Below are 57,671 nucleotides of genomic sequence, written 5' to 3'. Positions count from 1 at the left end.
AGCGCTCAGACATAGCTTCTAGCTGCGCTTCATTGAAGACTTTGCCACGCTGATATTCGCGCTTATCATCCCAGACTAAGGGTGGCGACATATTATCGTTCATCCCCAAATCAAGATCAGTCAACATAATAACCGGCGTCTGCAGCGTCTCAGCCAAATCAAAGGCCTGCGCAGTCATTTCAAAGCACTCACGCGGTGTTGCAGGAAACAACAACACATGCTTGGTGTCGCCATGTGAGGCATAGGCGCAAGCTAGCACATCAGATTGCTGAGTACGGGTTGGCATGCCGGTCGAAGGCCCTGCTCGCTGGACGTCGATAAGCACGGTTGGAATCTCAGCAAAATACGCCAAGCCCAGAAACTCACTCATTAACGAAATGCCAGGACCACTGGTTGCGGTAAAGGCTCGGGCACCATTCCAACTTGCACCAATGACCATACCTATTGCAGCCAACTCATCTTCGGCCTGAACAATGGCATAGTTTTTACTGCCGCTACCGGGGTCGATTCGCAAACGCTTACAATATTTATCAAAGCCATCAACAACCGATGTCGACGGCGTAATGGGATACCATGCTGCAACAGTTGCACCACCGTAAATTGCCCCTAGTGAGGCGGCAGTGTTGCCGTCAATTAAAATTTGATCACCCACTGCATCACGTCGCTCAACACGAATCCCCAGCGGGCATTGATAATGTTCAACGGCGTAGTGGTAACCAATTTCCAAAGCTCTAACATTGGGTGTAATCAGCTTTTCTTTTCCCCTAAACTGATCTGACACCAAACCGGTTAACACCTCAAACTCAATATCTAACAGCGCTGATAAGGCACCGACATAGATAATATTGCGAAACAGTTGTTGTTGACGGGCGTCGCTGTATTCTCGCTGGCAAAGGTCTTTTAGAGGTACGCCAATAAAATGAATATCACTACGCATTAAGCGAATATCTAGCGGCTTGCTTGAGTCATAAAAAAAGTACCCCCCCGCTTCCACCTCTTGGATGTCTTTCGCCATACTTTGCGGGTTCATACATACCATCATATCGACGCCGCCGCGGCGACCTAGATAACCTTTTTCACTAACCCTAATTTCATACCATGTTGGTAAACCCTGAATATTTGAGGGAAATATATTCTTGGGGCTAATGGGCAAGCCCATTCTAAATAGTGATTTTGCAAACATATTGTTGGCGCTGGCCGAACCAGTGCCATTAACATTGGCAAATTTAATAACAAAATCATTTACGGCTTCTATGCGTTTCATATGCTTTTCCCCGCTTTACTCACAGAGTAATAAAACTTTTGCATATCCCATGCGGCTGTAGGGCAACGCTCAGCACATAAGCCACAGTGCAAACACACATTCTCGTCTTTAATCATCGCTCGACCAGTGCGTAAATCTTCCGAAACATAAATATCTTGTTCTTTATTATTGGCTGGCATGGTTAGGCTTTGCCTAAGCAGGTTCTCGTCCTCCGCATTCACAACAATGCTAATGCAATCTGTGGGACAAATATCCACGCAGGCATCACACTCAATACATAACTTTTCAGTAAACACCGTTTGTGCATCGCAATTTAAACAGCGCTGCGCCTCTTGAAATGCAGTGCTGGCATCGTAGCCTAGCTCAACTTCTAATTTGCGATTGCTTAGACTTTGCTCCAATTCGGCCTGCGGAACTTGATAGCGATCATCATTCTCGACTTGGCTATCATAGCTCCACTCATGAATGCCCATTTTTTGACTCACCAAGGTCACGCCAGGCGGTGGTCGTTTGGCAACGGACTGTCCGTGACAATACAAGTCAATTGAGATCGCGGCCTGATGGCCATGAGCCACAGCCGTAATCACATTTTGAGGACCAAACGCGGCGTCTCCACCAAAAAACACTCGGGGATTACTGGACTGAAAGGTCAGCTCATCCACCACCGGCATATCCCATTTGCCAAACTCAACGCCGCCGTCACGCTCAATCCACGGAAATGAATTTTCTTGACCAATCGCAACCAGCACATCATCACAGGGAACAACCACCGGTTCCTCACCGGTTGAAACTAACTTGCGTCGGCCATTATCATCGTATTCAGCCTTTACTCGATCAAAACGCATTGCCACTAAACGGCCATCTTCAACAATAAACGCTTGCGGAACATGATTATCCATTATGGGAATACCTTCATGCTCGGCGTCTTCTTTTTCCCACGGCGAAGCTTTCATCTCAGCAAAGGGGCTTCGCACAATAACTTTCACTTCGTCACCGCCCAAACGCCGCGCTGTTCTACAGCAATCCATCGCGGTATTTCCGCCACCAAGGACGATGACCTTCCTGCCAATTTTTTCGCGGTGTTCAAAGGCGACACTCGATAGCCAATCAATACCGATATGAATATTGGCGTCGGCTTCTTCTCTGCCTGGCAGATCTAAATCGCGACCACGGGGTGCGCCGCTACCTACAAAGATAGCATCGTATTGTTTATCCAAGAGTGTATTGAGGCTATCTACATAGTGATTAAAATGTGTGAACACCCCCATATCCAAAATACGATTTACTTCTTCGTTCAGCACCTCTTCAGGCAAACGAAAAGCCGGAATTTGGCTTCGCATAAAGCCACCGCCGGCGCGTTGGTCATCATATAAATCCACGTTATAACCAAGGGGCATTAAGTCTCGCGCCACAGTGAGCGACGCTGGACCACCACCAATCAATGCGATGCGCTTGCCATTCTTCTTTTTGGGGATAAGCGGCATACGATCACTAATGTCGCCCTTATTATCTGCAGCAACACGCTTTAGCCGACAAATAGCGACTGGTTCTTCATCTATGCGACCACGCCGACATGCAGGCTCACAGGGTCGGTCACAGGTTCGACCAAGCACACCGGGAAACACATTAGATTCCCAGTTAATCATGTAGGCATCGGTATAACGCTGAGCAGCTATTAATCGAATATATTCAGGAACCGGCGTATGTGCCGGGCAGGCATACTGGCAGTCGACCACCTTGTGAAAATATTCAGGGTCTCGGGTATTTGTGGCTTTCAATGCGCCCCCTCAAATTATTATTAGCGAGTTGGGTAGCGGGTGTCGGTATTTAATATCACTGGGGCCGACACCCCTTTAGAGCCTCAGATTACACCACAGCAGAACTATAAATTCACCAGAAAAATACAAGCATTTACGAGCAACATTAGTACTAAGCTCGTCAACGCTTAGCCATATCCTCCAAATAAGCCGCAACGGAGAGGGCAAACAATAAACATTGATTAAATAAAATGCGGATAAGCCTGCAATTTTAGTGGTCTATGCTAGGGTAAGCAGTATTTAGTTGTCTTGAACCAAGGAGCTTGTAATGCAGTCCACTGACCATTTACGCGCAACGTTCACTATAAACAACAACAGCTACACCTATTTCGACTTAAATAAACTGGGCAATGAACGCCTCTCTCAATTACCTAAATCACTCAAAATACTCTTAGAAAATCAACTTCGTCATTTTGATGGTAAATCGGTTAACGCAGACATTATTGTGGCGTTTTCGCGCTGGCTAGATAACCCTAGCGGCGGCGAAGATCTAAACTTCATGCCCGCCAGAGTGTTAATGCAAGATTTCACCGGCGTTCCTGCCATTGTCGATTTGGCTGCCATGCGTGATGCGGTGGCAAAACGCGGGGGCGACGTCACAACCATAAATCCACAAATACCCGTTCATCTTGTTATTGATCACTCAGTTACCGTTGATCAATTCGGTTCTCCGCAAGCGTTTGGCGAAAACGTGGCAAACGAAATGACCCGCAACGATGAGCGTTATCGCTTTTTAAAATGGGGCCAATCCGCCTTTGCCAACTTTAATGTTGTACCGCCCGGAACAGGTATTTGTCATCAGGTGAATTTGGAATATCTAGCCAAAGTGGTATGGACTGACGGCGACACAGCCTATCCAGATACCGTATTAGGCACTGACAGCCATACCCCCATGGTTAATGGATTGGGCGTTTTAGGCTGGGGGGTAGGCGGCATAGAAGCTGAAGCTGCGCTGCTTGGCCAACCCTATTCAATGATGCTACCTGAGGTCATTGGTTTTGAACTCAGCGGCAAACTAAACGACGGTGTCACCGCAACAGACCTTGTATTAACCGTTGTGCAAATTTTGCGGCAAGAGGGCGTGGTCGGAAAATTTGTCGAATTTTACGGTGACGGCTTAGCCGAATTGAGCGTGGCGGATCGCGCCACCATTGCCAATATGGCCCCAGAGTACGGCGCCACCTGTGGCTACTTTCCAGTAGACGAAGCCACCCTCGCCTACATGAAATTAACCGGAAGACACCACGACAACATTGCACTGACAGAGGCCTACTGCAAGGCGCAAGGTTTGTGGCGACATGCTGGCGATAGTCCAATATTTACACGCACGGTCAACTTGGCCCTGGAAACCGTTGAACCTAGCCTAGCAGGACCCAGTCGACCACAGGACAGAGTGGCACTCAATGATTTGGGTGCCGCTATGACAGACTACCTCAAAGCGAATAATCGCGATTTAAATGAAGTGGCCACCATCCCCGATATGGAGGAAGAACTGCATCACGGCGATGTGGTTATCGCAGCCATCACCAGCTGCACCAACACCTCTAACCCCGATGTGATGATTGCCGCCGGCTTAGTAGCTCGCAAGGCTCGAGAACGGGGCTTACGGATTAAACCGTGGATTAAAACTTCACTCGCGCCGGGCTCAAAAGTCGTTAGCAAATATCTAAGCGATAGCGGCCTACAAGACGATTTAAACGCACTGGGCTTCGATTTGGTTGGCTACGGTTGCACCACCTGTATTGGTAACTCGGGCCCCTTGCCAGATCCAGTAGCCAGCGCCATAGACAGCAAAGACTTGGTAGTGTCTGCGTTATTATCGGGTAACCGCAATTTTGAAGGCCGAATCCATCCACAAGTAAAAGCCAGTTGGCTTGCCTCTCCCCCACTGGTAGTAATGTACGCACTCGCGGGTAGTACGCTGGTGAATTTACAAGATGACCCCGTTGGCAACGACAACCAAGGCAATCCTGTTTATCTCAAGGACCTGTGGCCCAGTAACGAGGAAATCCACGATATCCGTAAAATCGTCAGCGGCAGTATGTTTCGTGACGCCTACAACGATGTATACCAAGGCACCGAAGAATGGCAGACGATCAAGGTTGAGAACACAGAAACTTACCAGTGGCAGGCTGATTCAGGCTATATTCGACAACCCTCATTCTTTGACTCTACCACCGTCGCAGGCGAGGAATTCCCCAATCTGCACGGCGCTCGTATTCTTGGTGTTTTTGGCGACACCATCACCACCGACCACATTTCGCCAGCGGGAAAAATTGCCTTAGACAGCCCAGCCAGCCATTACTTGCAAAGCCTAGGCGTGAAGCCAGAGGACTTTAACTCCTACGGATCACGTCGAGGCAATCACGAAGTCATGCTGCGCGGGACCTTTGCCAACACCCGGTTGCGCAATAAATTAGTCGACCGCGAAGGCGGCTATACCCTTGGCCCCGACGGCAAAAGTGTCATTTCAATCTACCAGGCCGCCATGCAATACCGCGAAACCAACACGCCACTGGTCGTTATTGCCGGCAAACAATACGGCACCGGCTCCAGTCGTGACTGGGCGGCAAAAGGAACATTATTATTGGGGGTAAAAGCAGTTATTGCCCAAAGCTTTGAACGCATTCATCGCTCCAATCTTATTGGTATGGGTATTCTGCCCATAGAATCTGACAAAGAAATATCCCAGGAGATGTTAGAGCTTCGCGGCGATGAACAAGTCGATATCATGGCTTGCGACACCCAGCTAAGTCCCAAACAGAAGGTGAGAATAGTCTTATCTCGCAACGATGGTAGTCGCCATGAGGTTTTGGGTCGCCTACGTATCGACACCCATGAAGAAATGGCCTACTTCCGTCACGGCGGTATTCTTCAATATGTCTTGGCAGAACTCGCAGCAAAATAGTGATAATACCGAGTACTAAGGCGCTATTTGATTGGTTTTTATCTATTTTCACGATTATATTAGAACTATTCAATAGCGCCTGAGTACTAACTCGCTAAAGCTAATCAGCAATATGCTGAACGCTGGCACAATACGGAGTTGAATATATGAAAATTCATGTTGAGGTTGAAATCACCCCTGAGGAAATGCGCCGCTTAGTTGGCCTGCCCGACGCTCAACCGCTTTGGGATGCGGTTTACAAACGTATCGCTGAAGGCGACTCAGAAATGATTCAGCAAGTTGCCAAAACTGCATTTACTGAGGGCATGAAAACCATCGACTTATCTGCACGAGTTTTAAAATCATTAAGCGGTCTAGCTAGCAACCGAAAAAGTACTGACAAGCAAGCCAGTGAAGAAGACAGCAGCAGCGATAAAGAAGAATCACAAAAAACCACACCGCGAAAAGCCAATGCGACACGTCGCAGCGCCTCCAGCAAACCAAAAACATAAGCTAGTACTTAGCACCTTTTTTGTAAACTTCATCCGTAAATCACAGAGTTTCACCCCATGGCTAACACATCATCGGGCAGCAAAAACATTGCTGCCTCAGGCAAGGTTCTGCGAGTTCGTAACGCCGCATTAACTGACATTCCCGCGATTGCCGCATTGTCTAAACGAGTTTATACCGGCACCGGTATTGACCCTTATTCACGAGCGGAGCTCCGTGGTCAGTTAAACAACTTTGCCGAAGGAAAGTTTGTTGTCACCCTAGAGGACGACATCGTAGGCTATTGCGCGACTTTTCGCGTTAGTGGCGATGTTTGTTTAAAACCCCATAGCTGGGCCGCAATCACCGCCAATGGCTACGGCACCCGTCACGACCCTGACGGTGAATGGCTATATGGTATGGAAGTTTGTGTAGACAGCAGTGTACGCGGCTACCGTATTGGACAACGCCTATACAATGCCCGCAAAAAACTTTGTGAAGAGCTTGGCCTAAAAGGGATTGTGTTTGTGGGTCGCTTCCCAAGCTTATCGCGCCGCATAAGAAAATACGGCTCCGCTGAAAATTATCTCGATGCGGTAGTCAACCAACAAACTCGCGATCCCGTCTTATCTTTTCAGCTTCGCAATAACTTTGAAGTCATTGCACTCATGCCGAACTATTTAATCGACGATAAAGACTCAATGGGCTACGGCGTACACCTCGTTTGGCATAATCCAAAAGTTGAAACCGCCGCCAACGCTGCCCACACAGAACGGCATGGCGGTCGCCAACCTGACACCGTCCGCGTTGGCACAGTGCAATACATGCAACGGCGAGTAACTTCATTCGTCGAATTCATGTCATTTATCGAATACTTTGTGGATGTGGTGGCCGATTACAAAGGTGATTTTGTGGTGTTTCCAGAGTTAATCACGCTGCAATTACTGTCAATTGAAGACCAAGAGCTATCGCCGATACAATCCATTGAAGCCCTAACGAAATACACGCCGAGATACGTGGAAGCAATGCAAGACCTTGCTGTGCGTTATAACATCAATATTATTGGAGGCTCCCACCCCACCCGAGTTGCCAATGGCCGAGTTGAAAATATCTCCTATGTATTTCACCGCGACGGCCGCGTGGATGAGCAAGCTAAAATCCACCCCACCCCCAACGAGGTGTACTGGTGGAATATTGAGGGCGGCAATGAGCTCCAAGTCATTGATACCGACTGCGGCCCAATCGGCGTTTTAATTTGCTACGACTCAGAGTTTCCAGAACTCGGCCGCCACTTGGTTGATCAGGGTGCAGAAATACTTTTTGTGCCCTTTTGTACCGACGAACGTCAAAGCTATATGCGGGTGCGATATAGCTGCCAAGCTAGGGCGGTGGAGAATCAGGTTTATGTCGTTATGTCTGGCAATGTGGGTAATTTACCCAATGTGGCTAATATGGACATTCAATATGCACAGAGTTGTATTTTAACCCCCTGCGACTTCCATTTTGCCCGCGACGGAATAGCGGCAGACACAACACCCAATGTTGAAACCGTCGCCATTGCCGATCTGCGCCCAGAATCACTGCGGGTGGCAAGAAACAGTGGCACCGTCCAAAATCTGCGTGATCGTCGCCACGACCTTTATCAAATGAAATGGCGCGGAAATTAATCGCCAAGCGTCCGGCGCCTACTGTCGGACGCACCCACACTAAAGTACGCAACTCACCCCAGTTCCCCCCAAGCCACAGTAACCACCGGGGTTTTTATCAAGGTATTGTTGATGATAAGGCTCGGCGTAATAAAATTCGCCTGCAGCCACAATCTCCGTGGTCACCGCTGGCAAACCTTCATTTGCTAATGCCTGCTGGTAAACCGCCAAAGATGCCTCTGCGGTCTGTTGTTGCTCAGCAGTGCTGCAGTAAATACCTGAGCGGTACTGGGTACCAACATCATTCCCCTGCCGCATTCCTTGAGTAGGGTTATGACTTTCCCAAAACAAGGTTAACAACTGGGAAAAACTCAGCTTTTGTGGGTCAAAAGCGACTAATACCACTTCATTATGCCCCGTCATGCCTGAGCAAACTTCTTCATAACTAGGGTTGGGGGTATAACCGCCGCAATAACCCACTGCGGTTGTGTACACACCTTGTTGCTGCCAAAATTTTCGCTCTGCCCCCCAAAAACACCCCAAACCGAATACTACCTGTTCTACGCCTTCAGGGAACGGAGGCTCTAAGGGTTTTCCCAACACGGTATGAAGACTTGGCACCTGCATTTTTTCTCTTCGCCCAGGCAGTGCCTGCTCTGCGGTGGGGATGACGGCCGGCTTGCGATAGCGATCAAAAATACTCATTTTTCAGGCTCCCTTAATTCAACTTTTGACTGACACTACTATGCCCTTTTTGCCCCGTGAAAAGCCACCCTCACTAATCAGGAAAAAACACTGTGGCTTCAATAACTTTACGACAGAATAACCGCAATATTTTTACGGGATTTTTTATTGCTATTTCCGCTAAAACACGTTTAAATCGCCGGCTCTTTAACCAACGCGGAGGATTTATGCTAAATGAAAAGCTTAGATCATATGCCTTCTCTGGAGGCCGGCTCAGCCACGTGTAATCCGATTACACAATCGGACGAAAATCTTGACCACCTCATTATTCGTGACGGCGTAGCATACGCTGGCACACATTTAATTATCGACCTTTGGGGCGCCTCCCATCTCGATGAACTCCCCCGCATGGAAAAAGCATTTATTGACTGCGTCAAAGAATGTGGTGCAACACTGCTGCATATTCATATGCATCATTTCACCCCCAATGGCGGTGTTTCAGGTGTTGCCGTTTTAGCTGAATCTCATATTAGCGTCCACACTTGGCCTGAGCGAGACTACGCGGCATTTGACGTGTTTATGTGCGGTGATGCCAAGCCAGAGCTCGCGGTAGATATTCTCAAAAAGGCCTTTAATCCATCGCGGATAGAAGTGGGTGAAAACCTCCGTGGGAGAATGGAAGATGTCTGAGTGGTTTGACGAAACCCTCCACGACGCCTACCACCAGGGTTTTAAAGTTCGCGAGGTCTTATTTGAAAGTAAGACCGAGCACCAGCATCTAATCATTTTTGAATCGGGTAGCTTTGGTCGGGTAATGGCGCTGGATGGCATTATTCAAACCACTGAACGCGATGAGTTCATTTATCATGAGATGCTCGCGCACACGCCATTATTCGCCCACGGCAATGCTAAAAACGTATTGATTATTGGCGGCGGCGACGGTGGCCTGCTAAGAGAAGTGCTTAAGCACCCTGAAGTTGAGTCTGTTGTTCAGGTTGAAATAGACCAAGCCGTTATCGACATGTGCGTAAAATACCTTCCTCAACACTCTGATGGAGCTTACAACAATAGCCGTGCGGAAATCGTTATTGGTGATGGCATCGACTTTGTTACTCAGTGTGATCGTAAATTTGACGTCATACTCTCTGACAGCACTGACCCTATTGGGCCTGGCGAAGTTTTATTTACCTCACCTTTCTATCAAGGCATTCAGCGCTGCTTAAGCTCTGGCGGCATCTTTGCAGCCCAAAATGGCGTTGCGTTTATGCAGCCCGACGAGGTAAGCACTACCCACAAACGCTTATCCCCGCTATTTACTGATACTGCATTTTACGCCGCAGCGGTTCCAACGTATGTTGGCGGAATAATGACGTTTGCCTGGGCAAGTGACAACAGTGGATTGCGTGAGCAAGATTTAACCACACTCCAAAATCGCTTTGTTACCAGCGGAATTAAAACCCGTTATTACAACCCTGCCCTGCATTTAGGCGCTTTTGCACTACCGCAATATCTAATTGATAGCTTGACGTAAACACTCCGACTCGCCGTTACTGTGGCGGCGAGTCTGTTACGACAACACCCCGTAGCGTCGCTTTATTACAGCCCAAGCATCAGCTGTAAATTTAGCTTACATAGCTGACAGCTGTCATAGATTATTGCTAGTGTAGAAACACAGTGGAATTAGACTATAAATAGTTTCAACATTTAACGCCCACTCCTAGAAATTGGGTGCCGCGTGCTTGTAGTCATTTTTAGTAAAATTACAGTAACGAGTCCGAGCAATGCTTGGGTACGCCAAAAACCAACAATGGCCAAATAAATGAAATTTCGTTTTCCTGTTGTCATTATTGACGAAGATTTCCGCTCCGAAAATATCTCGGGCTCTGGTATCCGCGATCTTGCCGACGCAATCAGCAAAGAAGGCATGGAAATAGTTGGATTAACCAGCTACGGCGATTTAACCGCATTCGCTCAACAAGCTAGCCGTGCCTCTTGTTTTATTCTCTCTATTGACGATGAGGAGTTTGGTGATGGCAGCGACGAGACGGTTGGCCAAGCTCTGGAATCAATCGCCGAGTTCATGACCGCCGTACGTCAACGCAATACAGATATCCCGGTTTTTCTCTATGGTGAAACCCGCACGTCTCGTCATATTCCCAATGAAATTTTACGAGAATTACACGGCTTCATTCATATGTTTGAAGACACGCCAGAGTTTGTTGCCAGACACATTATCCGCGAAGCGAATAAATATCTTTCCTCATTAGCGCCACCATTTTTCAAAGCCTTAATGAATTACGCCAGCGACAGCTCCTACTCATGGCACTGCCCTGGTCACTCTGGTGGGGTAGCCTTTTTAAAGAGCCCCGTTGGACAAATGTTTCACCAATTTTTTGGTGAAAACCTATTGCGCGCCGATGTATGCAACGCGGTAGAAGAACTCGGTCAGCTGCTCGACCACACCGGCCCGGTGAGCGCCAGTGAAAACAATGCAGCAAGAATTTTTGGTTGCGACCATTTATTCTTTGTCACCAATGGCACGTCAACGTCCAACAAGGTGGTATGGCACTCAACCGTTGCGCCAGGTGACATTGTGGTGGTTGACCGAAATTGCCATAAATCCATTTTACATAGCATTATCATGACCGGCGCTATTCCAGTTTTCCTCATGCCGACACGTAATCACTACGGCATTATTGGCCCCATTCCAAAAAGTGAATTTTCACCTGCGGCTATTCGCAAAAAAATTGAAGACCATCCCTTTGCTCGTCATGCAGCGGATAAGAAACCACGAATATTAACCATCACCCAAAGTACTTATGACGGAATTGTGTATAACGTCGAAGAAATTAAAGACATTCTCGATTCCACCATCGACACCTTACACTTTGATGAAGCCTGGCTACCCCATGCAGCCTTTCACACCTTTTATCACAATATGCATGCCATTGGCTCAAATCGGCCACGCTCAGATGACACCCTAGTATTTGCCACCCAGTCCACCCACAAACTACTGGCAGGACTATCACAGGCATCACAAATACTCGTTCAAGATGGCGCGCAACGGAAGCTAGACACCCACCGTTTTAACGAGTCATACCTAATGCACTCGTCTACCAGCCCACAATACGCGATTATTGCCTCCTGCGATGTCGCTGCGGCCATGATGGACTCGCCCGGCGGTACCGCTTTAGTTGAGGAGTCTATCCTCGAAGCGCTAGATTTCCGTCGAGCCATGCGCAAAGTAGACGCTGATTACGGTGACGACTGGTGGTTCCGAGTGTGGGGACCAGAGACCCTTGCCGCAGAAGGCGTGGGCGACCGCGATGACTGGGTTATTCACTCTGATGACAGCTGGCACGGCTTTGGCGAAATTGAATCTGGCTTCAATATGCTCGACCCCATCAAGGCGACCATCATCACCCCCGGCCTCGATGTAGATGGCAATTTTGATGACACTGGTATACCCGCTTCTATTGTCAGCAAATACCTAGCGGAACATGGCATCATCATTGAAAAAACCGGAATGTATTCCTTCTTTATCATGTTTACCATCGGGATTACCAAAGGCCGCTGGAATTCTATGGTTACCGAGTTACAGCAATTTAAAGACGACTACGACCAAAACTTACCCCTTTGGCGTGTCATGCCTCAATTTGCTGAAAAATATCCACAATATGACAAAGTGGGTTTACGTGACCTTTGCAATAATATTCACGATGTCTATAAAGAATACGACATTGCCCGCATTACCACGGAAATGTATTTATCGGAAATGGAAGCGGCGATGATACCCGCTGACGCTTGGTCAAAAATGGCCCACCGTCAAGTAGAGCGAGTCGCCATCGACGAACTAGAAGGCCGTATTACCGCCATGTTAGTAACGCCCTACCCGCCCGGTATCCCGTTATTAATACCTGGTGAGCGCTTTAATCATATTATTGTTCGCTACCTACAATTTGTTCGCGATTTTAACTCTCGATTCCCTGGTTTTGAGACAGACTGTCACGGCCTTGTTAAAGAACGCATTAATGGTGTTGACCATTATTTTGTGGATGCGGTTATCGACGAGTAACACGCTATAACACTGCCACTCAACTGTGAGTATTAAGAGCACCCCAAACAGCTAGACGCTTGACCGCAGCTAGCTGTTAGCCTCTTTTTAACTGCTTTAACACCTCCCCCTAACGCGCCTTGATATTTTGTTAGAGCGCGACCAGTTTGACCTCAAATTCCTTCTTTTATAGAAACCTGTGATCATCATCACAAAACTCATTGGCAATCATCACACATTATTCACACGTTATATGCTTACATACGTAGGGAGAAATACTTATACTGCCGACCTAATGCATACTGCCAGAAAAGCTGCCCTCTATTACTGTAAGTGCTCCGCGGTATACAACCAGAATTATTGACAACTCAGGATGAAAAATATGATGATTTTACGATCGCCAAGGGGACTCGCGTCTGTAATCATATTAACTAGCGCAGCCACGCTACCGCTAAACAATGTCGCGAATGCTCAAGAGCTCGCCAAGATCATTAATTTAGGTGCTTTATTCAACCCTAAAGACCCAGAGGGTGTAGCAAATAGCCAATCTATTCTTGCCCCCATCACCAAGCCACTGGGCGACTCCCTAGCTCCGTTAGTAAATGCCATTGATACAGCACTTGACCCGCTAACAGACCCAATAGACGCGCAAATTGGTGCACCATTGCTGAATGCACTTTCTCCCCTAACTACCCCGCTACTTGGCGCACTGCAACCTGTCACCGACCCTGTTGACGGCATTGTTGCCGACCTAACGGGTGGAAGCCTTAGTGATGCGCTTTCTAATATTGATAAAAACATGTCCGACGGTGATGGTATTGTCAATGATTTACTTGGTGGGCCGACAGTAGCTGGCAGCGGCACAGAGGCCGGAGAGGTTTCCCCCCTAGGATCTATTTCTGCAAGCCTGGGCATGACCTTGGAGCCTCTCATTAGCGCTATTGATAGCGGCTTAGACCCATTGACTGATGTCATAGATGATCAACTATTAGAGCCCATCCTAAATGCACTTGCCCCGGCTACAGACCCGCTTCTTGCAACGATCGAACCGCTTACGGACCCGGTAGATGGCCTCCTTGCCGATCTAACGGGTGGCAGCTTAGAAGATGCACTTACCAATATTGATGACAACACTCGTGATGGCAATGGGCTGGTAAACGATCTATTAGGTGGTGGTTCTGAAAACACCGCTAGCGGTACCGAAGAAGGCGAGGCTTCAATTTTAGCTCCTATCACTGGCCCACTCGGCGATTCAATCGACAACTTAGTTTCTACACTGGACACCACCTTAGACCCTATTACTGATGCGGTTGATGATCAAATTGGTGAACCGTTATTAAACGCATTAAGCCCAGTTACCGAGCCACTTCTATCAGCTTTATCTCCCATAACCGACCCTGTAGATGGCCTTGTTAACGATCTTACCGGCGGCAGTATTGAAGACGCACTAAGCAACAATGACAGCAATACTACTGATGGTGACGGCCTAGTTAACGATTTACTGGGTGGTAGCGATGCATCAACAGATGGCGACGGCAGCGAAACATCACCTCTTAACACGATTACCGCCAATCTTGGTAGTGGCTTGGCCACTCTTGTCGATGCCATTGATACAGGCCTAGACCCATTAACAGACGTTGTTGACGACCAACTATTAGAGCCCATTCTAGAGCAACTCGCCCCTGTCACCGAACCCGTTTTAGCGCAGCTTGCACCTGTAACCAATCCCGTTGATGCCATCATCTACGACCTTACTGGCGGCAGCTTAGAAGACGCCCTCACCAACGCTGATGACAATACCGCTGACGGCAACGGCTTAGTGAATGATTTACTGGGTGGCGGCACAGAAAACACGGATAGTGGAACCGAAGCGGGCGAAAGCTCAGCAGTGGCTCCTATTACAGGTCCACTTGGTGACTCTATTAGCAACTTAGTAGCCATGCTTGATACAGCACTTGACCCACTAACCGATGCCGTTGACGACCAAATTGGTGAGCCATTACTTGACGCCCTATCGCCCGTCTTAGATCCTTTACTTGGTGCCTTACAACCGGTCACCGACCCAGTCGACGGTATTCTTGCCGACGTCACTGGAGGTAGTCTTGAAGACGCACTTACCAACAATGATGACAACATCGACGATGGCAATGGAATCGTAAACGACCTACTCGATGGCGGAAAAGAAAGTAGCGGTGAAACTTCCCCAATCCCCGTCGTAACAAGTGTTGTAGGCGACGCGATAGCCCCTATTATTGATGCCTTAGACCAAGGCTTGAACCCCGCCACAGACGTCGTTGACAGCCAACTTGGCGAAGCACTTCTAGATGCGCTATCACCGTTAACTGAGCCTGTTTTAGCAATCGTTGAACCCATTACAGACCCTCTTGATGGCGCGGTAGCAGACTTGACCGGCGGTAGCTTAGAAGATGCGCTTACCAACAATGACACCAACACCAGTGACGGTAATGGTATTGTAAATGACCTCTTGGGCGGCGGCAGTAGCGCTGACGGCACAGCTGGTAACAGTTTAGATAATGGCCTAGGTAATGGCCCCTTTGACCAACCCGCGCTTATTGCTTTATTAGACCGCGACCTCATGGCCAACAACCCTAACAGTCAAGGTAACTGTGCAGACCAAGATGCAGACGGTGTTTGCGACGAGCAAGACGAATGCCCAGAAACACCAATTGGCATGGCTGTTCTTGCAAGCGGCTGCCACCTGACAGAAGCTGCACCGCTGCGATTAAATGGCGTCTTCTTTGAGTTTGATAGCGCCAAATTAACCATTAATGCCACTGCCATTTTAGATAAGGCAGTCGCTGTTATTAAACAGTCAGATGCGCAAAACATTGAAGTGGCTGGACATACAGATGGCAAAGGCAGTGACGACTACAACTTGAACCTTTCGCAAAACCGCGCCATATCCGTTAAACAATACCTAGCTGAACACGGTGTTGATGGTGACCGTTTAAGCGCCCAAGGTTATGGTGAAAGTAAACCACTTGCCACTAACGACACAGACAGTGGGCGCGCTGAAAACCGTCGAGTTGAGCTCACTATTATCAACACCGAACAATAATCACCTTATGCGCCCGCCACTTGGCGGGCGAACGGAAATTTACTTTTTAGGGAGAGTACCATGGCAATCGATTTGCCCCCCGTAATACCACCGCAACTAGCCACACCAGCTCAGGTCAGCGCCTATAGCGCAGTATCTGCGGCAGAGGTTTCAGCAGTCATTAACGGAACGAATGTTCGCGTTTTAGGTAATAGCTATTTAGCCGACGCCGATATTAAGAGCATCTTAAGTAGCGCCAAAACACCTGCCGAAGGCATCATCAATTTAACTAAGCAGTATTATCAAAGTGGTCACCTACTAGTCAGAATTCGTTACGCACGCGAAGGTGATGACGTTGTAGTATATGTTGAGCAACTCACACTGTCTGATATTCGCGTTGAAGATAATATTCGCCCACATTTTGAAGACTTAATTGGCGACAGTGACTTGAGCATTTCAGAGTTTGACCGCTCACGCATCTTGGCAAACCTAAAAGCTGAGCGCGGTGGCTACAATTACAGCATGTCTTACGAAGAGACCGGCAATAATTCCGTCGCTTTAGTTATGACTAAAGCAGCAGCCGAAGATTACGACAGCACTGACTTCATACTCGAAGCCAACAATAAAGGTAGCCGATTCCTAGGACGCTATTTCGGTTTAGCAGGTCTTAAACATCGCTTTGAAAGCGGTACCGAATTATCTTTAGCCTACCAAACGACATTTACAGAGTTTGGCGACGCTCTGGATGGTGAAAGCCTAGATCAATTCAGCCTCAGCATTGACCACCCCTTTGTAAGCGGCCTCTACGGCGTTGATCTATCTTATGTTGAATACAGCAGAGAGCCTAGCGTAACGCTAGTCCAAACTGGTTTTTGCTTACTGGGTTTATTAGGCTGTGGAACTACAACCACGGTAACCACGGTCAATCTAGACGCAGAAATTTTACAAGCGGCTTTTCGTGGTGAGCAAATCGTATTTAGCAGTGTAGACAGCCGTCTATCTGTCACAGAAAAGATATCGCATATTGACTCGACCCTTGAACAGGCCGGTACCAGTAGCAAATTACTGGAAGAAACCTATCAAGTTGTCGATATCGGCGTGAAATATCAAAAAGCACGCTACAAAACCGAAGAACTGCCTGCAGCACAACTGAATGTAGGACTAAATTTCCTAGCTGGCTTTGGCGATGGCGGCACACTCGATAACTACGACAACTACCAAACGGCATATTTGGCACAATATCCCGGCACAACACCTCCTGATGTAGTGCCAGCTGCCCGTACCGCTGAATTCCTCGCTTTGCAACCCAGTGCTCGCTACATGATACGGGTTGACGACGATACCCTATTGTCGTTCAGTGCAAACGGCCAGTTCGCCGATGAACAATTACCTCAGCAGCAGCAGTTTGTTTTAGGTGGTATGAACACCTTAAGCGCTTACTTACCCGGTGTTCTAGTGGGTGATGAAGGTTATTATATAAACGCAAGTTTAGAAAAAACCTTTACTTGGAGCGATTATAAAATTTCGCCTTCGGTGTTCGCCGAATACGGTGCTAGCTGGTTTAATAACACCAATAGTGAGTTTGGCGAAACCCAAAGCATTGCCGATGCTGGTCTGCGCTTACGCATAACGTTCTCTGACGCCCTGTTCACTGAACTTGTTGCCGCCCTACCCGTTTATGACGATGTAAACGACAGCGATGAACTAAGCGCCCTAGAAGCTGACTTCTTTTGGCGAATCCGCTTCACTTTCTAAAATCGCTCTTAAGTGCTCGACGTTCGTCGAGCACTATTCAATTTCCCCGCATCATGGCTTACGTACTTCCCCCTCTTTACCAACTGGCTCGAACTTTGCTAGTTTAATACTGTCTGAGACAAGACCTAGATTAGGCTTAACGTCAATGTAGGTGAGCAGTAGATTGATTTAGGCAATTGATAATAACGGCATTTGGGCTAGTTTTCCTCGTAAAACCCCGCGCACTGAGGCTGTCAGCAGAGTATTTGCTAACATCCATTTTTAATATCAGTTGCCCTGGTAGTGTGATTCCCCCTGTTCAGACGAACAGATATTGTGAAAAAACCGCTATCTTGATGACCCTAACAACTAAAAATGACTTAGTTGCACCAACAGTGGTCAATAAATCAATGTATTTTATCTAAGAAAATAGCCTTGTCATAAGGCTGTCACGGACAACAGAGATAGTAGTCAACGGTAACTAAATACCAAAGTAAGACAGATATGATAATGGAAGAAGGCGCAGAGAGCGCGAAGGAGAAAGAAATGAATAAGCAAAGTAATGACATGAATGTGAAAAACTTGTGCAGTCGTAAATTGTGGGAATTATTGAAAAATGCCGAATGGCAGAGTAATACTGAACGTTTTGCAATTGAAACTGAATTATCGGATCGTCGTCACTATGTAGAAGAACTAGAGCAGCTCAGCGGCCGAGAAACCATGCATTAAGCAAAACTAAGTACGGAAGCAAGCCTAGCAATAACCACGGCAGATAAGCCGACCAAAAATCTGATTGTTCTTCACACACGCGATGTATAGCTAAGCCCAATTGAGAAGGCACCTGCTTAGCATCGCCCATATTAGACACCGGTGGTAATTTTACCCCCACTAAAATTCCACTGCGTAATAACGCAGTGGAAAGCAATTCCCCCCCCTCCACATCAGCCGCCATTTTATAATATCGATTGTTAATCGGCGCCTCTGGTAAACGTCTAGCAGATTGCTTGAGCGCCTGAGACAAGGTAAATCCACCCGCAATGCAATCAGCAAGGTGATTCATAAAATGATAACTTTGATACTGCGCCAAGGCCCTGCCTATTCCCGGTAAACGGTAAGCTGCCTGCTGAATCCCTCGCCGCACAAAAAGATTGCGTGACGACAATAACCTGATCCCGTACACCAAAATAAGCGGAAACAAGCTCAATACAAGGATAGTCAGCGCGTCACTAGCAATAAAAGCACCCGCACTTAGCCCCCAGATAGGCAACAGCACTATGCACAACAACACAATAGATAAGGGCCAGCGAATATGAACACGAAAACGCTGCTGAAACGCAGCTTGCAAGCGATAGTGTTCAGCAAGGCGCAAATACATTTTTGCCAAATTCCCTGTAGCCAAACCCAGCTGTAAAAAACGCAACTCCCAATCGAGAAACACCCCACCTTCGCGCAACTCATCAAGTACGACCCGCTGACCATCGGCAAATTGCGCGGCAACACTGTCTAGCTGAGCACGTTTTGCCGCCTGCTCTCCCTTACTCAACAAGGCAACAACGTGATCCCAATTATTTTCACCAGATTGACTTGCCTGATAGAGTGACTGAAATAATACGAAGCGCTGCGCAGGGGAAAATCCAGAGGCCATGTAAAAATCCGTTAACGGCGGGAAAACAGTGGCATCACAATAGTGGGTATATGACGCTCAAGGCTTTATACTTTAGCACAGCTGAAAACTGCAATGGCAGGATAATTATCTTCGCCTAATGCTTAAAGGACCAATATGATCATTCGCTTACTCTTCGCCGCCATCGTCTTGTATGGCCTGTATCGCTTTGTAAAACTTGTACAAAGCAAACCCGCTAAAGAGCGACGGGCCTATTACATAACGCTCCTCATCGGCCTTGGTGCAGCGGCCCTGATTTTACTATCCTTAACCGGCCGAGTCCCTTGGGTTGCCGGCGTAATAGGTGGGGCACTCCCTTTTGTCCGCCAGCTAGCTTTAAAATACGCCTATCAGCGTCTGGGAAGTGGCACCCAAAAAAACAGCAATGGCGGAGCCAGTCCCGAATCGGCAAAGACAATGAATCAGGCGCAAGCATTATCGACTCTTGGCTTACAAGCCGGCGCCAGCAAAGAAGAGATCATTAGTGCGCATCGCAAACTGATGCAGAAATTTCACCCTGACCGCGGCGGTAACGACTTCCTCGCCAGTCAAATTAATGATGCAAAAGATACTTTGCTTAATGATTCCACAGGATAATTAAGCAAGGCATATAAATATGCCACCACACACGCTAACTTTATCTGCAACCAAACTAAACCAATCTAATTTTAAGGCAACAATGGCAATCGTTTTCGTAATACAAAACCAACATGGGCACTACCTCAGCAAACAACTTGAATGGGTTGATGGCTGCGACCGACGTTCACTATTCAGAACCCCTCACCACGATGAAGCAATAAACGTAGTATTTGAGCAAAGCAGTAAAAACATCGAACTGCGTGCACACCCGCTTCCCTGCGAAACAGATGATGCAGCTCAACCTAAAGTTGAGGCTGGGCCAGCCATCATGACGCCACACAATGAGCCGCTAGATCTCAATGAACCCAGCAGTAATAGCAGCGAAGGAACCTAAATAATTGCTAAGGTCATTACAGGTTTAATAACACTGAGAAAAATCTTACGCTATAGCTTGAAACTAAGGATGGGGACCACCATCTAATTAGCAGTATCAATTTACCGGAACCCTACCCCATGATGCGTATTTTGTTGTTTCTGGCCACCAACCTAGCCATTGTTCTCGTTGCCAGTATCACTCTCAGTTTGCTCGGTGTCGAAAGTATTATGGCGCAAAATGGCGTCGACCTAGACCTAGGCTCATTATTGGTGTTCTGTGCCGTATTTGGTATGGCCGGTTCGCTGGTGTCACTGTTTATTTCCAAATGGATGGCCAAACGCGCCACCCGAACTCAAGTAATCTCCCAGCCAAGCTCAAGCCAAGAGCGCTGGTTAATGGAAACCGTTGCCGAACTGGCGCAAAAAGCGGGCATTGGTATGCCGGAAGTAGGCATATTCCCATCACCGCAAGCCAATGCCTTTGCCACCGGCTGGAATCGAAATTCAGCGCTGGTTGCGGTGTCTGAAGGGCTTCTTAAACAAATGAAGCCCAATGAAGTAAGAGCAGTACTCGCCCATGAAATTGGTCACGTTGCCAATGGCGACATGATTACCCTGACCCTCATTCAGGGCGTGGTAAACACCTTTGTTATGTTCTTTGCGCGAATTATTGGTCACACAGTAGATAGAGCTGTATTTAAAACAGAGCGCGGCCACGGAATTGCTTTTTACATTACCACCTTCATCGCTGAAATGATTTTGGGTATTTTGGCCTCAACTATTGTTATGTGGTTTTCTCGCTGGCGTGAATTCCGCGCCGACTCAGCGGGCGCAAATCTCGCTGGCCGCAACGATATGATTGCAGCTCTACAGCGCCTACAGGCGCAACAAGGGCTACCCAACGATATGCCCGGAGAAATGACGGCACTGGCCATTAGCAGCCAAAAGAAAACGGATCTCGCCGCACTATTTAGCTCCCACCCCCCTCTTGAAAAACGAATTCAGGCGCTTCGAGACGCAGCCTAATGGAGTGGCGAAAAGAACGCGGCCAACTCATTGCCGCCTTACACGGGATGGACAGCGCTCAACTCAGCCCCGGAGCTAGCGGCAATGCCTCAGTAAAAACAGCCGATGGCGGCATGCTAATCTCTGCCACTGGCCAAGTGGCCGCGCATGCTCGACCTCTTGACTTAGTTTATATTGATGCCAAAGGCAAAACGGGGGACGGCCAACTAAAGCCATCAAGTGAATGGCGTATGCACTGGCAAATCTATCAAGACCACCCAAGTGCTGGCGGAATAGTTCACTGCCATTCTCGCTTTGCCACGGTACTGGCTTGTCAGCGCCGCAGCATACCTGCCTTTCACTATATGGTTGCCATTGCTGGTGGTGACTCTATTCCCTGCGCGCCTTACGCCTTGTACGGCAGTGAGGCATTATCCCAGGAGGTTAGCCGTACCTTATTTGAACGCAAAGCGTGCCTGCTCGCAAATCACGGCCAAATTGCCTATAACAGCGATCCAGTCAAAGCACTTTCTTTAGCCAAAGAAGTGGAAGCCTTAGCTGCAAATTATTATTACAGCTTGCAAAATGGTGGCCCCACCTTGCTTAGCGAGCAAGAAATGCGTGATGTACTCTCTCAATATGCAAATTACGGCTGCCAAAAATAGCCTACTTTTGCTCTATTTTGCGGCAATAATCCCCCTTCCTACCACCTGATTTATTGTGTTAACCTCCCTAGCGCTTGCACCAAAATAGACTTCACGGGATATTTTGGTGCACAAAAGATGGAAATTATAAAAGTATCACGCAAAGGAAATGGCTGTGTCATATACGAGATTTATCGTAGTGACCAGTTCTTACGGGGAGTAATTAAAATGAAAAAGATTGTTTTAGCAAGTGCCATCGCTTTGGCTGCAACTGGCCAAGCATACGCAGATTATCAATTTGAAGTGGGTGGTGTTTACACTGATGGCGAAATAAGTAGCGTAGACTACGACGGCCTCGGTGTTGCAGGTGAATTTCATTTTGACAAAGTAGACACAAGCAAGGGACCACTGGCTGAAGCCAGCTTCCTAGACAAATCTTCTTTCGTTAACTTTAGCTTTATCAGCATCGAGCCCGATGTCGCTAATGCTGACGATGTAGATACCACTAACATTGGCGGTCGCTTCGTTACTGCAAACAATATCATTATAGAAGCAGACTGGGCGACAGTAGACACAGGTAACGACGATGACGACACAATCCGTGTCGGCGTAGGTACCTACTTAAACGACAATACTGATGTTGTTGTAAGCTACAGCACCGACGACGACACTGATGTCTTAGATGCTACATTCCACGGTTTAAATTCTCTAAGCCAAGGTGCCTCAGTTGGCTACGATGTCACGGTTGCGTATATTGATACAGACGATGACAGCGGCTACCAAATTGGCGTTGGCGGCACCTACTACTTCAACAATATGTTTGGCCTAGGCTTAAATGCATCTGTTCAAGATGTAGGTGACTACTCTAGCGACCGTATCGGCATTAGCGCGTCTTTCTTCCCAAATGAGCAAGTCGAGCTACTTGCTACGATCTTTGATGATGGTGGTGATGCAGACGGCAACGGACTTCTTATCGGCGGCGCAGTACGCTTCTAAGACACCCTAGCCTGAAAACAAAAAGCCTCTGTAGCATCTCATTCCGCAGGGGCTTTTTACTTGTGTTAGCTTTAATTTCGATTTAAGACGAGCAATAGGAGCATCTGACCAAGGTAACAAATTGACATTCGTTTACTAGATCCTCATCAGCGATAGAAAATGGTTTAAAGAGACGTCTTTCTAAGCAACGCACATCCCCCCAGTCATCCTTTCCTTTTTATTGATCGACCTGCCTTTTCTAAAAGCGGTTGCTCCGGCCAACGATGTTTGGGATATCGACCTCGCATATCCTTAGCGACTTCGAAATAAGAGGTTTTCCAAAAATTTTCTAAGTCACTCGTGGTTTGAATGGCCCTACGCGCTGGCGAGAGAAGCTCAAACCTTAGCGAGACTTTACCTCCGCCAATTTTAGGGGATTCAATTTGCCCAAACATTTCCTGTAATTGAACAGAGACCGTTGGGCCTTGTTGATCATCATAAACGATAGGGACTGTTTTTTGGCTGGGAGTAATATATTCATTTGGGGCTTCTTTACTGAGTAAATGTTGCTCTTCCCAAGATAAAGTCCCACGTAATAACTCGAAAACATTAATCTTCTTTAGGCTTGCTATAGAATTCACATCCGACAAATAAGGCAGCAGCCAGTGATCCAGTGTTTCAAGCAGCGATGCCTTAGAAAGCTTTGGAAATGTCTCAATCTGGCCACCCAGCCATTGGGCCCTAGACAGCCATTCCTCGCACCCTCGCGTCCAACTCAGTACATCTAAACCGATATTTCTAAATTCATGAAGTAAACACGCTTGAAATGCCTCCGGCAGGATATTTTGGATGACTTCAGACTTGATTTTGATCGCTCCGTATTCTGTAATTTTACGACCAGTAATTTTCTGCTTAGCCCTATCGAATTCATAAACATTTTTCTCTTCAATACTATCCTTGAGATAAGACAGTACTAGACTCCCAAGAATAGGCGCAGCACTGTAAATGCGCCCTTCTTGTTTCTGAGCATCACAATCTGCAACCACCAACCAATCACAACCAAAGAGAGGATCATCATCAAATATAAAGACACCTCTGCCATTCGCAAGCAAATAACGTCCACAGGTGGAAGACCGTCTTTTAGCCAATCGATCAGGGTATGCACACAGCAAAAGCTTACCGACAGTTTCCTGTAATACCGTAAGCGAAAAGCCAGTCACAGACTTCTCAAGTTTAAGGCGACGCCGATAGTTACCAGCACTAACCAGCAACTGCTCCACTGCCAAGCGTTTAATCGGGTATCTGTTCAACGCAACATTTTTATCAATCTTGTACTCTTGCACCGCCAACAGACGTTCAATGATGCCAACGCCTCTGTTATGACGAAATATGTCTCGGTCTGACAATAAAGCTGCCATATCACAGGCAATGCCTTGCTCAATTTGCCCTTCTGCCTTCAGTAGCATTGCAGCCAATCTTGGTGAAAGCCCGGCACCTGAAGCCTTTTCACCAAGTGGCGTTACCTTGTTATCACTATCGATTAAACCTAAGGAGATTAAAGTACTTTTGGCAGACTCATAGTGAGAACGAGGAGGGGGTGTCAGCCAGTTAACACTGTCATAGTCCCCATTTCCCCATAGACAAAGCTCAAGTAGTACACCGCTTAAATCCGCAGAGAGAACCTCTTCGCTCTGGTAGTCTTTGAGTGACCTATGCTTTTCCTCGTCCCACAAACGAATACAACGTCCAGGCTGCGTCCGCCCAGCCCGGCCTTTACGCTGCTCAGCGGATGCCTTTGAGATATACGTTGTATCAAGACGTGTCATGCCGCTGACAGGGTCAAAAATGAGCAGCTTTTCTAAACCACTATCAATGACACAGCTAACACCTTCGATGGTTAAACTAGTCTCAGCAATGTTAGTGGTGAAAATAACTCGCCTCTTACCATCGGGATCGGGTATTAAGGCCTGCTCCTGATTTCTCAAAGACAAGCCACCGTATAACGGAAGAAACAACAACTCTGGATCTAAACCTAATGCCGACTGGGACTCGGCAATACATCTATTGATATCTGCCTGCCCAGGTAAAAAAACCAATACATCGCCCTCAGGAATGTTACTGATGGCACTCTTCAAAGCTTCCAGCACCTGATTAACCAAGGGTTTCTTATTGTGACTGGTATGAGTAACAGATACCGGAAATACTCTACCCGGACAGTTAATGACCTCCGCTCCCCCCATGTATTGAGAGACCATTTCCGTGTCAATAGTAGCGGACATCACTAATAGCTTAAGATCCTCTCGAATCGTTTGCTGTATTTCCAGGGCAAGAAGTAAGGAAAGATCGCCATGAAGTGATCTTTCATGAAACTCATCGAAAATAATCAAACCGATATCGTCTATTTCCGGATCACCTTGCAGCCTTCTAGTCAGTATCCCCTCAGTTACGACTTCCAGAACGGTTTCTTTCGATACCGTTCTATCATTTTTTATCTGATAGCCAACCCGTTGACCTACCTTTTCTCCTAATTGGCCGGCCAAATAGTGCGCTATAGACTTGGCAGCCATACGCCGCGGTTCCAACATAATAATTTTTTTCCCTTTAAGCCAACTAACATCTAATAGGCTTAATGGCAGAGCTGTAGATTTCCCTGCTCCTGGTTCTGCCTGCAATACCAGCTTATTCTCATTACTTAGAATATATAAAATTCTGCTGATAACTTGGCTTATCGGTAAAATAGTGGATTCCTCAACATACTTGTAAATTCAGACGACAGTGCTTTTATAGATTTTATCTCAATTTTTACAAACACAATACGGCTACCTTGGGAGTACCATTTTGGTTTGAAAACTAGACTGGAATCTCAGTAGAAGTAAAGAATAGATCACCGCAATTTTGATTTTTGAGGTTAGCTACGAATCATAAACCGATCAGAGCAACCGTCCCTCAAATAAATTTTAACTGCGATCATCTTAAAGCCCATTGACCACTCAATAGCCCCAAGACTATCCACACATCCGCTTGGCCGTGAAGGTCGTTTCAAAATGAATGGCGGAGTAGCCTAAAATTTGGGGCTATACAATTTACATGGTGTTGTCTAAAGATCAATTATAAATCATCGGCCCATCAAGCATCGATACCCGTTCCCAGCGCGGCATGAACCATACCGCCATCCACGGTGATAGTATCACCAATTACGTAATCACCAGCTCGGCTGGCAAGGTAGATTGCGGAACCCGCCATGTCTTCAGCAACACCGACACGGCCACAGGGAATACTATTCGATACATCAGCGGCATGATCTCGTGCAGCGCGGTTCATTTCCGATGGAAAAGCACCTGGGGCGATTGATGTCACATTGATTTGATCCTTAACAAGGCGTGCGGCTAGACGTTTTGTGAGGTAAATAAGCGCCGATTTAGAGGCTTGATAGCTGTAGGTATCCCAGGGATTCAAACGTTGGCCATCGATGGAGGTAATGTTAATCACTTTGGCTGGTTGGCTGGCACTAGCCGCAGCCTTCAATGAATTGTGAAGTGCTTGAAGCAAGAAAAAAGGTGATTTGATATTAAGGTCCATCACTTTATCCCAGCCGGCTTCGGTGAATTCCTCAAAGGGCATACCCCAGGCCGCACCCGCGTTGTTGACCAGGATATCCAATTTGGATTCTGCCTCTGCAAAGCTTGACGCCAATGCCTTACAACCGTCAACTGTACTCACGTCCTGTGGCAGGGAAATACAATTGGGGCCCAATTCTTTGGCCACTGCGTCACAAACATCTGCTTTACGGGACGATATATACACTTTCGCTCCCTGTGCAATAAAGCCTTCAGCAATCATTCGTCCTATGCCGCGAGACCCACCAGTGACCAGTGCTGTTTTACCTTCTAGTGAAAATAATGTTGAAGTATCCATAGTGCTTTCTGTTCCTAATTCATTTTGGCGATCTAAAATATCGCTTAAAGTCCGGCTGATTTTGAATGAAATCTAGTCGCGTTTTTTATAGGGCAGAAGTCCCGCCATCAACAGCGATAGCCTGGCCATTCATGTAACTGTTATCCGGCGACATGAGCATAAACATCACTTCTACCATCTCTTCAGGCGTGCCCAGACGTTTCATTGGGGAACCCTGAGCAAGAAGATCCTGCATGCCACCTAATTCAGCATTTGTAACCAAAGGCGTGGGGCTAAAGAACGGGCACACGGCATTGACACGAATACCTTTGCGCGCGTATTCGACTGCCGCGGTTTTGGTCAAACCGACCACCGCGTGCTTGGCCGCACCGTAGCCTGACAGTTTGGGGGCGGCGCCCAGACCAGCCATAGACGCCACATTAAGTACGATGCCCTGTTCTTGTGTCAGCATCTGCCTGATCTGGTATTTCATTCCAAAGAATACACTTTTGGCATTAACGTTTATGTTGAAATCAAACTCGGCTTCATCCATATCGATAAGGAGCTTCATTGCGGTGCCAGCGCCCGCGTTATTGACAGCAATATCCAGACGTCCAAAATTATTAACAGCGGCCTCGACTAGAGTGGCCATGTCACTTTCCACCGTAACATCGCAGCGCTGACTGACAATATCCGCGCCTGCCTCCCGCAGTGGCGAGACAACCTGCTCCAAGCCCTCAGCATTGATATCTCCTAGTACCAGCTGGGCACCAGCAACAGAAAGCTTTTCTGCCATAATTTTTCCGAAACCACTCGCGGCGCCGGTGATGAGAATGACCTTATTATTAAACTGTGTTGTGTCCAAAATGTGCTCCTATTATTTAGCGTGGTAGTAAATCAAATTGTTCGATTAAACTCTGTTAATTTGCCCTTGGTGATAGTCGCGACCTCATTAAGTTAATCGACATTTCTCGCGCCTCATTAACAATGATAGGCAAGATTTATAAAATTGTGTTTTTCATTAAAGAATACTCAGCGATAGATAAGGTAGGTATAAAAGTTATTATCAGTTGACTACGAACAATATCAGGACATTTATTTTACTTGGGTCATATCTCAGCCTTGTTCTTTAAACCACTTTTACTAACGCCCAACAAGCTTCTTGCAGAACCCACTACAAAGTCTGCATACGCCTGCACATCTGTCCCCCTTTCCTGGAAGTACCAGGGCTTGAGGAACCATTCCTCCACCATGGACACCAGCGCCGCCGCCGCCAATGCACTGTCCACCGGCTTGTAAATACCCGATTTAATGCCCTTTTCAATCTGGGTTTCAATAATACCAGTGGCATTGCGCTCCACTTCGAGTGAGCGTTGAATCAATTCAACTGGCTGATTCTTGGTTTCCATATAGACAAAGAAATACCATGATCGGAACAGCTCACTCATGTAAATACGAGCACAAAGTTGTGCTTCCAGTTGTCCATTTATATCATCGTCGGGAATGGGTAGGCGGTTGTTGATCTCAAGAAACGTCATGCCGACGAACTCGGTCACCATGCGTGCCAGCTCTTCCTTACTGCTGATGTAGTTATACATGCCACCCATGCTCAGCGCTGTTTCCTTACAGAGATCTCGCAGCGACATAGCGTGAAACCCCCTCTTGGCTGATATGCTAAAAATGGCCTTGAGAATCATCTCCAGTTTTGGAATAGCCAGCCGGGCATTCTGAACACTGATGCTAGCCTTGTTCGCCTCGAAGAAGTATTCATACACATTCTTTTTGTTTAATGGCAGTACACGTTGATAGGCAGCAAAACTCAAATCTTCTGGCCACTCAACTGAACTGTCTTGTTCTCTCACACCCGCTGTCATGCCAATCCCCTACTCCAGACAATCTTACTATAGCGCAAAAATGTTTGACGAGCGAGCGCTCGCTCGTTTAATATGAAAACTTTCCAATTCATACAAAATGTTAGCTTGTGTTGCCAGCAAATAAGGGAATACGAGAACGCATACCGCTAAGACAAATGTTAAACAGGATCTTCAGTTGACCCGCGCTGGGGATATTCATTCTACTAATAAGGATTTACAAAACATGAAAACAGAGCGCGAATTTGACCTTATCATCTACGGTGCCAGTGGTTTTACCGGTCAGCTAATAGCTGAATATATAGCGGCACAACAGGGAAACTCTGGAAAGTTGCGGTGGGCTCTCGCTGGACGAAATGAGGACAAGATCCGCGCCGTAGTGGCTGAATCCGGCCTACCCGCCGACTTACCGATCATCGCCGCTGATTCCAGCGACGAGGCAGCAGTAAAAGCCTTGGTTCAGCGCACCTCAGTCATATTGACTGCAGTGGGCCCCTATCAACTCTATGGCTCCCTCATGGTTAAAGCCTGTGCAGAAACAGGGACCGATTATGTAGACCTTTGTGGTGAACCCAGCTGGATGCGGGCGATGATCGAACAGCATCAAGCTACTGCCCAAGCCAGTGGCGCTCGCATCGTTTTCTCGTGTGGCTTTGATTCTATTCCATCTGATCTGGGTGTTTTCTACCTACAGTCACTAGCAAAAGAGAAAACAGGACAGCCCGCCCAACATATAAAAGCGCTTGTTCGTGGCATGCAGGGCATCGCCTCTGGAGGCACAGTGGCCAGCTTGAAAGCCACCATAGTTGCCGCAGCTAAAGACCCCGCCATTGGTAAACAGCTAAAAAACCCTTACGGGCTGGTTCCCGGATACGAGGGCGTAGATCAGCCTGAAAGTTTCAAACCTTGCTATGTTGAAGACGTCAGTAGCTGGGCTGCGCCATTTGTGATGGCGACCATTAATATCCCCAATGTCCACCGCTCTAACGCCTTGCTAAAGCACGCCTATGGAGAAGGTTTTACCTACTCCGAAATGATGCTCACCGGCCCAGGTGAAAAAGGAGAAACCATCGCTAAGGCGATGGCCACGCCAAGCCTGAGCAATGATGATCTGAAACCCGGTGAAGGTCCCAGCCGAGAAGAGCAGGAAGCCGGCTTCTACGACTTATTGTTTATCGGTGAAACGGCCAGTGGCGAGCAAATTCGCGCCTCTGTTGCCGGCGATCGCGACCCTGGCTACGGTTCCACTTCGCGCATGATTTCAGAGAGCGCACTCGCCATGGCACTGGACGACATCCAAACTCCAGGTGGTATTTGGACACCCGCTGCCGCCATGGGAGAGCAATTGATTAAGCGCCTAACTGAAAATGCTGGCCTGGTTTTCAAAGCTGAATAATATGGCGGGCGATATAATCGCCCCTCACTTCTCTTTGAAATAGTTAGGGATAAAACATGCTCCCTAGATCCGTACAAGTGGCTCAAACACGAATTAATTTTGCGACAGTGATTGTCTTCATCAAGTTCGAAAATTTCTGGATGCAGAAGCTGCCCCTATCACGCGGCATGGGAAAAGGCAGGGAAAACAAACCGCGTCCTATGGTAAAAAGCAGGAACTCAGGGATTCCTAGCACCGACTGTTCCAGAGGAATATGTCGGCGTAGATTACTGCTACAACTCCATGGTCAATGAAAAATTGACCAAAGGAGTCTATACCAGTATCGGCTGGCCACTTCCCAGCAACACCGCCACCTTGAACCTGCTGCTACCTTTTATTCCCCATACTAATAACCACTGAAGGAGTAAAATATGAACGTTGATGCAATACCTAAATTTCTCGGCAGGCTTTCCTACCGCCAGGCGATCTGGTTGGCACCATTAGCTTATCTCGTACACATCCTTGAGGAATCTCAGCAATTCGCGGCATGGGCCAGCACCCACTTTGCTGGCGGTTTCACCACTGCACAATTCGTCAAGAACAACTTGATAATAATGGGGATACTCGTAGGGCTGAGTGTCCTAGTCACACTTCACCCAAGGAAGTGGACAGCTCTACTTCACTTCTACCAGCTTTGCGCGGGCATGTTTCACATGGGGGCAACAGCGTATATTGGTGTCTATTCGCCAGGCCTCTTGAGTGCGATCCTTCTCTACCTGCCTGTCTCTTACTACATCACCAGACTCGGATACAGGGAGGGTCTTCTTCCTAACGTTCCCGCACTGGTTGTATTAGTGCTTGCAGGTCTCGGCCATGCATTGTTCGTCTACAGCCAACTCTTTACACTGGATTTACGGCTGTGACATTTGATGCAACATAGATTGCCGAGACGCTTAATCAGCTAAGACTATTCAAGAAAATAGAGGGAGTAAGCAAGAGGCATCTTTGTTTTGTTCTTTGATGTCGATGGATTGAACGTCGCCAAACAGACAACCTGAATTCATCGACCAACCAGGTGATTGCCAATTTTCCGGACGCGGTGTACATCATTTGACGCACAAGACCAAACGCTGCTCAGTCAGGCTTTATTACACCAGTCGTTGCAAAGAAGACTCCTGACACATTCTGGCAGGGAAGGCGCAACTCTCGCTGACTCTGCCGGCAATAAGGCCGTTGAGATCAGCAGCTACCGCTGGAAGAAACACCGTTGAGGTTTTGTTTCAGTTGCCTGTGGCAGACTGTAATAAGAATTCGCTAGGGACACCTGGCATGAGAAGAATCTGATTCTCCCCAAGATAGGCTATGCCGGTGGATTGGGCGGGGACTTATCCCCGCCTGCCCAGAGCAACATTACTCATCTATTGGAACAATTGGTAGCTGCAAATACGACCTATGTTCCGGACCCGTATGGATAATGTGATTTCCTTCGTTCACTGTGGGTATATCATTCAGTTCATCGAAGCGGTCGATATGATGCCCCGCCACTGTCAGCCGTAATTGCTGTCCCGCATGCCACAGAATGGCACTGGGGTATAACCTAATATCCACAGGCACAATTTCGCCAGATTCTAAGTAGTCGTTTTCCACGAAGCGCTGAACCGGCATAAAGTCTGTCGACAGGTCTGGATCGAGTTCGCGAAGAGAAACCCTTAGCCTGCCGGGCAATCCAGGAGGGGAAGGCAGGTACTGCTTGCTAATGTCGTTCCTAGGGTCTAAAAGTGTGCCATCCACATCGAGTTTCTCCACCAGTACGAACAGGTCCATATCTGGGGCGCTTTCTGCCTCTACCCACAGCCGCAGTTTTGAATAACCGATTAAACGGGTGTCCTCGTTAAACGTAATAGTAAAGGAAACTTCATCCCCGGTAGATTCATAGCTAAGCTGAGCAGCCGCTTCTGCAGGTTGGGTCGACAGTCCCTTCGAAGAGGCATCCAGATAGTACTTACGGTATTCGGTATCAGGCAGAGGCCAGTTGCTGAAGGGAACGCTCAGCAAGTCATCGCCACCTGGGTCGAGAACAGCAAGCCGCACCTTCGGTGTGTTTTCCCAACCGTTATCGACCCCCTTCAAATAACGATCATAAAAGCGTAGTAAATCCTGCTCGCTCTCCGGATTATACTGGTCATACCACTCCTGCTTATTGTTAATACGAAGCCACTTATTCTCCGACGATATCCGTCGAAAACCCTCGTATGCGCCAAAGCGATGCAGCATGGTGGTATTGTCGGTACCCACATAGGCCGGCACATTAACGTTCTCCAGTACCGCCGCTTTGTCTTCCATGTAAGGCGTCATATACGGCTGCCTGTAGAAAGTAGCAACCATGTCTTCCTGCATACCTACCCCGGACTTGTGGAAACGCTCCGCGAAATCAGTATCCGGAATACCGCCAGGGGCGGTATTGTCTCGGTATAGATCACTCATGCCATTCCAGGGGGCGATTGCCGCCAAATGAGGAGGTTGCAAGGCGGCGATAAACCACTGGCTAATAGCCAGCCAAGAAGTGCCGTAGAGACCAACTTTTCCGTTACTCCATTCCTGATTTGCCACCCACTCGATCACATCGTAGCCGTCACCGGCTTCAACCATGCCGAAAGCATGCCCGGCCCCTTCAGAGTTAAATGCGCCACGCGCATCAGGGTTCACTACTGCGTAGCCATTACAACTCCAGAAGGCCGCGTCAGCCCCTTCGAACTTGGCAAGCCCCGAGAACCACTCTGGGGGAACCCCTTTCGGCGGCGGTGTCGGTAAACGCTTACCATAGGGGCTCCAGGAAATGATGGCAGGGAGTTGTTTGTAAGGGATATCTGCCGGCCGAAGAATATCTGTATAGATGACTACCCCATCACGTAAGGTCACAGGGATGTCACGCTCATGGATAATGTCGCAGGGTAGCGGCAGCGCCGCGGGAGGGAATACATCCCCAGCAGAGTACTTGAGCGTCTTACGCCCAAACTCCAAAGACGGCGGCAACGAGGCTGCTTTTCGAAAGGTTACCCCCCACTCCGCCGGATATTTTGAAGGTAATGCTACACTTTCTTTATTGTCGCTTGGCGTTGAACAACCCGCCGCAATAAAAGACAGGGCTGATATTAGTGTAATTGGAATAAGTGTGTTTAATTTCATAATAGGCACTTTCCCTGGGCTAAACCCGTTAAATGTTATAATTAAAGAACCACCGACTTAGCGGTTCGTCGACTTGGGAAGCTAAAAGTTATAATTGAAGTTCATGCTGAAATACCGGTCTGCCGATTTAGGCACAAACTGAATAACGCTGTCATATTGTCCAGTGGCATCAGAAAATGCCGCAATATTGCTCACATACTGTTTATCGAACAAGTTGTTCACAAAGAAGCTAAGCAAATATTTACCTTGTTCATCTTCAAAACCGAAAGACAAGTCAGCTACACCATAGGCGTCCTGTAAGGTATTAGGGTTCTGGTTAGCGTCATACTGAACTTCAGACTGCCAGCGGTAATTAAGCTGTACGAAACCTTCTAGACCACTATCAAACAATGGCTGGTGGTAGCGGCCACCGATAATTGTTTTCCACTCAGGTGAGAAAGTTGTTACTTCACCAGATACATCCTTTGAACCATTTACTGAACATTGAGGATCAGGATCTGATGTATAGCAGTCGACTTCATACTCAAGATACTCGGCGTCCAGCCAGGTTAAACTGGCATTCAACACTAGGTTGGCCGATGCCGCGAACAGTGAATCGAACTCAATACCAATCTGACGGGTTTCGCCTGCATTAGTGGGCAACCATCCAAGTTCGTCTGGATTGTAATAGTTAACTTGCTGATCTTTGAATTCCTGCCAGAACACAGCAGTATTGATATTTAAACGACCATCCATTAACCGTGATTTGAAACCCAGTTCATAGGCGTCTACATATTCTGGTTCTAATGGCGCTTCGAAACCACTGTCTATACTTGCTCCTGGCCCCTTATACCCCCTGGAATAACTAATGTAGCCATTAGATTCACCGTTGAAGTCGTGCTGGATGGCGAGCTTTCCAGTCCACTCGTTATTGGAAACATCACCTGTACCCTCGTAGCCCTCTTGTAACGTGTCACCGGCAACTAATACTCCAAGTTGCTCAGCGTCCCATGCGAAGTTGTCATACTGGTAACGTAAACCAAGGGTCAGTATCCAGTCGTCAGCCAAGGAATAGTCTGCCTGCCCGAACAGAGCATAGTATTCAGTATCAATTTTTTGATGACTCGAATAAGAGTCATTTACAATAAAGTTTGAAGAAGTATAGGGAGCCGGCAAAGGTTCACAATCACTGTATGATGGTCGCTGGTATCCATCCGGTGTTGGGGCATCAAAACAGAAAGTTCTACGTGAAGTTCCTATGCCGTCATAGGACGTTCCCCAAAAGAAAGCACCGACTACATACTGCAAATCACCAGAGTGATCGGATTGAATACGTAGTTCCTCAGACCATTGTTCAGTATCCTTATCCCCCGTTACAATGCCCCGAAATGAAGGCGTACCCAGTGGGCCGTTAGCGCCAATTTGAGTAGTAAGAGGTACGTCAAATCCAGTTGAATCAATATCAATTAAATCGTATAGATCCCAGGAACGATAAGACGTCAAAGAGGTAATGGTGTGGTTCTCAAGCCTCCAATTGATTTCTGCGCTCAGACCCCAATCGGTGATTTGATGTTCATTAGGGTCATTAAGCTCGGTCTCGCGATTACCAACTCCGGCTGTAGCTGCAGATATCGCTGCTTGCTCAGGTCCGAGGGACCGTGACACCCTGGCACCAGAGGGGGAATCACTATCAGTGTAATCAGCTATAAATAAAACATCTATTTCTGGCGTGATATCCCACTGCAATTTAGCTCGAACACCATAGCTTTCAGCTCCGTCCAAGCTCGGGCCATCGGGAGTTATATTTTGAATATGGTTCTCATCTACATGTCGGTAATTACCACTGACACGAAAGGCCAAATCATCGCTGATTGGCGCAGAGTAAGTCCCTTTCAGGCGGGCATCACCGTATTCATCATAACCAACCCCAACATTACCCTCGGGCTCCTCGAAAGTTGGTCTTTTAGTAACAATACTTATCACACCAGCGGAGGCATTCTTTCCAAAAAGTGTACTCTGGGGCCCCCTTAGAACCTCGACCCTTTCAATGTCTGCGAGGTCCGAAAAAAACTGTCCCTGTCGAGCAAGCACCACGCCATCCAACACCGTAGATACACTGGACTCTACAGTGGCAGAGTTAATCGTGGTACCGACACCTCGAATGTAGACGCTTTTCTGGTACGGCGAGAGATTATCCTGAAAACTCAGGGAAGGAGATACATCCACCAAGTCCTCAAAGTCAGTAATACCGGCATTCTCTAGCATATCGCCACTCATAGCCTGTACCGAGGCAGGTACATCCTGTAGAGACTGCTCTCGTTTTTGCGAGGTAACCAAAACCTCTTCCAGCATAAAACTTTCAGTTTGAGCTATTGCCTGTGATAACGGCGATAAAAGAAAGCTACCTGCTAGCATCCCAAGAAAGGGACGTTGAAATGTTGACATTATTATCCTCCGAAAGGGCGATCACGAGGATCTCCCTAAATTGCCCAGTTATTTTTAATTATTGACAAGCCATTGCATACTACAACACGATTGCACACATGTGCAACAATGTTGTTGCGTGCATATATTTGCATGGTCACTTCTGTTATGTTGGCGAAGGCTCGCCGCAGAATAGAGGCCGTATTAAATATCGGGAATGGAATGCAGAACACAATAAATTCGACGCCAAACCGAAGGTGCAAAAGAAAGAACCGTACTCGAAAGCAATTGATAGGTGCAGTAATCAAGCTGCTACTTGATAAGGGTTATGTGAAAGTGGTGACCGACAAAATCACGCTAAGCAGTAAAAAATCTAATCCGGCCAACAGTGCCTAAAAATATGGACGAATTGATCTCATGACCAATGAAACTTATCTCGGCATGCGCCCAGACGACCTGAAAGACAAACCCTACGCAAAATACTGGAACCCTGACATGAAAGGTTTATCAGAACATGTGACGCAGGGTCTACTACAAAGCCCCCTTCCAAACGGTTATGGGTTTTCACACAAAGAGTCTACTCGACTACTTGAATCGGGGTACCTGCCATTGGAATCAGGTTATACCCAACTGTCCAATGGCGAAATGTTTGTCGCCACACTAACACCCATGCCTGGTGTCAGCGGTAAAATGATCGACTGGTGGTTTGGCTGGCACGGTAGCGAAAGCCAGCGCTATAAGTTATGGCATCCCCATGCCCATATAAAAACCTTAATGAAAAACCCCACAGAGGATAACCCTAACCTGAGCGACCGCGAACGGTACGTTGGCAATACCTCCTACGTGGATGAATACATTGGTGACCGTGTATTAAAGTTGGCCATTCAGTTTAAAGACCCAGAAATGTTTGGTCTCGATCCATCTAAATTCGAAGCCGCCGGTGTGCAAACAGTGGTTTGCGCGCACGTGGGGCCAGCAAAAAGTTCGATCAACGTAGGAAAACTGGTACACCTTATCCGAGAGACTGAAGACGGCTGCGAAATGCGGAGCCGTTTCTGGTTGGGAAAGGCCTCTCTTCGAGATAAGCCAAAGTCCCATCCCTTAAACCGTGTACTGGGCATGAAGGCCGTTTCCAAATTCGCCATGACCAGAGACCACGGGCACGACATGGTGGTGCATTGCGGCATGGAAATGGCACACCTCGCCAGCTTCCTGCCGGCACTCTATGCAGATTATCACTCGGAGTAACGATCAATCATTAACATGCTTAGACCAGTATCAATTCTTGCCATGGATACAGCTGTGGTTGTGGTTTTCGCAAGCACGCAAAATACAGATATCATGATTTACAAGGCTATCAACTCAGAAATATGCGGCAGCATTGGCGATCAGATAGTGGACCAGGGTGGCGCCGTGAGCAAAGGTAAAATGGATATCATCAAAGCATATATACAGCAACGCTTGAGTTGGCTGAAATCTCCCGCAACGGCCAATGGATAAGAGGTAACTGAACAGTGATTCTCACAGAGAAAGAAGTAACTACTAAGGAAGTGAAGGCATGGAAGGGATTGCACCTTTTACATTTTCAGGGTTCTAGCTGCTCGCAAAAAGTGCGATTAATGCTGGGAGAACTCGAACAAAAATGGGTATCGCATCCAATAAATCTCATCAAGCAGGCGAACAGCACGCCTTGGTACTTGGGAATTAACCCGCGGGGCGTAGTTCCTGTACTGGTGCACGATGGCGTGGTGCATGTGGAAAGCAACGACATCATCACCTACCTTAATACCACTTTCAGCAAGCCAGGCAACAGCTACTTTTTTGATACCTCAAGTACTGCCGCCGCAGAAGCACAGCAACTGCTCGACCTAGAGGAATCACTCCATATGGATTTGCGCCTACTAACCATTGAATTTGGGCCTCTGTCGTTAAAGAGCAAGGATTCGATAGACGCTCAGGAAAAAAATGGTAACTTCGATGCCAAGCGTGCACACGAAGTAGAATGGTGGCGTGAAAAAGCAGAAAACGGTATCAGTGATTCAGAGACCTGTGCCGCGGCTAAGAACTTCTCGACGGCATTTAATAAACTGGATCAACGCCTAGCTGAGCAGCCCTGGATTATGGGCGACAAAATATCCATCATCGACATTTCATGGTTTCCCAATGTGCAACGACTGATTAACATGGGGTATCCCATGTCTCGTCACAAAAATCTTTCCGCCTACTACCAGCGACTTATATCCCGCCCGTCTTTCAAAGCCGAGCTCAGTCAGCCGGGCTCTAGATTTGGCAAGCTACTTTTTGGCGGTATCAGGTTTGCTAACCGCATCAAAGGAAAAAGCATGGAGCGCTGCCTATGAACTTAAAGAGTAGTAGCCGCAATTAGCTCCTTTTGGAGATACTGAATATTGCGCTAGCTCTTTATTTCACATTCAAACCCATGGCCTACACCCAAGATTTTCAATCTACCAAAGGTCCGAGAGTAACGGTACTCTTTAGAAACATCCAAACATAATGAATGACTTAAAATTAAAGAAGATCCAGCAAGAGACAAAATTAATTACAAGTGACGTACTTATATGATTAGTGCATCATTGTGGAATTCACAGAATTAGCAGGCCATATTTAAGACAGGGAGAGTAATGCAGCACGAAAAAAAATCAACACCAAACCGAATGATCAAAAGAAAGAACCGTACTCGCAAGCAATTGATAGATGCAGCGGTCCAGCTAGTATTGAATAAGGGCTATGACAAAGTGATGACTGACGAAATCACTGAGCTGGCCGATGTGGGACGTCGCACCTTCTACAATCACTTTAATAACAAGCGAGACTGTATAAAGGCTGCCGTTGTAGAGCGCTACGTTGACTATGCCGAGGAGTTAAATCAACTGTTAAAAATCACTCTAGGCCTGAAGGAAGAAATAAATGCCGATCCTGCTTTGATTATTACGACCATGGCCACCGGTATGTTCCAGAGGGTCGTATCTGACCCTCTCACCGAACAGTTGTTACTCTACCCGCAAATTCTCAAAGAAGTGGTAGCAGAAAACAAGCTGAGTTATTTAATCTCCACTGTAAAGCGAGAGTTGATTCTAGAACGTTGTAATCCGCAGCTGCCAATCAAGTCACTTGAATCAATTCTCTACTGGGGATTCGTGGGCCTAGTGGTGGACTCCATTACTAGGAATACTCAAAAAGTAGACAAACTAACGTGGGGACGGTTTGTCCTTCAAACCCTAGGGATAGATCAAGCTGAGCATGAACAACTACTTGAGGCCGCTGAGTTGATTTACACTTAAAACTGACCCGCTACCCCCAATCTTCACATAGAATTTTGACCCACGGATAATATTTTCCCGCAGGCTAATACGGAGGATATAGGAGCGATAGACCCGGCATTATTAAGCGATAGCCTCCACGGCTCCTGCATCGCAATGCACTGATTGGCAAACCAAGGCAGATCCAAAAACACTAAGACCACGCAGGTGGTTTTACCCGGTCCTAGCGGCGCATTCAAGATAAATCAATGCAACACGAATATAAATATATGACTGCTTGAATCGGCATTTCAGCCATACCCGATTTACACTCTAGTTTGCGAACGAGAAATGATGGAATATAAAATAAACAACTAGAATCAGCGAATAATTTACAGACTGTGTGTTTCAATATTTACCCTTTCAGACTTAATACTTCATGCTGAGTTAATGGACGACTCTGCCCAGAGGCCAAGCTTGGGTCTAAACTCAGCCCACCGATGGCATCACGGTGCAACGCCAGCACTTCATTCTGAAAACGACCAAACATACGTTTTATTTGATGATATCGCCCCTCGACCAAACTTAGCTTAGCAACATAGTCAGCTAAGATTTCTAATTTAACGGGGCGGGTAGTTATACCTTCATAGTTAAAAAACATACCTGACGCGAAAGCGTCAATATAGCTAGCATCCAAAGGCTTTGATACTGTAACAGTGTAAACCTTAGCGATATTATTGGCAGGCGAGCTTAAATTACGTGACCATTGGCCATCATTGGTGAGCAACAACAAACCCGTAGTATTAAAATCCAAACGTCCTGGAATATGTAAACCAGCACGCTCGTTTTCAGGAAGTAAATCAATAACGGTTTTATTTCGTGAATCTTTGGTAGCACTGACAACGCCAAGGGGTTTATTCATCATCAAATAACGCGCCACTTGATTTTGCAGCACCTCATCATCAAAACTTACCCAGGAAAAGGGACCAATAACTTGGCCAATATTTGTTGCCACAACACCATCGACAAGCACCCGCTTTTGAGCAAGTAACAATCGAACATCACTTCGTTTAATACGCAATTTAGCGCTAATAAACCGGTCAAGCCGCGTTGTATTAGATCGCACAAGCATTCCTGTTAAGTATTCACAATGCCTATTATATCTCACGTATGACAGGGCCGCACATCACAGTGTCTGCGCTCCTAATACGCAGACACTGCTAGCCCCCTAATTTAACGGGCCTATACGAAATGACTGCGCTTAGCTGTGATCATCCACTTCGTCTTTAACTTCCTCAACACCTTCTTTATAGCTATCTCGCGCACTTTCCATCGAGTGATCAATAGATTCACCCATTTTTTCTGCCGCCCCTTTTTCCTCGCACGCTACAAGAAAAGTCGTCGCAATCAACATTAAAAAAATTGATGCAAGTTTGCTATTCCTTACAAATGTTGTACTCATAAGCTTTTATCTCCATTGAATATAAAATCATATCAAGCGTTAATTCAAGGCTTAGACACGCTTACAACGGTATCCGTATACCTGCTGCGAATAATATCTAATTCGCACTCCTAATTTCTGACACGAACAAAGGGGGGATTGTTCCTCACACAGCTAAGTTCAATATTTAAGAACATACTGTTACTAAAATTACGGCAAAAAAAACCCGCCATACAGCGGGTATCAATAAGGCTCTTTACTTTATGAAAAAAATACTTTCATCAAAAATTAACTCGCATCACTAGCTCAATATTACGCCCAGCTTCAGGTGCGTAATCTCGTATGAAAGAAGTACTATTGCGAATTTCTTCATCAGCCAAATTACGTCCTTTCAACATAATCGTATAATCGTTACCAGCTAGGACAAAATCTCGAGCAATACTTGCATCTACGCGCTTATATGCATCAGTTGTTGTGTCATTGACTCCAACATCATTCTGAGCATGCGCGTATACATAACTAACATTAGCCTGCCAATCTTGCCATTGCCAAGCAACGCTAAGACCATCATGTCCCGGTGGCAAACGTGGGACATTATCGCCATTATCTAGCTCTGCATCGACTCGGTCACCAAATAAACTAAATGTATAGCGCTGCTCAGCACCAACTGAAGCTAAATCATAACTAACTTCATATTCCACACCGCTGAACGACGCGTCCTGCTGGCGATACTGTAAAATATCAGTCTCATCGCTTTGCGTTCCGGTATTATCTAAATAGATATAATCAGAAAACTCATTATAAAATATTGAGAACTTAGCCCTTACATCACCAGCATTGGCACGTAGACTTAAATCAACATTGCGAGATTTTTCGGTTTCTAAATTTTCATCTCCAATTTCAATGGCACCAGTTGCACCATGAACAACATAATTTGAAAGATCATTGCCTATATTTGAAAACCGCTCTTCAGCATTCGGCGCTCGCTGTGATTCGGATAATGCCAAAGACACCACCCAAATATCACTAATATCGTACATACCAGCTAAAGAGGCACTTACGCTGCTATCATCTTGATCATCCGCAACTGATTGAGCGATCTCCAAAGAATCAAAATCTGCACGTAAACCCGCCTCTAGAGACCATTTATCGGCGTGATAATCTTCTAACCAAAACAAACCAACGCTTCTAGTGGTGTTTTCTGGGACAAACGACTCCTCACCCAAGGCAGAAAAATCAGACTCTAACAACTGCAAGCCCCATACCCCATGCCAATTTCCCCATGGTTTATGTGATAGCTCTAAGCGTCCTGCCCAAGCTTCTTTGCTGAAGGTAGTACCCACTTCACCAGTGGATTCAATTTCTTGGTGTTGATAATCACTATAACTGACACGCCAGCGGAAAAGATCTAATGGGCCCGCCAAGTGCAAATCACCGGCAGCGTCCCAACGGGTTTGGTCAATCACGATATTTACACCATCTTCATCATGGTCTTCGTGATCTTCGTCATGGTCCTCGTCGTGATCATCGTGGTCGTCATCATCATGATCCTCTTCCTCGTGATCTTCGTCATGGTGGTGCACACCAGATGGAATCCCATACTGATTACTTAACTCGGTATAACTTACCCCCCAGTAGCCGTCTTCAAAATGGTAGCTGCTACCCAGTGTTACTCGACGAGTCCGCCCACTGGCATTGCCAATACTTCCGTCGGTGTTTTCTTCAATATCGTCAACATTATCAGGGTTAATTGCCAAACCTGGGATATCGGGGTCAGACCAATCTCGATACAGGGCATCTACATGCACTACCCATCGACCGTTACCTGCATCGACACGAAACACACCACTGCGACCATCATCAACACTTGTATTGCGAAACTCTGCCGCGCCCTCAACCCCGTTCACTGCCTTAACAGGAATACGACCGTCAATGACATTCACAACGCCGCCAATCGCACCACCGCCGTAGAGCATAGTGGCCGGTCCACGGAGTATTTCAATACTGTCAGCAAGAACCGGCTCAACCGAAACCGCATGGTCAGCACTGTTCGTTGACACGTCTAAAGCTGGCAAACCGTTTTGTAAAACCTGTACCCTCGCGCCCTGCTGCCCCCGAATAACGGGTTGCCCCACTGCTGGGCCAAAGCTTGCACTACTTAAACCTGGAGAGAGATTTAGAGTTTCACCAATGGTGGCTGCGGCTTGGCGCTTTAACTCGTCTCCACTTAAAACGGTTACAGGCAATGCCGTTTGGGCTTCTTTTTTATGCATTGGCATGGTGACTAAAACATGCTCAACTTGTTGGGTTTCTTCAGCAAAAGCCGGGGCATTAGTAAGTGCCACTAAAGCCGGTAAAAAATATTTCTTCATTACTGTACTTCCTGCTTATCATTCCATCGTAATCAGCGGCACGATTTCACTCGCGGCCAAGGCCTTTTGGTAATCAGGAAATCACCATCGTGTCACCGTAATTAAAGCCGATCGACATTCTTTGATATCTGCCAAAAAGGCCTATACGCGCAAGGGAATATCGCGCTGCATACAGTGCAAACAACAGTATAGATTTCCGAGTTTAAACGACGATGAATTTACGAGGAGGCGCGCGAGCAGGAGGACTTAAAAATGAAAGGGGCAATGCCCCCAGAAACGCAATCACTGCAATGACAGTTTGCGCTACTGTAATTATATCTGGTGCACTAGGTGACGACGGCATCGCCGCGGTGTTGTAATGACAGAGCACACAAGCATCAATTGCTGCGTGTTCTGCAATATGAATATGATTTCCCTGCAGCCACGCAGACCAACTTAAGCAGAGTAACAATACTGCTAAGAGTGAGGTCCGATGAAAGGGGGATAATCTAGTCATTTACATCCAGTCTAAAACAACGCAGCTCATTACGTGAACTGCGCCGAAGGATAAAGCCTTTAGATGACAATTAACTTACACAATACCGCTTAACTATGCATCAAAGTCGATGCCTAAACGACGTCCGACGATTTCATAAGACTCCACCACATTACCAAGGCCCTGGCGGAAGCGGTCTTTATCGAGTTTTTCACGGGTATCGGCGTCCCAAAGGCGACAGCCATCTGGCGAGAATTCATCGCCAAGGTGTATTTCGCCGTCGCTAAACACACCAAATTCAAGCTTATAATCAACCAAGAGCATGCCGGCATCAGCAAACATGGCCTTGAGCACATCGTTTACTTTAAAGGTTAGCTCTTTCATGCGATCCAACTGCGCATCATTTGCCCAGCCAAATGAACGAATGTGGTACTCGTTGATCATGGGGTCGTGCAGCTCGTCATTTTTAAGAAACATCTCAAACGTTGGCGGGTTTAATTCCTTGCCCTCTTCCACACCCAATCGCTTCACAATAGAACCTGCGGCAATATTCCGAACGACACACTCAATCGGAAGCATATCCAGCTTTTTCACCAAGGCGTCATTATCAGACAACAGCTTCTCAAAGTGAGTGGGTACACCGGCCGCTTGTAATGCATTCATGATAAAAGCATTAAACTTGTTGTTGACCATGCCCTTGCGATCCAGCTGCTCTACCCGCAAGCCATCAAAGGCCGAGGTGTCATTTCTGAAATTGAGGATATAACGGTCAGGATCATCAGTTTTATACACTGATTTTGCCTTGCCGGAATACAACTCTTCGCGTTTTTCCATGGTTTGCCTCATTAACACAAGATGATTACGCTATATCCAGCCAGTCAAAACCAGCCTCTTGATCAGCAGACAGTAGCGCGTCACTGTTTGCCAACATCGGTTCTATTGCCGCCCTCGCCAAAGCGGGGGTATTGTTCTTTTCACTCAGGTGAGCCATCACAACATGTTGTAAATGCCCCACTTCAGCCTCAGCTAATAAACTCGCCGCTTGCTGATTATTTAAGTGCCCCCAATCACCACCAACCCGTTGTTTTAATGAGTAAGGATAAGGGCCATCGGCCAACATCTGCTTATCGTGATTGCACTCTAGCAACAGCGCATCACACTGACGATAGTGCTCGCGAACGAAGGGCGTAATACTACCTAAATCTGTGAGCAGCCCAAACGTTTTTTTTTGGTATCTAAACACAAATTGGCATGGCTCTCGGGCATCGTGAGGCACCGCAACTGGCATCACTGAAATTCCACCGATGTCGACCACCGTCCCCAGCACCAAATCTCGCCAGTGATGAGACAGTCGCAGCTGCCCATACTCAGCGGTTCCATAACTACAATACACCGGTAGTTTGTATTTCCGAGCTAAGGGCAGCACGCCTTTAATATGGTCGCTATGCTCGTGGGTTACCAAAATAGCTTCTAAATCACTGGGGCTTCGCCCCAGCCTAGCCATACGGCGTTCGGTTTCTTTTATGGTGAAACCACAGTCAATCAACACACAACTTTGACTAGTCTCAAGCAGGGTTGCATTGCCTTTACTACCACTACCCAGCGATGCAAAACGCACTAATACAAATACCCCATAATTCGGGTAAGCAGTTTTTCACGCTCTGCCTCACGAAGCCGGCGACCTTTCTGATAATTCAAATAAATACGCGCCTCTTCCGGCCCAACCTCTTGCATCTCAACCACATAGCGGCTCAAGCCATTACGCCGAGCACCAAAAGTACGTGCAAACCAACCTGGCTGCTCTGCTTCCGGATCAACGTAGGTTAGCCAATATTTATTAACTTCGCGGCGATCATCCTCTATTTCAAAGCCCGCTTTTACCAAGGCTAGGCCAAGTGCTGCCCACGCCCGATCAACTGGCAGTAATAAGCGCAAATGACGGCTATCTGGGCCACTGTCTTCGCCACCCTCAATGAATATCTTTCCTTTGCCATCGGAGCGTTGAGCAAGAATGGAAACCGATCCAGCCGTTTCCTGATCTGCCAAATACTGAGCGACCACGCGCACCATTTGCGATTCACGTTTGGCATTATCCGATGTTTGAGGCCACTCTTCATTGCCATTTATTTGCACAAGCACATGGATTTCACTGGTATCTTTTTGTACACCCTCTTCTAAGCGGAAACGAAACCGCTCACGGCTCGCACCATCGCCATTGGGATCACGCCACTCGGTCTCAATGATGGCACTTTCGCCGTCTGCCTTAGCAATATCTAAACCCGCTCGGCCAAGAAATATGCGCATACGAGGCCAAACTTGATTAGGATCGCCATCAAGCAATATCCAGCTATGATCGTCCAAAGTCTGAATTTTCACCTCAGCCGTACCCACATTTTTCGCGAGAGGCTCTGGCGGCTGAACTTCAAACTCCCCAGGTAATGGTTTATGGGTTTGGATTCCCGGCACCACATACTGGTCATCAAGTGTCTGTGACTCTACTCCCGGCGGCAGCTCCAGAGGTGCGCTGAGTTTTGCGCTGCGGTAATCTTGCCCACGATCGCGAAATACGCCGCCACCAAAACAGCCTGACAATATTGCCAATACCAGCCCCATTACCGTTAATCGAAAACCGTTACTGCGCATAATTGTGCTCATCTAGTCTAATAATCCCGCTTGGTTTAAAGCGTCTCTAACGCGTGGTTGTTCCACATCACTGAGTACAGTCAAAGGCAACCGAATCCCATCTTCCATCAAGCCCATTGCCAACAGCGCCCATTTCACTGGTATGGGGTTGGCCTCGACAAATAATCGCTCGTGAAGAATACGTAAGGGGCCGTCTGCCGCTTCAGTGGCCGCTTCATCTCCAGCCATTGCCGCCACGCAAACAGCCTTAACTGCCGCAGGCGCTATATTGGCAGTGACCGAAATATTACCCTGACCGCCCAACAACATTAAGCCTGCAGCCGTTGCGTCATCGCCTGATAACACCGCCAGCTTATCGCCAACCGCATCAATTAATTCTTTACCGCGCACTAAATCACCGGTCGCATCTTTAATCGCAATAATATTGCGATGCTCCGCTAAACGAATCGTGGTCGAATTCAGCATATCGCAAGCGGTTCGACCCGGCACATTATATAAAATCTGAGGAATATCAACGGCATCGGCGATCGCCATATAATGACGATACAAGCCTTCTTGGGTCGGCTTATTGTAATATGGCGTAACCAGTAAGCAGGCATCGGCACCCACTTCGTAGGCTACCTTGGTTAATTCTATGGCTTCGGCGGTAGAGTTCGCCCCCGTACCGGCAACAACCTTAATACGACCTGCCACCTGATCAACACAGGCCTTGATGACCATTTTATGTTCATCCATAGCAAGCGTTGCAGATTCACCCGTTGTACCAACGGCTACAATCCCATCCGTGCCCTGTTCTATATGCCACTCAATCAGACGCGACAACGCTTGCCAGTCTATACTGCCATCGCTGTGCATCGGGGTTACTAGGGCAACCACACTACCCGAAATCATGCCGGTATCTCCAAATTTGGTGCAAGCCGCTAATGGTACTGGCCAGTGCCACGCAGCTCAAGGGACAAATCAATGTAAACCCGTTACGCTTATCTACTTTCGCGAAACGAATTACTATAAGCACAGTCAAATCACTGGTATAAAGCCACGTTTTGCTCTGCTGAGACAGGAGAAAACCCAATGCGTTTCCTAACTATCATCATATTGGCCATTTTAGCGCCGCTGAGTATAGCTGATCCTTGGCGTACAATCCCGATGACACCGCTAGATGAGCAATACATGAGTGAAAGTCAGCGCGAACTCAACGATCTTAGCCGCATTGAGCTGGGCCGTAGCTTCGGCGAAAGCCGTGACAATGACCTACGACTCATACAAACCATGCTGGATCGCAAGCTTGTTAAGGGTGATCAAACCCGCCTTCTGCAGGCAATGGGTATGGTAATGGGCGAATACCTCCGTAAAGAGCACCATCTTAAGTGGGTAATTTATAGCGATAGATTGGGGCGTAGCCGCGCTCTTGAAATTCCCTTCAAAGATGAAGCCATTTTTCCCGTCACCCAAATATCTAGTCGCGCAGCGGTGGGTGGCGACATAGATGTAAAAGCCATTTATCAACGATTGGAAGACGAAATTAAACGCGCCAAAAAGAAAATCATTGTTCGCTGAGTTCACTACCATGGTGTTAAGGGCCAGTAAAACTGGCCCTTAAGGCATCAAACACCAAGAAAATAGAGCAACACAGGAATACTAAAAAAACTAAGCAACGTAGAGCTCACAACCATGCCCGCCACCACATCTGGCGCACGCCGGTATTGGATAGCCAATAAATAATTGAATACCGCCACAGGCGTAGCGGACTGCAACAAGATGACTTTGCGCTCCAAACCGTCGATATCCAAAAAATATACCGACGCAAAGCCGCCGGCTAAACCCACGAGCAAGCGCAATACACCCAGCCCCGCAGATTTTCCCACCTGATGTAATTTAAGCGAGTTCAAGGACACGCCAAGGGTAATTAACATCAGCGGAATTGACAGCCCACCCAGTAAGCCCAAGGTATTTTGTAATGACAGCGGCAAGTCCCAGTGATTAAAAATAAGTAGGCAGGCGATAATCCCAGCATAAATAATGGGAGAACCAAAAACACTTTTGAACACTGCCTTGCCACTTAACACCGCAACGCCAAACGAAAAATGCGCGATGGTCGTTGTTAAAAATACCGCCAAGCCAATTGCCAAGCCTTCCTGACCAAAAGCGAAAACACACAAGGGCAAACCCATATTACCAAAATTGCCAAATACCAATGGCATCACAAAATTGCGTGGTTCAATCCGTAGTACCCAGCAGGCAATAATGGCAAAGATGGATGTGAATACCAGCATACAGGTTGTGGCAAGCAATACCTGTTTAAATAGCTCAACTGAAATGACCGTTGACCCTAATGTCCCCACAATAAGCGCGGGAACACCCACCCACAATACAATGCGGCGAACAAACTCATGATCAAAAGGTTGGCGACAGCGGACCCAAACCACACCAATGGCTGCACACAAAATAACCGGTAAGATGATGGGGATAAGGGGGGAAATCAGTGACATGCACACTCCTATATTGCAGGCACTAAAACAGGCTGCCAGATGAGTTTAACAAAATATCAGTGTTCATTTCCAAACCGGCAACCCAGCCTATAACTATCATCCAGAACTACGAAAACACCGTACAAAAATCATCAACAGACATTTAGGCAACAACGTAATTATGAATACCTTTAACCCGAAGAAGCTCCTAAATAGCAAATGGACAGCCACACAGCCACAGCACAAAGAAAAACATTTCCTTGTGAGCGATATTGAGTTTAATGAAGAGGGTGCCGTTGTGTACTGTCTTATGGAAGCGGTGATGAGCAAGCGAGAGTTTGAAATACAATGGCAAAGCTTAAAAAATAACAGCCAATGGAAAATGGGATGGCACTAGCACTTAACGCCACTATCAACAGCGTTAAGTGCTGATTAAAACTGGTCAGGCCTTAACATTGCATCATGCCCGCCATCAACAAACACAATAGAGCCTGCCATAAAACTTGCTTTGCGACTCAGTATAAAACACACCACATCAGCGATCTGTTCTGGCTCACCGGTTTTCCCCAGCGGAACGCTGTCACCAAAATCCTTCATGACGGCACCCAAATCCTTGTCTGCAAGTACTTTATCGCTTAATGGGGTGTTGATAATACCAGGGGCAACCGCATTAATGCGCACGCCTTGCCGGGCATACTCGGGGGCATTGCGACGCAACCAACAGCTCAGAGCATGCTTTGATCCGGCATAGGCGCTGTGGCCGTCCTTATCACCAATATAACCACATGCCTCAAGCTCCTGATCATTCAACATGAGCTCCACATACTCATCATGCCCCACCATGGCCGCAGAATTAGAGGCGATCATGACGACACTGCCTTTGCGCCCTAGCAATAAATCTAAAAGGCCCTCCGTCATGGCTACCGCAGCAAAATAATTAACTTGGGGAATTAATGACAGAGGACGAACCGACGGCCCCAAGCCAGCACAGGGTATAAACCCATCCAGGCCATCTGGCGCAAGTGCTCTTATGCCATCAATGGCTTTTTGACGTCCAGCCAAGGCCGAGAGATCCGCACAAATATCGCCCTCGGCAAGATCCACCACGATCACTTGATGACCATTATCACGAAGCTGCGTCTTGATAGCGGCACCAATACCGGTAGCACTTCCCGTTAATGCAAATACGCCCACATGCCATCCTTATTATTGTTGTGTTGATTTATCCAGCTGCAATTAATCCATCATTCTGACTAAGTTTACTTCGTTCATATTTGTGGGCTGGCGTATTAACGACCTCGTCCAGAGGGGGAGCCACGTAAGAACGCTGACGCTGCGCGGCATCGGCAGCGCCATAGAGTGTATTCCGCTGAAACGGCTGACGCCCCGCACGGGCAATTCGCGCCTCCATCAGCTTGGGCGCAGCCTCTTGGCCGTGAACGGCACCTGCTGCCCGAGTGATCGTTTCGTTCATCAATGTACCACCAAGATCATTAACCCCAGCATTAAGCAAGGCCTCAACGCCTTGCTCGCCCATCTTCACCCAAGACGCCTGAATATTATCAATAACACCGTTAAAGACTAATCTAGCAACTGCGTGCATTAATATCGCCTCGCGGAAACTTGGACCACGGCGGGCCTTACCTTTTAAATATATCGGCGCCTCCGGCGGCACAAAAGGGAGTGGGACAAACTCGGTAAAGCCACCAGTCTTAATTTGTAATGCTCGCACCGCAAGTAAATGGCGCGCCCAAGATGAATAACTATCAACATGCCCATACATAATCGTTGCCGTGGAACGCAACCCGACTTTATGGGCCGCCGCCATCACCGCCAACCACTGCTCTGTATTGATTTTATCTGGGCATAAAACGGCCCTAACATCATCATCTAACACTTCGGCAGCAGTGCCCGGTAAGGTATGTAGGCCAGCGTCTTTAAGCTGCTGCAGATAGTGTTCTAACTCTAAACCTAAGGTCTCCGCTCCCTGCCAAACCTCCAGCGGCGAAAACGCATGAATATGCATATCGGGAGTCGCAGATCGCAGTGTTGCCAAGATATCCAGATAGGTTTGGCCGGTATATTCTGGATGTATCCCACCCTGCATACACACTTCACTAGCACCACGTTGCCAAGCCTCTATCGCGCGCCGCGATATTTCTTCGCCCGATAAATCATAGGGTCGACCACGCAAGTTCTCACTTAGCTTGCCTTTAGAAAAGGCACAGAACTGGCATTTAAAATAACAGACATTGGTATAATTAATATTGCGTGTCACCACGTAACTAACTTGATCTCCACATCGGCGCTTTCTCAGTTCATCTGCTGCGCGGCAGACTGCAGAAAAATCACTGCCACGGGCACTGAACAAGCGCACAATCTCGCTTTCATTCAGCGCTTCTGCGTTCATGGCTCTCTCTAGCAAAACATTAATATCTGAAGATACAGCCGATGTACTTTTTATAGATTCAGGATTTTGCTGTATCAAGGCTAAATCCAATTGCGGTGCATCCACATTTTGCCCCGCCACCCAACGATCTTCTTTCGGCAAGCCTTGCCCATCACTATAGTGCAATACTTTAGTATGCAGAGCTGGATCTAACCAACGGGTGTAATCCCGCACATAGCGAGGATAAATGGTTAAACGCTCATGCAAATATTTACCCGCAATCGCAGTTTCATTGGCCAAGGTTTCTAAATGCGGCCACGGTGCTTCTGGGTTAACAAAATCCGGACTTAGCGGTGACACGCCACCCCAATCATTTAAGCCGGCGGCAAGCAGTTGTGGAAGTACCCCAGGGCTTAAGTTTGGCGGTGCTTGTATACTCATCTGTGCGCCAAAGATTAATCGTGCCACCGCGATAGTCCACAATAATTCATTCAGATCCGGCTCTGGCGCCAAGGCCATTTTGGTATTGGGCTTGGCTCTAAAATTTTGAATTATTATTTCTTGAATATGACCATAAGTTTTATGTAAATCTCGCAATGCGAGTAATGACATTACGCGCTCACGACGGGTTTCACCAATCCCAATTAAGATTCCAGAGGTGAATGGCACCTTTGCTTGCCCAGCCCGCGCAATCGTCTCTAAGCGCAGCTCTGGGTCTTTATCGGGCGATCCATAATGCGGCATCCCTTTTTCACATAAGCGTTTAGATGCAGACTCAAGCATAATCCCCATGGACGCCGAAACGGGTCGCAACATGGCAATTTCTGCCTCATCCATACAGCCTGCATTTATATGTGGCAGCACATTGGTTTCTTCTAACACCCTGCTCGCCACATGCGCTAAATATTCTAAGGTGCTACTAAAGCCCATTTCTTCTAGTGCATCTCTGGCGGCTTTATAGCGCAATTCAGGTTTCTCACCTAAGGTAAACAGCGCCTCTTTGCAGCCCATACTTTCAGCTACTTTTACCTGCGCCAAAACCTGTTCAACGGGCAGATACGCTTGCTCTATTTTTTTAGGTGTTTTAGCAAAAGTACAGTAGTGACATACATCGCGACATAAATGGGTTAGCGGTATAAATACTTTACGAGAATAACTAATACCATTGTAAAAACCGCGGTCACGCAAGGTGGTTGCCGCAGCCATTAACAGCTCAGTCTCGGTTATGTCTGCCAATAACAATGCCTGCTCACTACCAAGCCCATCCTGAGGTATATTTTCGATAATCGCGTCTAACATGCTTAACTTACACTCCAAGCTTGTGGCGAAATATTGGCGGCATTACCATCTAATTGTTGTAAGCGCTGAGCTACACCTGCTTGCTGTAAATATAACAAAGTGTGCTTAGCTGATGAGTTAACTGGCGTAGCCAGCAAACGTTGTAGATCTTCTCGGATATCAATGTCCTGCGCTATTCCCGGCAGGTTAATGACCTGCGCAGGCAAACCCATTGCCATCGCCGCGTTGTAATGGGCAATACGGCTTTCGCTGCCATAAGCAAAACGAGGAATGTTAGCGGGATCACACACTAAAATATTACTGCCCTGACCATGGCGGTCAGTGGCAATACTGACCGCTGAAGGGTGCTCTAACATGAGCTCAGCATGCCGGCCAATCAAACTTGTTAGCTCTTGCCCACTCAACAAGGGTAAATCACCGTGCACCACCATTGCGGCAGTGTTGTTAGTCAGATTATCTTTAGTTAAATCAGCCACTCTATGCAATGCCGCAGTAACAACATCATTTAAGCCTCTGGCATTTAAATCACGCTCAGACCAACAATCCACTTCATAGTGCTCTGCCAATAATTGTGCGGCAGGATCATCTGAAACCACAACAATACGCGTTAAGCCTGGGTGTGCCACCAAAATAGTTAGCACATCCTCCACCATGGCATGAAATAAGCCACGCCGCTCAGACACAGTTAGACTACCGGCTAGACGCTGTTTAGCCTGCACAAAATCTTTTAACGGCAATAGTGCCCACATAGTGTTATACGCTTCTGTCCGTTTACTTTTATTAATTATCGTTTTAACTCATCGCTAGATTGAGCTTCTTCAAGCTGATATCGCACTGTTTGTTGCAAAGGCTAAAACAGCATCCGCAAGCTCGACCTTACTTTTCATGTCTGTCATCAAGGTTGGAACAACACACGCTTTTATTCCCAAGGCCTTTATATCATCTAGGTAATGGGCATCAGCTTCGTCCAATACAAAGCCATCCAGTAAATCGCCATAATAAGTGGCAACGGCTAAAGCCGTCGCCGGCATATTGAGTTCTTGCATCATTTTTGCTGCGGGCCCTTTGACGGCTCGGCCTGCAATGATCGGAGACACTGCAATAACCGGCGCGGCGGCGTCTTTTAATAAGGCCCTGCAATTTGGCAAATTCAAAATAGGATCAATGCTTACAAAAGGATTAGACGGGCAAATAACTATCGCTGCCAGAGAATCATCACCTAATATATTGCTCACTAGCGGATTCAACGCCGCACTTTCTACGCCGTCAAAATGCAGCCCCAGCACTTCTGGACGACATTGCTCCCGCACAAAATAGTGCTGAAAATCTAAATAGCCTTGGTCCGTTAGCACTTTGGTTGCCACCGTTTGCTCTGACATAGGTAGCAGGTTATGTTTAATGCCTAACCCTGTTGTCATTTTTTTGGTAGCTGCCGATAACGACTGGCCAGCTTTTAAACATTGCGTCCGCAAAAGGTGAGTCGCAAGATCTCGATCACCAATTTGAAACCAATCGTCCCCCCCTAATTTTCGCATCGACGATAGGGTAAGCCAGGTTTCATCCCGCAAGCCCCAGCCTCGGCCCTCATCATTTAAATCGGCTAGCGCATACATTACCGAGTCTAAATCTGGGCAAATACGCAAATCCCAATAATCAAAATCATCACCGGTATTTGCGACAATCGTAAGTTGTTCTGGTAATAGAACTTCTGCCAGCCCACGACACAATTTAGCACCGCCAACCCCACCACTTAATGCCAGAACATTCCCGCCAAAGCGCGACGATTGCGATTTACTAATTGTCGACATCAGCGAAACATATCCTTTTCTCGGTCACGAATTAAGCCCGCAGAACCTTGGCTAGAAGGTCGTAAATTTGCACCGCGAATCAATACAACAGGAAGCGCCTCACTTCCCTGTCCCATCAAAAATGAAGCCCCAGCAGCAAGTTCATCGGCTACCGCAACCTCCGTCACTTCAAGTGGCCGACCGTATATATCAAGCTCGCCAACTCGATTTTCAACTGCCTCAAATCCCGCGGTACCCAGTGCAAACCCTAAGGTGCCATTGCGCCAAGCTCGACCAGCGCTGTCATTAATAATAATATTGACCTCCACACCTAGTCGCGTCTGCAATGACGATTTTAGTAAAGCCGCACTGCGATCTGGGTCTTTTGGCAATAACAGCAAACGCGGATTATCATCGTCGCTATCAATATTAGAACGATCAATACCTGCATTGGCATGCACATAGCCAAGTTCATGCTCAACAATGACAACACCTGGCCGCGCTCGAATCACTTCTCGAGACTCATTTAGCAAAAGCTGCATATGACGCGGGTCTTTATCGCACTTTTTCGCCAGCGCACAAGCTTCTTCACTAGGCTCCACGTCTTTAAGATAGGCATAACGATTCTCTGCCTTGGACACAATTTTCTGAGCCAACACCAATACATCGCCGTCCTGTAATGCAATGTCAGCCGTGCTTAAGGCGACCAATAGAATATCAACAAGATCATCACCAGGAAGAACCATCGGTATACCTGGTACAGTGTAAAACGCTAATGAAGGTGTCATACCAATTAGTGATCCAACCCCGTTAACTTTATACCCGCGTGACATTTATATTGTTTGTTCACAAATATCAGCAATGATGTCATGGCTTCAACCGCTGCCGAATTGGCAATGCTACCGGCATGGAATCCTCGCAAGCCTGCAGCTTCCACAAGCTCAATGACTTTAGCGCGCGCTTCTTTATTATCACCACATACCAGCACATCACATTCCATTCCTTGACCGTCTTGCAGATGCACCGCCGCCACATTTTGAAATGCAGACACCACATTCACCCCTTTACCCAAAATGGTTTGAGCAATCTGGCCTGCCGAGCCCTCAGCAGGCAGCTGCACTCTAGCAACTTTTGGCGGTACTAGCGGTACCGTAACGTCGATTAAAATCTTCCCCTGCAATGCCTCTTTCACGCTCTCTAGCGTCGCGCCGTGATGTGCAAAGGGAACGGTTAAGGCAGCAATATCTGCAGCTTTGGCAGCAGAGACATTATCCATTGCCGCTACCGACACCTCAGCAACGCCTCGGGTTTTCATTAAGTCGCGTAATGCTTGCGCAGCAACCTCGGCTTTGTCTTGAGTGCGCGAGCCAATAATGATGCTATACCCAGCCTCCGCCCAACGTCGCGCCAAGCCCGTGCCTAAACCACCAGTACCACCTAAAATCGCCACCACCGCCTTGCTTTCTGTCATAGCCACTCTCTCTTTATTATGTAATCCAATATACTACTAACGCATTTAAACGATCATATTAACCGCGCAATACCGATGATATTTTGCAAATTTACAGATTAGTGTATACGTCTTAATCCACTCCGAACAATGTCAAAAGCGGTCTATTAGACATTAAATGCGATCGCATAGACTAGGCTAGGCTATTTAGCCGCAAAACCAAACAGTGATTAGACATAGCGTTGAACTCTCTACTCCATCAAAATACCAGCAACACCCTGATTGATATCAGGCACCAACCACCACTTACGCACTTTAGATTAGTCTCTTCAGACTACCCTTCATCAGAATCTCGCTACAAGTCACGGAATACGGGAGTATAAAGAAACACCCCGTATTGAAACACTCAAAATCCAACACACCCAAAGACAGAAAATACGGTAAACTTTCCCGCTAGATATTATGAGCAAGTAACAACCTTTGTGTGATAACAAAACATGAGCAGACTGCCAATAGGGTTAAAATAATAAGTGGTGCGGAGTAAAAATGCAGAGCCAATTAGACTTCAAAACAAAAGTGGTGATCATTACCGGCGGCGGGAAAGGCGTTGGACGCGGGATTAGTGAGCGTTTTTTACAATGTGGCGCCACAGTCATCATTTGCGGTCGCAGTGAACCAGAATCCCTACCCAATGCTAATGACAATAGCGCTATTTTCTTCCCTCTGGATGTACGCGATGCTGAAGCCATTCAAGGTTTTGTCGACACAATTGTAAATCGCTACGGCCGTATTGACGTTCTAGTAAACAATGCCGGAGGTGCTCCCGCTGCTGATGCTGCAACAGTATCACCCCGTTTCTCTGAAGCTATTATTAGATTGAATTTATTGGCTCCCTTAAATTTCTCACAATCGTGCAATAAGGTCATGCAAACCCAATCCACGGGTGGCGCTATCATCAACATTGCCTCTGTAAGCGCGGTAAGACCTTCACCTGGTACAGCTGCTTATGGCGCAGCAAAAGCCGGTTTACTTAACCTTAGTAGCTCTCTCGCCATTGAATGGGCGCCAAAAGTACGAACCAATGCGATTATCGCCGGTATCATCAGAACCGAACAGGCTCACCTCCATTATGGCGATGAAGCTGGAATTGACGCCGTGGCCAACACTATCCCACTTGGAAGAATGGCTGTTCCCACTGACATAGGAGATGCCTGCTTATTTTTAGCTAGTGACCTTGCTGCATATATTAGCGGGTCAACGCTAACTGTTCACGGTGGCGGGGAAAAGCCTGCCTTTTTAGCCGCAGCCAACGCCGATTAAATACACGCCACGGACAGATAAGCGTGTTCGTGGTCTTTCAACGTTGTAAACACTGTGCGGTGTAGTTAATTACCGCAACTCGCTTCGCAAACTATCTATATGTCCCTCGGTTATTTCGAATAATCACACCCGCCGCGTAAGAGTAGATTAATACTTAAGCAAGGAGCTTTGACACTACTCGACGCGACGATTCGACATCGCCTGACGCCGACTAAACCAAACGAGGCGAAAGATGACTCCTACACAGATATATACCGTGCAATCGCAACTCCATACCATTAAAGCCATCGGCAAGCCCTTTGCCAAAGTATTTTACGCACGCCTCTTTCAACTAGCGCCAGACCTTAGAGGTCAGTTTGCCTGTGATAGTAAAACCAAAGATAGAAAGCTAATTAATACACTCTGCACCACGGTAAATTCTTTACAAAACATTGACGGACTGAGAGTCGTTGCTCACAACATGGCTCAGCGCCATAAAGAACAGGGAATAAACGAGCGTCACTACGATTTATTCATTCAAGCTATGCTAGAAACATTAGAAATGGCACTGGGCAACGAATTACGCGGCAATGCACTAGGCGCGTGGAAAGAGTTACTCGCAATGTTGAAGTCGACACTGATGGAAGTCAGCCACCGCCCAGCAATCCAGCACGCTGAATGGGGACGAGAAATTCCTATGGCACTAGCAAGCTAAGCACCTTAGAAAATGCTAATACCCAGCAACTAGTAATCTGTTTAGCTATAGCGGTGGCATGGTCAATCAGATGTCTGGATACTATCTAAGTGTCGCGACTATATATCGTCACAACCGCCGCACCACCTAGCCCAAGATTATGCTGCAAACCCCGCACTGCGCCTCCAACTTGGCGCGCACCCGCCTCACCACGAAGCTGCGTGGTCAGCTCAAAACACTGCGCTAAACCCGTTGCGCCTATCGGATGGCCCTTGGACATCAACCCGCCCGACGGATTAATCACAAGTTTGCCACCATAGGTGTTATCACCCTCGCTCACAAACTTAGTCGCCTCACCTTCACCGCAGAAACCAAGTGCCTCGTAGCTAATCACCTCATTTGTCGTAAAACAATCATGGAGCTCAACCACATTGAGATCTTCCGGCCCAACACCAGCCTGCTCATAAGCTTGCTCAGCGGCTTTGCGACTC

The 57,671-nt window shown here is 47.3% G+C and carries 49 protein-coding genes and 1 pseudogene (2 of these 50 cut by a window edge); 24 read left to right on the top strand and 26 right to left on the bottom strand.

Annotation, left to right across the window (positions count from 1 at the left end):
• Positions 1-1,264, bottom strand: the 5' portion of a protein-coding gene (locus AELLOGFF_RS04955) for a 2-oxoacid:acceptor oxidoreductase subunit alpha (protein ID WP_159267641.1). Its footprint begins 599 nt before the window's first position; 1,264 of the gene's 1,863 nt are visible here — the first part of the coding sequence; its start codon is at positions 1,262-1,264; the stop codon falls past the left edge of the window.
• The gene (locus tag AELLOGFF_RS04950; protein ID WP_159267640.1) at positions 1,261-3,042 is read right to left on the bottom strand and encodes an FAD-dependent oxidoreductase; all 1,782 of its coding nucleotides are present in this window, start codon (positions 3,040-3,042) and stop codon (positions 1,261-1,263) included. Before AELLOGFF_RS04950 ends, AELLOGFF_RS04955 begins: the two co-directional genes overlap by 4 nt.
• Before the next feature lie 307 nt (positions 3,043-3,349).
• Between AELLOGFF_RS04950 and acnA the strand changes: the two genes are divergently transcribed.
• From acnA to AELLOGFF_RS04935, 3 genes are all read left to right on the top strand, one after another.
• Positions 3,350-5,989, top strand: a complete 2,640-nt coding sequence (gene acnA, locus AELLOGFF_RS04945) for an aconitate hydratase AcnA (RefSeq protein ID WP_159267639.1) — start codon at positions 3,350-3,352, stop codon at positions 5,987-5,989.
• Positions 5,990-6,135: 146 nt separating this feature from the next.
• Positions 6,136-6,480 carry a DUF6489 family protein gene (locus tag AELLOGFF_RS04940; protein ID WP_159267638.1) on the top strand — a complete coding sequence of 115 codons (345 nt, stop codon included), beginning with the start codon at positions 6,136-6,138 and terminating at the stop codon, positions 6,478-6,480.
• Positions 6,481-6,537: 57 nt separating this feature from the next.
• Positions 6,538-8,124, top strand: a complete 1,587-nt coding sequence (locus AELLOGFF_RS04935; protein ID WP_159267637.1) for a carbon-nitrogen hydrolase family protein — start codon at positions 6,538-6,540, stop codon at positions 8,122-8,124.
• 39 nt (positions 8,125-8,163) lie between these two features.
• On the opposite strand, the gene msrA is transcribed toward AELLOGFF_RS04935, so the two are convergent.
• Entirely contained in the window at positions 8,164-8,808 is a 645-nt protein-coding gene (gene msrA / locus AELLOGFF_RS04930) for a peptide-methionine (S)-S-oxide reductase MsrA (protein WP_159267636.1), read from the bottom strand.
• Between the two features lie 213 nt (positions 8,809-9,021).
• Between msrA and speD the strand changes: the two genes are divergently transcribed.
• From speD to AELLOGFF_RS04900, 6 genes are all read left to right on the top strand, one after another.
• Positions 9,022-9,477: an adenosylmethionine decarboxylase gene (gene speD / locus AELLOGFF_RS04925; protein ID WP_159267635.1), complete on the top strand. Its 456-nt coding sequence runs from the start codon at positions 9,022-9,024 to the stop codon at positions 9,475-9,477.
• Positions 9,470-10,318 carry a polyamine aminopropyltransferase gene (gene speE, locus AELLOGFF_RS04920; protein WP_159267634.1) on the top strand — a complete coding sequence of 283 codons (849 nt, stop codon included), beginning with the start codon at positions 9,470-9,472 and terminating at the stop codon, positions 10,316-10,318. Before speD ends, speE begins: the two co-directional genes overlap by 8 nt.
• Before the next feature lie 288 nt (positions 10,319-10,606).
• On the top strand, positions 10,607-12,862 hold the full coding sequence (locus AELLOGFF_RS04915) for an Orn/Lys/Arg decarboxylase N-terminal domain-containing protein (RefSeq protein WP_159267633.1): 2,256 nt from the start codon (positions 10,607-10,609) through the stop codon (positions 12,860-12,862).
• A 361-nt stretch (positions 12,863-13,223) separates the two neighbouring features.
• The gene (locus AELLOGFF_RS04910; RefSeq protein ID WP_159267632.1) at positions 13,224-15,920 is read left to right on the top strand and encodes an OmpA family protein; all 2,697 of its coding nucleotides are present in this window, start codon (positions 13,224-13,226) and stop codon (positions 15,918-15,920) included.
• A 60-nt stretch (positions 15,921-15,980) separates the two neighbouring features.
• Positions 15,981-17,654 (top strand): ShlB/FhaC/HecB family hemolysin secretion/activation protein, encoded by a 1,674-nt coding sequence (locus tag AELLOGFF_RS04905; protein ID WP_159267631.1) that lies wholly within the window; start codon positions 15,981-15,983, stop codon positions 17,652-17,654.
• A gap of 525 nt (positions 17,655-18,179) precedes the next feature.
• The gene (locus AELLOGFF_RS04900; protein ID WP_159267630.1) at positions 18,180-18,362 is read left to right on the top strand and encodes a hypothetical protein; all 183 of its coding nucleotides are present in this window, start codon (positions 18,180-18,182) and stop codon (positions 18,360-18,362) included.
• Here the strand turns inward: AELLOGFF_RS04900 and AELLOGFF_RS04895 are convergent.
• Complete coding sequence (locus tag AELLOGFF_RS04895) at positions 18,337-19,278, bottom strand: type II secretion system F family protein (protein ID WP_159267629.1); 942 nt, start codon at positions 19,276-19,278, stop codon at positions 18,337-18,339. The two genes, AELLOGFF_RS04900 and AELLOGFF_RS04895, sit on opposite strands and share 26 nt — an antisense overlap.
• Positions 19,279-19,413: 135 nt before the next feature.
• On the opposite strand from AELLOGFF_RS04895, the gene AELLOGFF_RS04890 reads away from it, so the two are divergent.
• The 5 genes from AELLOGFF_RS04890 to AELLOGFF_RS04870 all read left to right on the top strand — a co-directional run bounded on the left by AELLOGFF_RS04890 (position 19,414) and on the right by AELLOGFF_RS04870 (position 22,895).
• Entirely contained in the window at positions 19,414-19,893 is a 480-nt protein-coding gene (locus tag AELLOGFF_RS04890) for a DnaJ domain-containing protein (protein ID WP_159267628.1), read from the top strand.
• A gap of 19 nt (positions 19,894-19,912) precedes the next feature.
• Entirely contained in the window at positions 19,913-20,269 is a 357-nt protein-coding gene (locus AELLOGFF_RS04885) for a hypothetical protein (protein ID WP_235035491.1), read from the top strand.
• 119 nt (positions 20,270-20,388) lie between these two features.
• Entirely contained in the window at positions 20,389-21,276 is an 888-nt protein-coding gene (gene htpX / locus AELLOGFF_RS04880) for a protease HtpX (RefSeq protein ID WP_159267626.1), read from the top strand.
• The gene (locus tag AELLOGFF_RS04875; RefSeq protein WP_159267625.1) at positions 21,276-21,920 is read left to right on the top strand and encodes a class II aldolase/adducin family protein; all 645 of its coding nucleotides are present in this window, start codon (positions 21,276-21,278) and stop codon (positions 21,918-21,920) included. Before htpX ends, AELLOGFF_RS04875 begins: the two co-directional genes overlap by 1 nt.
• Positions 21,921-22,127: 207 nt before the next feature.
• A complete protein-coding gene (locus tag AELLOGFF_RS04870; RefSeq protein WP_159267624.1) occupies positions 22,128-22,895 on the top strand; it encodes a putative porin in 768 nt (255 codons plus the stop codon).
• A gap of 203 nt (positions 22,896-23,098) precedes the next feature.
• Here AELLOGFF_RS04870 and hrpB read toward each other — a convergent pair whose 3' ends face one another.
• The 4 genes from hrpB to AELLOGFF_RS04850 form a co-directional block, all read right to left on the bottom strand.
• Positions 23,099-25,603, bottom strand: coding sequence for an ATP-dependent helicase HrpB (gene hrpB, locus AELLOGFF_RS04865; protein ID WP_268818558.1), 2,505 nt, complete (start codon positions 25,601-25,603; stop codon positions 23,099-23,101).
• Positions 25,604-26,000: 397 nt separating this feature from the next.
• Positions 26,001-26,789 carry an SDR family oxidoreductase gene (locus AELLOGFF_RS04860; protein ID WP_159267623.1) on the bottom strand — a complete coding sequence of 263 codons (789 nt, stop codon included), beginning with the start codon at positions 26,787-26,789 and terminating at the stop codon, positions 26,001-26,003.
• 85 nt (positions 26,790-26,874) lie between these two features.
• Positions 26,875-27,633 carry an SDR family NAD(P)-dependent oxidoreductase gene (locus AELLOGFF_RS04855; protein ID WP_159267622.1) on the bottom strand — a complete coding sequence of 253 codons (759 nt, stop codon included), beginning with the start codon at positions 27,631-27,633 and terminating at the stop codon, positions 26,875-26,877.
• A 244-nt stretch (positions 27,634-27,877) separates the two neighbouring features.
• On the bottom strand, positions 27,878-28,642 hold the full coding sequence (locus AELLOGFF_RS04850; RefSeq protein ID WP_159267621.1) for a TetR/AcrR family transcriptional regulator: 765 nt from the start codon (positions 28,640-28,642) through the stop codon (positions 27,878-27,880).
• 223 nt (positions 28,643-28,865) lie between these two features.
• Between AELLOGFF_RS04850 and AELLOGFF_RS04845 the strand changes: the two genes are divergently transcribed.
• Together AELLOGFF_RS04845 and AELLOGFF_RS04840 are read left to right on the top strand one after the other, a co-directional pair.
• A complete protein-coding gene (locus AELLOGFF_RS04845; RefSeq protein ID WP_159267620.1) occupies positions 28,866-30,035 on the top strand; it encodes a saccharopine dehydrogenase family protein in 1,170 nt (389 codons plus the stop codon).
• A 410-nt stretch (positions 30,036-30,445) separates the two neighbouring features.
• Entirely contained in the window at positions 30,446-30,937 is a 492-nt protein-coding gene (locus tag AELLOGFF_RS04840) for an HXXEE domain-containing protein (RefSeq protein WP_159267619.1), read from the top strand.
• 487 nt (positions 30,938-31,424) lie between these two features.
• Here AELLOGFF_RS04840 and AELLOGFF_RS04835 read toward each other — a convergent pair whose 3' ends face one another.
• Together AELLOGFF_RS04835 and AELLOGFF_RS04830 are read right to left on the bottom strand one after the other, a co-directional pair.
• Positions 31,425-33,200, bottom strand: coding sequence for a CocE/NonD family hydrolase (locus AELLOGFF_RS04835; protein ID WP_159267618.1), 1,776 nt, complete (start codon positions 33,198-33,200; stop codon positions 31,425-31,427).
• A gap of 81 nt (positions 33,201-33,281) precedes the next feature.
• Entirely contained in the window at positions 33,282-35,624 is a 2,343-nt protein-coding gene (locus AELLOGFF_RS04830; protein WP_159267617.1) for a TonB-dependent receptor, read from the bottom strand.
• 396 nt (positions 35,625-36,020) lie between these two features.
• Here AELLOGFF_RS04830 and AELLOGFF_RS04825 point away from each other — a divergent pair, with 396 nt between their 5' ends.
• The 4 genes from AELLOGFF_RS04825 to AELLOGFF_RS04810 all read left to right on the top strand — a co-directional run bounded on the left by AELLOGFF_RS04825 (position 36,021) and on the right by AELLOGFF_RS04810 (position 38,905).
• A complete protein-coding gene (locus tag AELLOGFF_RS04825; RefSeq protein WP_159267616.1) occupies positions 36,021-36,851 on the top strand; it encodes a DAPG hydrolase family protein in 831 nt (276 codons plus the stop codon).
• 42 nt (positions 36,852-36,893) lie between these two features.
• Entirely contained in the window at positions 36,894-37,103 is a 210-nt protein-coding gene (locus AELLOGFF_RS04820; RefSeq protein ID WP_159267615.1) for a hypothetical protein, read from the top strand.
• Between the two features lie 14 nt (positions 37,104-37,117).
• Positions 37,118-37,963: a glutathione S-transferase family protein gene (locus AELLOGFF_RS04815; protein WP_159267614.1), complete on the top strand. Its 846-nt coding sequence runs from the start codon at positions 37,118-37,120 to the stop codon at positions 37,961-37,963.
• A gap of 282 nt (positions 37,964-38,245) precedes the next feature.
• Positions 38,246-38,905 (top strand): TetR/AcrR family transcriptional regulator, encoded by a 660-nt coding sequence (locus AELLOGFF_RS04810; protein WP_159267613.1) that lies wholly within the window; start codon positions 38,246-38,248, stop codon positions 38,903-38,905.
• Positions 38,906-39,278: 373 nt separating this feature from the next.
• On the opposite strand, the gene AELLOGFF_RS04805 is transcribed toward AELLOGFF_RS04810, so the two are convergent.
• The 8 genes from AELLOGFF_RS04805 to dapA all read right to left on the bottom strand — a co-directional run bounded on the left by AELLOGFF_RS04805 (position 39,279) and on the right by dapA (position 46,685).
• On the bottom strand, positions 39,279-39,989 hold the full coding sequence (locus AELLOGFF_RS04805) for a pseudouridine synthase (protein ID WP_235035493.1): 711 nt from the start codon (positions 39,987-39,989) through the stop codon (positions 39,279-39,281).
• A gap of 135 nt (positions 39,990-40,124) precedes the next feature.
• Positions 40,125-40,325 (bottom strand): hypothetical protein, encoded by a 201-nt coding sequence (locus AELLOGFF_RS04800; protein ID WP_159267612.1) that lies wholly within the window; start codon positions 40,323-40,325, stop codon positions 40,125-40,127.
• A 260-nt stretch (positions 40,326-40,585) separates the two neighbouring features.
• The gene (locus tag AELLOGFF_RS04795; protein ID WP_159267611.1) at positions 40,586-42,676 is read right to left on the bottom strand and encodes a TonB-dependent receptor; all 2,091 of its coding nucleotides are present in this window, start codon (positions 42,674-42,676) and stop codon (positions 40,586-40,588) included.
• A gap of 202 nt (positions 42,677-42,878) precedes the next feature.
• Positions 42,879-43,172 carry a hypothetical protein gene (locus AELLOGFF_RS04790; protein ID WP_159267610.1) on the bottom strand — a complete coding sequence of 98 codons (294 nt, stop codon included), beginning with the start codon at positions 43,170-43,172 and terminating at the stop codon, positions 42,879-42,881.
• A gap of 93 nt (positions 43,173-43,265) precedes the next feature.
• Positions 43,266-43,985: a phosphoribosylaminoimidazolesuccinocarboxamide synthase gene (purC, locus tag AELLOGFF_RS04785; RefSeq protein WP_159267609.1), complete on the bottom strand. Its 720-nt coding sequence runs from the start codon at positions 43,983-43,985 to the stop codon at positions 43,266-43,268.
• Between the two features lie 25 nt (positions 43,986-44,010).
• Positions 44,011-44,769, bottom strand: coding sequence for an MBL fold metallo-hydrolase (locus tag AELLOGFF_RS04780; protein WP_159267608.1), 759 nt, complete (start codon positions 44,767-44,769; stop codon positions 44,011-44,013).
• Positions 44,769-45,806, bottom strand: a complete 1,038-nt coding sequence (gene bamC, locus AELLOGFF_RS04775; protein WP_159267607.1) for an outer membrane protein assembly factor BamC — start codon at positions 45,804-45,806, stop codon at positions 44,769-44,771. Before bamC ends, AELLOGFF_RS04780 begins: the two co-directional genes overlap by 1 nt.
• Positions 45,807-46,685 (bottom strand): 4-hydroxy-tetrahydrodipicolinate synthase, encoded by an 879-nt coding sequence (gene dapA, locus AELLOGFF_RS04770; RefSeq protein ID WP_159267606.1) that lies wholly within the window; start codon positions 46,683-46,685, stop codon positions 45,807-45,809.
• 180 nt (positions 46,686-46,865) lie between these two features.
• Here dapA and AELLOGFF_RS04765 point away from each other — a divergent pair, with 180 nt between their 5' ends.
• Positions 46,866-47,351 carry a DUF3806 domain-containing protein gene (locus AELLOGFF_RS04765; RefSeq protein WP_159267605.1) on the top strand — a complete coding sequence of 162 codons (486 nt, stop codon included), beginning with the start codon at positions 46,866-46,868 and terminating at the stop codon, positions 47,349-47,351.
• 47 nt (positions 47,352-47,398) lie between these two features.
• Here AELLOGFF_RS04765 and AELLOGFF_RS04760 read toward each other — a convergent pair whose 3' ends face one another.
• Complete coding sequence (locus tag AELLOGFF_RS04760; RefSeq protein WP_159267604.1) at positions 47,399-48,283, bottom strand: AEC family transporter; 885 nt, start codon at positions 48,281-48,283, stop codon at positions 47,399-47,401.
• A gap of 160 nt (positions 48,284-48,443) precedes the next feature.
• On the opposite strand from AELLOGFF_RS04760, the gene AELLOGFF_RS04755 reads away from it, so the two are divergent.
• Complete coding sequence (locus tag AELLOGFF_RS04755) at positions 48,444-48,659, top strand: TIGR02450 family Trp-rich protein (protein ID WP_159267603.1); 216 nt, start codon at positions 48,444-48,446, stop codon at positions 48,657-48,659.
• Positions 48,660-48,694: 35 nt separating this feature from the next.
• Here the strand turns inward: AELLOGFF_RS04755 and AELLOGFF_RS04750 are convergent, their stop codons facing one another.
• The 6 genes from AELLOGFF_RS04750 to npdG form a co-directional block, all read right to left on the bottom strand.
• The gene (locus AELLOGFF_RS04750; RefSeq protein WP_159267602.1) at positions 48,695-49,456 is read right to left on the bottom strand and encodes an SDR family oxidoreductase; all 762 of its coding nucleotides are present in this window, start codon (positions 49,454-49,456) and stop codon (positions 48,695-48,697) included.
• A gap of 28 nt (positions 49,457-49,484) precedes the next feature.
• Positions 49,485-51,950: a 5-amino-6-(D-ribitylamino)uracil--L-tyrosine 4-hydroxyphenyl transferase CofH gene (gene cofH, locus AELLOGFF_RS04745; RefSeq protein ID WP_159267601.1), complete on the bottom strand. Its 2,466-nt coding sequence runs from the start codon at positions 51,948-51,950 to the stop codon at positions 49,485-49,487.
• A gap of 2 nt (positions 51,951-51,952) precedes the next feature.
• Positions 51,953-52,699 carry a 2-phospho-L-lactate guanylyltransferase gene (gene cofC / locus AELLOGFF_RS04740; protein ID WP_159267600.1) on the bottom strand — a complete coding sequence of 249 codons (747 nt, stop codon included), beginning with the start codon at positions 52,697-52,699 and terminating at the stop codon, positions 51,953-51,955.
• Positions 52,700-52,768: 69 nt separating this feature from the next.
• Entirely contained in the window at positions 52,769-53,758 is a 990-nt protein-coding gene (gene cofD / locus AELLOGFF_RS04735) for a 2-phospho-L-lactate transferase (RefSeq protein WP_159267599.1), read from the bottom strand.
• On the bottom strand, positions 53,758-54,525 hold the full coding sequence (gene cofE / locus AELLOGFF_RS04730; RefSeq protein WP_159267598.1) for a coenzyme F420-0:L-glutamate ligase: 768 nt from the start codon (positions 54,523-54,525) through the stop codon (positions 53,758-53,760). The genes cofD and cofE overlap by 1 nt, the downstream gene beginning before the upstream one ends.
• Positions 54,526-54,530: 5 nt before the next feature.
• Positions 54,531-55,208 carry an NADPH-dependent F420 reductase gene (gene npdG, locus AELLOGFF_RS04725; protein WP_159267597.1) on the bottom strand — a complete coding sequence of 226 codons (678 nt, stop codon included), beginning with the start codon at positions 55,206-55,208 and terminating at the stop codon, positions 54,531-54,533.
• 525 nt (positions 55,209-55,733) lie between these two features.
• Between npdG and AELLOGFF_RS04720 the strand changes: the two genes are divergently transcribed.
• Both AELLOGFF_RS04720 and AELLOGFF_RS04715 read left to right on the top strand, forming a co-directional pair.
• On the top strand, positions 55,734-56,507 hold the full coding sequence (locus tag AELLOGFF_RS04720; protein WP_159267596.1) for an SDR family oxidoreductase: 774 nt from the start codon (positions 55,734-55,736) through the stop codon (positions 56,505-56,507).
• A gap of 232 nt (positions 56,508-56,739) precedes the next feature.
• Positions 56,740-57,201, top strand: a complete 462-nt coding sequence (locus AELLOGFF_RS04715; protein ID WP_159267595.1) for a globin domain-containing protein — start codon at positions 56,740-56,742, stop codon at positions 57,199-57,201.
• A gap of 85 nt (positions 57,202-57,286) precedes the next feature.
• Here the strand turns inward: AELLOGFF_RS04715 and AELLOGFF_RS04710 are convergent.
• Positions 57,287-57,671: pseudogene (locus AELLOGFF_RS04710) on the bottom strand (thiolase C-terminal domain-containing protein) (its annotated part continues 617 nt past the right edge of the window); the annotation flags it as partial.

The organism is Zhongshania aliphaticivorans (genome assembly GCF_902705875.1).
Taxonomy (GTDB): domain Bacteria; phylum Pseudomonadota; class Gammaproteobacteria; order Pseudomonadales; family Spongiibacteraceae; genus Spongiibacter; species Spongiibacter aliphaticivorans_A.
The sequence above is the reverse complement of the archived record's forward strand: the minus strand, read 5'-3'. Positions and strand labels throughout refer to the sequence as shown.

Excerpts from the sequence above, each read along its gene's own strand:
- AELLOGFF_RS04790 (WP_159267610.1), bottom strand. The coding sequence starts at position 43,172 with ATGACTAGATTATCCCCCTTTCATCGGACCTCACTCTTAGCAGTATTG.
- AELLOGFF_RS04830 (WP_159267617.1), bottom strand. The coding sequence starts at position 35,624 with ATGTCAACATTTCAACGTCCCTTTCTTGGGATGCTAGCAGGTAGCTTT.
- AELLOGFF_RS04905 (WP_159267631.1), top strand. The coding sequence starts at position 15,981 with ATGGCAATCGATTTGCCCCCCGTAATACCACCGCAACTAGCCACACCA.
- cofH (WP_159267601.1), bottom strand. The coding sequence starts at position 51,950 with ATGTTAGACGCGATTATCGAAAATATACCTCAGGATGGGCTTGGTAGT.
- AELLOGFF_RS04810 (WP_159267613.1), top strand. The coding sequence starts at position 38,246 with ATGCAGCACGAAAAAAAATCAACACCAAACCGAATGATCAAAAGAAAG.
- bamC (WP_159267607.1), bottom strand. The coding sequence starts at position 45,806 with ATGAGCACAATTATGCGCAGTAACGGTTTTCGATTAACGGTAATGGGG.
- AELLOGFF_RS04910 (WP_159267632.1), top strand. The coding sequence starts at position 13,224 with ATGATGATTTTACGATCGCCAAGGGGACTCGCGTCTGTAATCATATTA.
- AELLOGFF_RS04820 (WP_159267615.1), top strand. The coding sequence starts at position 36,894 with ATGGATACAGCTGTGGTTGTGGTTTTCGCAAGCACGCAAAATACAGAT.
- npdG (WP_159267597.1), bottom strand. The coding sequence starts at position 55,208 with ATGACAGAAAGCAAGGCGGTGGTGGCGATTTTAGGTGGTACTGGTGGT.
- AELLOGFF_RS04720 (WP_159267596.1), top strand. The coding sequence starts at position 55,734 with ATGCAGAGCCAATTAGACTTCAAAACAAAAGTGGTGATCATTACCGGC.
- AELLOGFF_RS04715 (WP_159267595.1), top strand. The coding sequence starts at position 56,740 with ATGACTCCTACACAGATATATACCGTGCAATCGCAACTCCATACCATT.
- cofD (WP_159267599.1), bottom strand. The coding sequence starts at position 53,758 with ATGTCGACAATTAGTAAATCGCAATCGTCGCGCTTTGGCGGGAATGTT.
- AELLOGFF_RS04915 (WP_159267633.1), top strand. The coding sequence starts at position 10,607 with ATGAAATTTCGTTTTCCTGTTGTCATTATTGACGAAGATTTCCGCTCC.
- AELLOGFF_RS04795 (WP_159267611.1), bottom strand. The coding sequence starts at position 42,676 with ATGAAGAAATATTTTTTACCGGCTTTAGTGGCACTTACTAATGCCCCG.
- AELLOGFF_RS04825 (WP_159267616.1), top strand. The coding sequence starts at position 36,021 with ATGACCAATGAAACTTATCTCGGCATGCGCCCAGACGACCTGAAAGAC.
- speD (WP_159267635.1), top strand. The coding sequence starts at position 9,022 with ATGAAAAGCTTAGATCATATGCCTTCTCTGGAGGCCGGCTCAGCCACG.
- AELLOGFF_RS04765 (WP_159267605.1), top strand. The coding sequence starts at position 46,866 with ATGCGTTTCCTAACTATCATCATATTGGCCATTTTAGCGCCGCTGAGT.
- AELLOGFF_RS04885 (WP_235035491.1), top strand. The coding sequence starts at position 19,913 with ATGCCACCACACACGCTAACTTTATCTGCAACCAAACTAAACCAATCT.
- AELLOGFF_RS04755 (WP_159267603.1), top strand. The coding sequence starts at position 48,444 with ATGAATACCTTTAACCCGAAGAAGCTCCTAAATAGCAAATGGACAGCC.
- AELLOGFF_RS04900 (WP_159267630.1), top strand. The coding sequence starts at position 18,180 with ATGAATAAGCAAAGTAATGACATGAATGTGAAAAACTTGTGCAGTCGT.
- dapA (WP_159267606.1), bottom strand. The coding sequence starts at position 46,685 with ATGATTTCGGGTAGTGTGGTTGCCCTAGTAACCCCGATGCACAGCGAT.
- AELLOGFF_RS04860 (WP_159267623.1), bottom strand. The coding sequence starts at position 26,789 with ATGGATACTTCAACATTATTTTCACTAGAAGGTAAAACAGCACTGGTC.
- htpX (WP_159267626.1), top strand. The coding sequence starts at position 20,389 with ATGATGCGTATTTTGTTGTTTCTGGCCACCAACCTAGCCATTGTTCTC.
- AELLOGFF_RS04840 (WP_159267619.1), top strand. The coding sequence starts at position 30,446 with ATGAACGTTGATGCAATACCTAAATTTCTCGGCAGGCTTTCCTACCGC.
- AELLOGFF_RS04850 (WP_159267621.1), bottom strand. The coding sequence starts at position 28,642 with ATGACAGCGGGTGTGAGAGAACAAGACAGTTCAGTTGAGTGGCCAGAA.
- AELLOGFF_RS04875 (WP_159267625.1), top strand. The coding sequence starts at position 21,276 with ATGGAGTGGCGAAAAGAACGCGGCCAACTCATTGCCGCCTTACACGGG.
- AELLOGFF_RS04800 (WP_159267612.1), bottom strand. The coding sequence starts at position 40,325 with ATGAGTACAACATTTGTAAGGAATAGCAAACTTGCATCAATTTTTTTA.
- AELLOGFF_RS04870 (WP_159267624.1), top strand. The coding sequence starts at position 22,128 with ATGAAAAAGATTGTTTTAGCAAGTGCCATCGCTTTGGCTGCAACTGGC.
- cofE (WP_159267598.1), bottom strand. The coding sequence starts at position 54,525 with ATGACACCTTCATTAGCGTTTTACACTGTACCAGGTATACCGATGGTT.
- cofC (WP_159267600.1), bottom strand. The coding sequence starts at position 52,699 with ATGTGGGCACTATTGCCGTTAAAAGATTTTGTGCAGGCTAAACAGCGT.
- msrA (WP_159267636.1), bottom strand. The coding sequence starts at position 8,808 with ATGAGTATTTTTGATCGCTATCGCAAGCCGGCCGTCATCCCCACCGCA.
- AELLOGFF_RS04940 (WP_159267638.1), top strand. The coding sequence starts at position 6,136 with ATGAAAATTCATGTTGAGGTTGAAATCACCCCTGAGGAAATGCGCCGC.
- AELLOGFF_RS04845 (WP_159267620.1), top strand. The coding sequence starts at position 28,866 with ATGAAAACAGAGCGCGAATTTGACCTTATCATCTACGGTGCCAGTGGT.
- purC (WP_159267609.1), bottom strand. The coding sequence starts at position 43,985 with ATGGAAAAACGCGAAGAGTTGTATTCCGGCAAGGCAAAATCAGTGTAT.
- speE (WP_159267634.1), top strand. The coding sequence starts at position 9,470 with ATGTCTGAGTGGTTTGACGAAACCCTCCACGACGCCTACCACCAGGGT.
- AELLOGFF_RS04890 (WP_159267628.1), top strand. The coding sequence starts at position 19,414 with ATGATCATTCGCTTACTCTTCGCCGCCATCGTCTTGTATGGCCTGTAT.
- AELLOGFF_RS04935 (WP_159267637.1), top strand. The coding sequence starts at position 6,538 with ATGGCTAACACATCATCGGGCAGCAAAAACATTGCTGCCTCAGGCAAG.
- AELLOGFF_RS04895 (WP_159267629.1), bottom strand. The coding sequence starts at position 19,278 with ATGGCCTCTGGATTTTCCCCTGCGCAGCGCTTCGTATTATTTCAGTCA.
- AELLOGFF_RS04760 (WP_159267604.1), bottom strand. The coding sequence starts at position 48,283 with ATGTCACTGATTTCCCCCCTTATCCCCATCATCTTACCGGTTATTTTG.
- acnA (WP_159267639.1), top strand. The coding sequence starts at position 3,350 with ATGCAGTCCACTGACCATTTACGCGCAACGTTCACTATAAACAACAAC.
- AELLOGFF_RS04835 (WP_159267618.1), bottom strand. The coding sequence starts at position 33,200 with ATGAAATTAAACACACTTATTCCAATTACACTAATATCAGCCCTGTCT.